This is a genomic window from Neisseria sp. HMSC067H09 (assembly GCF_001814135.1).
GTDB lineage: Bacteria > Pseudomonadota > Gammaproteobacteria > Burkholderiales > Neisseriaceae > Neisseria.
Window position 1 is genome coordinate 53,235 of record NZ_KV814919.1, and the last position, 43,772, is coordinate 97,006.

At 53.3% G+C, this 43,772-nt stretch carries 41 protein-coding genes; 39 read left to right on the plus strand and 2 right to left on the minus strand.

The genetic code is table 11. The annotated features are described in order from the left end of the window. Positions 1-244 precede the first annotated feature (244 nt). Entirely contained in the window at positions 245-739 is a 495-nt protein-coding gene (locus HMPREF2954_RS07370) for a GlcG/HbpS family heme-binding protein (protein WP_045072617.1), read from the plus strand. Between the two features lie 338 nt (positions 740-1,077). Next, entirely contained in the window at positions 1,078-5,286 is a 4,209-nt protein-coding gene (locus HMPREF2954_RS07375) for a translocation/assembly module TamB domain-containing protein (protein WP_045072618.1), read from the plus strand. Between the two features lie 89 nt (positions 5,287-5,375). On the opposite strand, the gene HMPREF2954_RS07380 is transcribed toward HMPREF2954_RS07375, so the two are convergent. Next, on the minus strand, positions 5,376-5,993 hold the full coding sequence (locus tag HMPREF2954_RS07380; protein WP_045072619.1) for a tellurite resistance TerB family protein: 618 nt from the start codon (positions 5,991-5,993) through the stop codon (positions 5,376-5,378). Positions 5,994-6,352: 359 nt separating this feature from the next. On the opposite strand from HMPREF2954_RS07380, the gene HMPREF2954_RS07385 reads away from it, so the two are divergent. The 37 genes from HMPREF2954_RS07385 to lpxA all read left to right on the plus strand — a co-directional run bounded on the left by HMPREF2954_RS07385 (position 6,353) and on the right by lpxA (position 43,203). Next, a complete protein-coding gene (locus HMPREF2954_RS07385; protein ID WP_003741940.1) occupies positions 6,353-6,709 on the plus strand; it encodes an NADH-quinone oxidoreductase subunit A in 357 nt (118 codons plus the stop codon). Further along, positions 6,700-7,182 carry a NuoB/complex I 20 kDa subunit family protein gene (locus tag HMPREF2954_RS07390; RefSeq protein WP_003677002.1) on the plus strand — a complete coding sequence of 161 codons (483 nt, stop codon included), beginning with the start codon at positions 6,700-6,702 and terminating at the stop codon, positions 7,180-7,182. The genes HMPREF2954_RS07385 and HMPREF2954_RS07390 overlap by 10 nt, the downstream gene beginning before the upstream one ends. 13 nt (positions 7,183-7,195) lie before the next feature. After that, the gene (locus HMPREF2954_RS07395; RefSeq protein WP_045072620.1) at positions 7,196-7,789 is read left to right on the plus strand and encodes an NADH-quinone oxidoreductase subunit C; all 594 of its coding nucleotides are present in this window, start codon (positions 7,196-7,198) and stop codon (positions 7,787-7,789) included. After that, on the plus strand, positions 7,779-9,035 hold the full coding sequence (gene nuoD / locus HMPREF2954_RS07400) for an NADH dehydrogenase (quinone) subunit D (protein ID WP_045072623.1): 1,257 nt from the start codon (positions 7,779-7,781) through the stop codon (positions 9,033-9,035). The genes HMPREF2954_RS07395 and nuoD overlap by 11 nt, the downstream gene beginning before the upstream one ends. Further along, on the plus strand, positions 9,035-9,508 hold the full coding sequence (nuoE, locus tag HMPREF2954_RS07405) for an NADH-quinone oxidoreductase subunit NuoE (RefSeq protein WP_045072625.1): 474 nt from the start codon (positions 9,035-9,037) through the stop codon (positions 9,506-9,508). The genes nuoD and nuoE overlap by 1 nt, the downstream gene beginning before the upstream one ends. Positions 9,509-9,561: 53 nt before the next feature. Then, on the plus strand, positions 9,562-9,957 hold the full coding sequence (locus HMPREF2954_RS07410) for a hypothetical protein (RefSeq protein WP_045072626.1): 396 nt from the start codon (positions 9,562-9,564) through the stop codon (positions 9,955-9,957). Between the two features lie 106 nt (positions 9,958-10,063). Then, positions 10,064-11,359, plus strand: a complete 1,296-nt coding sequence (gene nuoF, locus HMPREF2954_RS07415; protein ID WP_045072627.1) for an NADH-quinone oxidoreductase subunit NuoF — start codon at positions 10,064-10,066, stop codon at positions 11,357-11,359. 256 nt (positions 11,360-11,615) lie between these two features. Beyond that, on the plus strand, positions 11,616-11,942 hold the full coding sequence (locus HMPREF2954_RS07420) for a hypothetical protein (protein ID WP_231574605.1): 327 nt from the start codon (positions 11,616-11,618) through the stop codon (positions 11,940-11,942). Positions 11,943-12,037: 95 nt separating this feature from the next. Further along, complete coding sequence (nuoG, locus tag HMPREF2954_RS07425; RefSeq protein ID WP_045072628.1) at positions 12,038-14,299, plus strand: NADH-quinone oxidoreductase subunit NuoG; 2,262 nt, start codon at positions 12,038-12,040, stop codon at positions 14,297-14,299. Between the two features lie 2 nt (positions 14,300-14,301). Then, positions 14,302-15,378, plus strand: a complete 1,077-nt coding sequence (gene nuoH / locus HMPREF2954_RS07430; protein ID WP_070689072.1) for an NADH-quinone oxidoreductase subunit NuoH — start codon at positions 14,302-14,304, stop codon at positions 15,376-15,378. 79 nt (positions 15,379-15,457) lie between these two features. Then, complete coding sequence (gene nuoI, locus HMPREF2954_RS07435) at positions 15,458-15,937, plus strand: NADH-quinone oxidoreductase subunit NuoI (protein ID WP_002216341.1); 480 nt, start codon at positions 15,458-15,460, stop codon at positions 15,935-15,937. Between the two features lie 11 nt (positions 15,938-15,948). After that, positions 15,949-16,620: an NADH-quinone oxidoreductase subunit J gene (locus tag HMPREF2954_RS07440; RefSeq protein WP_045072636.1), complete on the plus strand. Its 672-nt coding sequence runs from the start codon at positions 15,949-15,951 to the stop codon at positions 16,618-16,620. Then, entirely contained in the window at positions 16,617-16,922 is a 306-nt protein-coding gene (gene nuoK / locus HMPREF2954_RS07445; protein ID WP_003759427.1) for an NADH-quinone oxidoreductase subunit NuoK, read from the plus strand. Before HMPREF2954_RS07440 ends, nuoK begins: the two co-directional genes overlap by 4 nt. 35 nt (positions 16,923-16,957) lie before the next feature. Beyond that, entirely contained in the window at positions 16,958-17,533 is a 576-nt protein-coding gene (gene fic, locus HMPREF2954_RS07450) for a protein adenylyltransferase Fic (protein WP_045072637.1), read from the plus strand. 273 nt (positions 17,534-17,806) lie between these two features. Continuing rightward, on the plus strand, positions 17,807-19,831 hold the full coding sequence (nuoL, locus tag HMPREF2954_RS07455) for an NADH-quinone oxidoreductase subunit L (protein ID WP_045072638.1): 2,025 nt from the start codon (positions 17,807-17,809) through the stop codon (positions 19,829-19,831). Positions 19,832-20,021: 190 nt separating this feature from the next. Continuing rightward, positions 20,022-20,327 (plus strand): chorismate mutase, encoded by a 306-nt coding sequence (locus HMPREF2954_RS07460; RefSeq protein WP_045072639.1) that lies wholly within the window; start codon positions 20,022-20,024, stop codon positions 20,325-20,327. Between the two features lie 224 nt (positions 20,328-20,551). After that, the gene (locus tag HMPREF2954_RS07465; protein ID WP_045072642.1) at positions 20,552-20,872 is read left to right on the plus strand and encodes a cupin domain-containing protein; all 321 of its coding nucleotides are present in this window, start codon (positions 20,552-20,554) and stop codon (positions 20,870-20,872) included. A 103-nt stretch (positions 20,873-20,975) separates the two neighbouring features. Further along, complete coding sequence (locus tag HMPREF2954_RS07470; protein ID WP_045072644.1) at positions 20,976-22,190, plus strand: AAA family ATPase; 1,215 nt, start codon at positions 20,976-20,978, stop codon at positions 22,188-22,190. Further along, on the plus strand, positions 22,190-22,651 hold the full coding sequence (locus HMPREF2954_RS07475) for a type II toxin-antitoxin system VapC family toxin (RefSeq protein WP_045072645.1): 462 nt from the start codon (positions 22,190-22,192) through the stop codon (positions 22,649-22,651). The genes HMPREF2954_RS07470 and HMPREF2954_RS07475 overlap by 1 nt, the downstream gene beginning before the upstream one ends. Positions 22,652-22,760: 109 nt before the next feature. Continuing rightward, a complete protein-coding gene (locus HMPREF2954_RS07480; RefSeq protein ID WP_039404491.1) occupies positions 22,761-24,257 on the plus strand; it encodes an NADH-quinone oxidoreductase subunit M in 1,497 nt (498 codons plus the stop codon). A 9-nt stretch (positions 24,258-24,266) separates the two neighbouring features. Beyond that, positions 24,267-25,742 carry an NADH-quinone oxidoreductase subunit NuoN gene (nuoN, locus tag HMPREF2954_RS07485; RefSeq protein ID WP_045072647.1) on the plus strand — a complete coding sequence of 492 codons (1,476 nt, stop codon included), beginning with the start codon at positions 24,267-24,269 and terminating at the stop codon, positions 25,740-25,742. A 329-nt stretch (positions 25,743-26,071) separates the two neighbouring features. Then, positions 26,072-26,371, plus strand: coding sequence for a DUF2818 family protein (locus HMPREF2954_RS07490; RefSeq protein ID WP_045072649.1), 300 nt, complete (start codon positions 26,072-26,074; stop codon positions 26,369-26,371). Positions 26,372-26,425: 54 nt separating this feature from the next. Continuing rightward, positions 26,426-27,550: a glutamate 5-kinase gene (gene proB / locus HMPREF2954_RS07495; RefSeq protein WP_045072650.1), complete on the plus strand. Its 1,125-nt coding sequence runs from the start codon at positions 26,426-26,428 to the stop codon at positions 27,548-27,550. A gap of 536 nt (positions 27,551-28,086) precedes the next feature. Further along, complete coding sequence (locus HMPREF2954_RS07500; protein ID WP_045072651.1) at positions 28,087-29,370, plus strand: FAD-binding domain-containing protein; 1,284 nt, start codon at positions 28,087-28,089, stop codon at positions 29,368-29,370. Positions 29,371-29,493: 123 nt separating this feature from the next. Beyond that, positions 29,494-30,639 (plus strand): FUSC family protein, encoded by a 1,146-nt coding sequence (locus tag HMPREF2954_RS07505; protein WP_045072652.1) that lies wholly within the window; start codon positions 29,494-29,496, stop codon positions 30,637-30,639. A gap of 54 nt (positions 30,640-30,693) precedes the next feature. After that, positions 30,694-31,143 carry a CopD family copper resistance protein gene (locus HMPREF2954_RS07510; RefSeq protein WP_016686900.1) on the plus strand — a complete coding sequence of 150 codons (450 nt, stop codon included), beginning with the start codon at positions 30,694-30,696 and terminating at the stop codon, positions 31,141-31,143. 73 nt (positions 31,144-31,216) lie between these two features. Further along, positions 31,217-32,185 carry a TerC family protein gene (locus HMPREF2954_RS07515; RefSeq protein ID WP_045072655.1) on the plus strand — a complete coding sequence of 323 codons (969 nt, stop codon included), beginning with the start codon at positions 31,217-31,219 and terminating at the stop codon, positions 32,183-32,185. 255 nt (positions 32,186-32,440) lie between these two features. Then, positions 32,441-32,998, plus strand: coding sequence for a ribosome recycling factor (frr, locus tag HMPREF2954_RS07520; protein ID WP_003758927.1), 558 nt, complete (start codon positions 32,441-32,443; stop codon positions 32,996-32,998). Positions 32,999-33,055: 57 nt separating this feature from the next. Next, positions 33,056-33,802 (plus strand): isoprenyl transferase, encoded by a 747-nt coding sequence (locus HMPREF2954_RS07525; RefSeq protein ID WP_003758925.1) that lies wholly within the window; start codon positions 33,056-33,058, stop codon positions 33,800-33,802. Positions 33,803-33,804: 2 nt separating this feature from the next. Next, positions 33,805-34,599, plus strand: coding sequence for a phosphatidate cytidylyltransferase (locus HMPREF2954_RS07530; RefSeq protein ID WP_045072656.1), 795 nt, complete (start codon positions 33,805-33,807; stop codon positions 34,597-34,599). A 121-nt stretch (positions 34,600-34,720) separates the two neighbouring features. Continuing rightward, on the plus strand, positions 34,721-35,905 hold the full coding sequence (ispC, locus tag HMPREF2954_RS07535; RefSeq protein WP_045072657.1) for a 1-deoxy-D-xylulose-5-phosphate reductoisomerase: 1,185 nt from the start codon (positions 34,721-34,723) through the stop codon (positions 35,903-35,905). Between the two features lie 211 nt (positions 35,906-36,116). Beyond that, on the plus strand, positions 36,117-37,457 hold the full coding sequence (gene rseP / locus HMPREF2954_RS07540; RefSeq protein ID WP_045072659.1) for an RIP metalloprotease RseP: 1,341 nt from the start codon (positions 36,117-36,119) through the stop codon (positions 37,455-37,457). Between the two features lie 4 nt (positions 37,458-37,461). Further along, positions 37,462-39,861 carry an outer membrane protein assembly factor BamA gene (gene bamA, locus HMPREF2954_RS07545; protein ID WP_045072661.1) on the plus strand — a complete coding sequence of 800 codons (2,400 nt, stop codon included), beginning with the start codon at positions 37,462-37,464 and terminating at the stop codon, positions 39,859-39,861. Between the two features lie 162 nt (positions 39,862-40,023). Beyond that, positions 40,024-40,527, plus strand: coding sequence for an OmpH/Skp family outer membrane protein (locus HMPREF2954_RS07550; RefSeq protein ID WP_457818119.1), 504 nt, complete (start codon positions 40,024-40,026; stop codon positions 40,525-40,527). A 196-nt stretch (positions 40,528-40,723) separates the two neighbouring features. Beyond that, positions 40,724-41,767 carry a UDP-3-O-(3-hydroxymyristoyl)glucosamine N-acyltransferase gene (lpxD, locus tag HMPREF2954_RS07555; protein WP_003767855.1) on the plus strand — a complete coding sequence of 348 codons (1,044 nt, stop codon included), beginning with the start codon at positions 40,724-40,726 and terminating at the stop codon, positions 41,765-41,767. Between the two features lie 124 nt (positions 41,768-41,891). Continuing rightward, positions 41,892-42,341 carry a 3-hydroxyacyl-ACP dehydratase FabZ gene (gene fabZ / locus HMPREF2954_RS07560; RefSeq protein ID WP_003741990.1) on the plus strand — a complete coding sequence of 150 codons (450 nt, stop codon included), beginning with the start codon at positions 41,892-41,894 and terminating at the stop codon, positions 42,339-42,341. An 85-nt stretch (positions 42,342-42,426) separates the two neighbouring features. Further along, positions 42,427-43,203, plus strand: a complete 777-nt coding sequence (lpxA, locus tag HMPREF2954_RS07565) for an acyl-ACP--UDP-N-acetylglucosamine O-acyltransferase (RefSeq protein ID WP_039404531.1) — start codon at positions 42,427-42,429, stop codon at positions 43,201-43,203. Positions 43,204-43,548: 345 nt separating this feature from the next. Here lpxA and HMPREF2954_RS13260 read toward each other — a convergent pair whose 3' ends face one another. Then, positions 43,549-43,680, minus strand: a complete 132-nt coding sequence (locus tag HMPREF2954_RS13260; protein WP_019270783.1) for a hypothetical protein — start codon at positions 43,678-43,680, stop codon at positions 43,549-43,551. Between the last annotated feature and the right edge of the window lie 92 nt (positions 43,681-43,772).

Below are 43,772 nucleotides of genomic sequence, written 5' to 3' on the forward strand. Positions count from 1 at the left end.
GACTACTGACGGTATTGAATGATTACTTTGCCGAAAACGGTATCCGAACGGCTTGATTTGAGTTTTGGTATTTTTACCCGACGGGGTCAAAAATACAGTTGCTGCTGAAACTACCAAACCGAAACCCATCCGAGGTCGTCTGAAAACCTGTCTTATGGTTTTCAGACGACCTTTATTGTTCCCGCCGACAGGCATACAATCAAAAGTGCAGTACCTTTCATTGATTCAATACAAGGAGACAGTTATGCGCGGCATAAAATCAGTTGCATTGTTGTGTACTTTGGCATTGGGTGCGCCGGCGTTTTCGGCGGGTTTGGCCAAAACGCTACCGGGCGATTTGACGACGGCTCAGGCGCAGGCGGTGGTGCAGGCTTCGATGAAAAAGGCGCGTGAAATCAAGGTGCCGATGAATATCGCGGTCATGGACGCAGGCGGTAATTTGAAGGCGTTTGCGCGTATGGACGATGCGTTTATCGGCAGTATCGATATTGCGCAGAAAAAGGCGAAAACGGCACGCTATTTCAATATGTCCACCCGCGATTTGGGCAAGGCTTCGCAGCCGGGCGGCGAGCTTTACGGTATTGAGGTGACCAACGACGGTTTGGTGATTTTTCCCGGCGGTGTGCTGCTGGTGGATAAAAACGGCGTTATCGTCGGCAGTGTCGGCGTGAGCGGCGGCTCGGTCGATGAAGACGAAAGCGTTGCGAAAGCAGGTGCGGCGGTCTTGTCGGGCAGGTAAGCCGCAGCTTGAGGCAACCCGGCGCGTTTCTTTTCATTGATTTGCGTTGGGTTGTTGAAATACGAAGAGGTCGTCTGAAAATGCGGGTCTAAACTCCCGCAGTCTTTTCAGACGACCTTTTTGCATTTGTTGACATTTTTACCGCTTCGGGCATGACGTTCGGGCATATGGGGTCGTCTGAAACCTGAAATGCTGTCTTTCCCAAGCACAATTCGCTGCAATGGGATATGATTATCCTTTTTCAGACGACCTGTCCTGATATGGGGTCGTCTGAAAAGCCGATTCCGTCGGGTGCGGCGGAGTCCTGAGAAGCCGTTAAGTCATACAAGAAAGCCAAGATGTCCGAAACAGCAGTCCAAGAAGCCCAAGAAACGCCAAACAGTGTGCCTACGCCGTCTGAAACACAACCCACCCCGCCCAAGCGCAAGAGACGCTGGTTGCGGGGTCTGTTGCTGACGTTGGTTGTGCTGGTGTGCGCGCTGGCGGGCTTTATCGGCTGGCTGGTGGGGACGGAATCGGGTTTGCGTTTCGGTTTGTACAAGATTCCGTCCTGGTTTGGCGTGAAGATTGCTTCGGAAACGCTGGAAGGTACGCTGGTTAAGGGTTTTCACGGCGATAAATGGATGATTGAAACGGATGGGGCGGATGTGAAAATCAGCGCGTTCCGTTTTGATTGGAAGCCGTCCGAGCTGTTTCAGCGCAGCCTGCACATTACTGAAATTGTGGCGGGCGACATTGCGGTCGTGCCGAAGCCGACGCCGCCGAAAGAGAAAAAGCCGTCCAAAGGGCTGCCTGAGAGCATTGATTTGCCTGTGTTGGTGTTTATCGACCGTTTTGAGACGGGCAGGCTCAGTGTGGGCAAAAATTTTGACAAGCAGACGGCCTATCTCGACCATCTGAATGCGGCATACCATTACGATCAGAAAGAACACCGCTTGGATTTGAAAACCCTCGATACGCCGTGGAGCAATTCGACGGGTTCGGCGGTGGTCGAGCTGGAGAAGCCTTTTGCGCTCAATACGACGATTCAGACGAAGGGCGAGCTGGAAGGCGAAACGATAGAGGGTAAGGCGCGTCTGTGGGGCAGCTTGCAGGACGTGCAGACTGAAATCCTGCTGGACGGCGACGATGTGCATTTGTCGGCGAAATCTACGGTGCATCCGTTTGCTGCTTCGTTGGACAAGATGATCGGCGAGGTGCTGATCAAGGGTTTCAACATCAATCCGACCGCTTTCCTGCCGTCGCTGCCTAAGGCAAACCTGACGTTTGACGCGACTGTCGTGCCTTCGTTTACGCACGGTATCGCGCTGGACGGCTCGCTCGACTTGGAAAACAAGGCGGCGGGTTTTGCCGATGACAAAGCCATTCCGGTACGCAATATTTTAGCGGACTTCACCATCAACGACAACGGCGTGGTAACCGTCCAAGAGTCTGAAATCGGGCTGTTGGAGGAAGGTTCGTTCAATGTCGCCGGTACGGTCGATACGGTGAAAAACGCGCTGGCGCTCAAGATTAATGTGAACAACCTGGTTTCAGACGACCTCGTCCGCACCAATGTTGCCGGTCAGTGGAACGGGTTTATCAGTGTCAAAGGCGAAACTTCATCGCCCGCTGTGGACTGGAATCTTGAAAGCAGCAACGCGCAACTTTCCGGACTGCTGTCCTTCGCCACCGACAGACAACTCGGTCAACGCACCCTCAAACTCGACCGCGTCCGCGTCGCTCCGCAAAACGGCGGCGAACTGACGGCGCAAGGTTCGCTCGAACTCTTCAAAGACCGCCTGCTCAAGCTCGATGTTTCCAGCAAGGCGTTCAATCCGTCCCGCCTAGACTCAAAACTGCCCGCAGGCAGCGTCAACGGCACCATCAATCTTTCAGGCGAACTGGCGAAAGAAAAATTCGCCGGCAAAATGCAGTTTGCGCCGAGTACGTTAAACAACGTCCCCCTCAGCGGCAAAGCTGACGTCGTTTACGAATCCGGACACCTCCCACGCGCGCTGACCGACCTGCGTTTGGGCAACAATATCGTCAAAACCAACGGCAGCTTCGGCAAAAAAGGCGACCGCCTCAACATCGACATCACCGCTCCCGACCTTTCCCGTTTCGGTTTCGGACTGGGCGGGCTGCTCAATACGCGCGGCTATATTTCAGGCGACCTCAAAGGCGGGCTGAAAACCTACGAAGCCGACCTCTCCGGCGAAGCGCGCGCCCTGCGTGTCGGCGAAGCCGTCAACATCCGCATGCTTGATTTCAAACTCAAAGGCACGCCCGACATCAACCGTCCGCTTGCCGCCGACATCAAAGGCAGCCACATCGCCCTTTCCGGCGGCGCGACCATCATCGATGCGGTCGACCTGTCCCTCAACGGCATGGGCGCACAACACCGCATACACGGCAGCAGCAGCATGGCGTTGGACGGCAAGCCTTACAAACTCGAAGTCAATGCGGCGGGCGGTCTGAACAAAGACTTCAATCAATGGAAAGGCAGCGTGGACACGCTCGACATCGGCGGCGCGTTCAACCTCAAACTGCAAAACCGCATGAACCTCGAAGCAGGCGCGGAGCGCGTTTCCATGAGCGCGGCGCGCTGGAGCGTGATGGGCGGCAGCCTCAACCTGCAAAACTTCGTTTGGGACAAAAAAACCGGCATCACCAGCAAAGGCAACGCGCAAAGCCTGCACATCACCGAGCTGCAAAACTTCGTCAAAATCCCCGTCGAACACAACTTGGTACTCGGCGGCGATTGGGATTTGGCGTACAGTCAAAACGCCCGCGGCTACCTCAACATCAACCGCCAAAGCGGCGACATCATCCTGCCGAACAAAGACCCGAAAAAACAAATGCCCTTGGGTTTGAGCGCGCTCGCCCTGCGCACCCGTTTCCAAAATGGCCGCATCGACAGCACGCTTGAAGGCAATACCCGCTTCGGCAGCGTCAACGCCGATTTGGGCATCAGCCAGCAGTTCGGCAACAAAATCGCCAACGCGCCGGTCAGCGGCAAAATCAACCTCAACCTCCCCGACTTGGGCGCAATCAAAACCTTCCTGCCCGCTACCGCGCAAGGCATTACAGGTCGTCTGAACGCCTCCGCCACCATAGGCGGGCGCGTCGGTTCGCCCACCATCGCCGCCATCCTGAACGGCACCAGCAACTACGGTACAGCCGAAGGTACGGTCAACATCGGACAGGGCGCCAGCATGGACACCGCGCCTTTGAGCGGCAAACTCAACCTCAACGTCGCCGACCTCGAAGTCTTCCGCAACTTCCTGCCCGTCGGACAAACCGTCAAAGGTCGTCTGAATGCCGCCGTCAGCCTTGGCGGACGCGTCAGCGATCCCCAGCTTTCCGGTACGCTCAACGGCGAAAACCTCTACTACCGCAACCAAACCCAAGGCCTCATCCTCGACAACGGCGTTTTACGTTCCCATTTGCAGGGACAACGCTGGATTATCGACAGCCTCAAGTTCCACAAAGGCGGTACGCTCGAGCTGAAAGGCTCCGTCAACCTTGCCAACGCCGATCCGGATGTTGACGTAGATGTCGTCTTCGACAAATACGACACCCTCTCCCGTCCGAACCGCCGCCTGCGCCTCTCCGGCAGTGCGAAAGTGCAATACAACCAGCAAAAAGGCGTGTTCCTCAACGGTACGTTAAACAGCGACTACGGTATGTTCGGTTCGCAAAAATCCTCCATGCCCTCGTTGGACGACGATGTCGTCGTGTTGGGCGAAGAGAAAAAACAAACCGCCGCCGTGACGCCTATCAACCTCAACCTGACGCTCAACCTCAACGACAATATCCGTTTCGTCGGTTATGGCGCAGACATCACCATAGGCGGCAGGCTGACCATCACTTCCCGCCCGGGCGAAGCCATCCAAGGCGTCGGTACGGTGAAAGTCGTCAAAGGCCGCTACAAAGCCTACGGTCAAGACCTCGACATCACTAAAGGTACGGTTTCTTTCGTCGGCCCGCTCAACAATCCCAACCTGAACATCCGCGCCGAACGCCGTCTTTCCCCCGTCGGTGCGGGCGTCGAAGTCCTCGGCAGCCTCTCCAATCCGCGCGTGACCCTCGTTGCCAAAGAGGCGATGAGCGAAAAAGACAAGCTCTCTTGGCTCATCCTCAACCGCGCCAGCAGCGGCAGCGACGGCGACAATGCCGCCCTTTCCGCAGCGGCAGGCGCGCTCCTTGCCGGACAAGTCAACGACAGGCTCGGACTGGTGGACGATTTGGGCATCACCAGCCAACGCAGCCGCAACGCCCAAACCGGCGAACTCAACCCTGCCGAACAAGTGCTGACCGTCGGCAAACAGATTACCAACAACCTCTACGCAGGTTACGAATACGGTATTTCCAGTGCCGAGCAGTCCGTCAAACTCGTGTACCAGCTCACCCGCGCCATCCAAGCCGTCGCCCGCGTCGGCAGCCGTTCATACGGCGGCGAGTTGAAATACACCATCCGTTTCGACAGGCTCTTCCGTTCGGATTACGAAAACGACCGAAAAATCGAAGAAGCGGAAAAACAAAAAGCCGTGCAAACGCAATAACGCCGACGGAAAGGAAAAGGTCGTCTGAAAACCACACTTTAGGGTTTTCAGACGACCTGCTTTATATTTTTAAGTCTGCCTGCTTATTATCAAGCCAAATCAAGCTGCTTTTCCAAATTTTCCACCAACTGGTCATCCAGTTTCAAGGCTTGCGACAACCGGCTTAAGAACACGATTTCTTTACGGGATAAATCGGCACACACCAATCTTGCCGCCAGATAGGTTTCCGCGGCCAAAGCTTCATCGTTGCCGACGGCTGCTGCGATTTCCTCGACTGTTGCCGGTCTTTCATATTCGGCGGCAAGCCAGGCGGCGGTTTCCGCATCTGTACCGCTTTCACGGGCAATAACCTGTTTTTCCGCTTCATCAATCGACCCGTCCGATGCGGCGGCTGCAATCATGGTGCGCAGGATGACGCGGCTGTGTGTTTCGGCAAGTTGGCCGACAGGTTCGAACGCTTGTTGCGGCAATTCGGGTTGGTTGCGGTTTTGCTGCCAGCTTTGATAGCCTTTGTAGGCAATATAACCCAAAGCTGCGACCGAACCGGCTTTGACCAGTTTTTTGGTGTTTTTCTTTTTCATCAGCATAGAAGCCAGTCCTGCCACTAATGCACCGCCGCCGAAAGAATTAAGCGGGCTGTCGGCGACGGATTTGCTATTTTTTTGAACCGTTCCCAAAATTTGGTTGAGCAGGTTGTTGAAATTCATTGTGATTGTCCTTTTTGAGGGTGGGTTTTTAAATCATATGGGTATTCAGACTTAAAACAAGGCATGGGGGTGTTAAAGGATGCAAATGCTTATGAAGTATAGGGGAAGTCGTCTGAAAATCAAATCGGGCAGGGTTTCTGGATTGTTAAGCATTACCTGCAAAAAGGATGGCGAACTGTCGGCAAGAGGTAAATAAAACAGTAAGGAACAAAACACAAATAAGAATCGTTATCATAAACTTATTGAATTTATTAAGATTTTTTTGCAGGTTGACCGACATTTACCTTTTAATGGATTTTGAAATTCGATAAAATAGCAGGATATTAAGATTTGTCTGTCAACCAGTTAGGCATAAACCCATGTTGGCCAGTTACTTTCCCGTCCTCGTATTCATCCTCGTCGGCCTTGCGGCCGGCGTGCTGTTTATCCTGCTCGGCACGATTTTAGGTCCGAAACACCACTACGCCGAAAAAGACGCGGCTTACGAATGTGGTTTCGAAGCCTTTGAAAACGCTAGGATGAAGTTTGACGTGCGTTATTATCTCGTCGCCATCCTGTTCATCCTCTTCGATTTGGAGGTTGCGTTTATGCTGCCGTGGGCGGTGGTGTTCAAAGATTTGGGCGCATACGGCTTCTGGTCTATGCTGGTGTTTATCGTCGTTCTGACGGTAGGCTTTGTTTACGAATGGAAAAAAGGTGCGCTGGAATGGGAATAGAAGGCGTTTTGAAAAAAGGTTTCATCACCACCAGCGCGGATACGGTGCTGAACTATATGCGTACCGGTTCGCTGTGGCCGGTTACTTTCGGCTTGGCCTGCTGCGCCGTGGAAATGATGCACGCGGGTATGGCGCGTTACGACCTTGACCGTTTCGGCATTATTTTCCGTCCGTCTCCCCGTCAGGCAGACCTGATGATTGTGGCGGGTACGCTTACCAATAAAATGGCGCCCGCCCTTCGCCGCGTGTACGACCAGCTCGCCGAGCCGCGCTGGGTATTGTCCATGGGTTCGTGTGCCAACGGCGGTGGCTACTATCATTATTCTTATTCCGTCGTGCGCGGTGCCGACCGTGTCGTGCCGGTAGACGTTTATGTGCCGGGTTGTCCGCCGACTGCGGAGGCCCTGATTTACGGTCTGATGCAGCTCCAACAAAAAATCAAGCGCACTTCCACCATCGCGCGGGACGAGTAGGGGAGGGAACGATATGGCAAGTATTCAAAACTTATACGAAACCGTCAGCCGCGTTTTGGGCAATCAGGCAAGCAAAGTCATTTCCGCTTTGGGCGAGATTACCGTCGAGTGTCTGCCCGAACACTATATTTCAGTCATGACCACGTTGCGCGACCATGAAGAACTGCATTTCGAGCTTTTGGTCGATTTGTGCGGCGTCGATTACAGCACTTACAAAAACGAAGCATGGCAGGGCAAACGCTTCGCCGTTGTCAGTCAGCTTCTTTCTGTTAAAAACAATCAGCGCATCCGCGTGCGCGTCTGGGTTTCAGACGACGATTTCCCCGTAGTCGAATCTGTGGTTCCCGTTTACAACAGCGCGGATTGGTACGAGCGCGAAGCCTTCGATTTGTACGGCATCATGTTCAACAACCATCCCGACCTGCGCCGCATCCTGACCGATTACGGCTTCGTCGGACATCCGTTCCGCAAAGACTTCCCGATTTCCGGCTATGTCGAAATGCGTTACGACGAAGAGCAAAAACGCGTGATTTACCAACCTGTTACCATCGAGCCGCGCGAAATCACGCCGCGTATCGTCCGTGAGGAGAACTACGGTGGCCAATAAATTAAGAAACTACACCATCAACTTCGGCCCGCAACACCCTGCGGCGCACGGCGTATTGCGTATGATTTTGGAGTTGGACGGCGAACAAATCGTCCGTGCTGACCCGCATATCGGCCTTCTGCACCGCGGTACTGAAAAACTGGCTGAAACCAAAACCTACCTGCAAGCCCTGCCCTATATGGACCGCTTGGACTATGTTTCCATGATGGTCAATGAGCAGGCGTATTGCTTGGCAGTAGAAAAACTTGCCGGAATTGATGTGCCTATCCGCGCCCAATACATCCGCGTCATGTTCGCCGAAGTAACGCGCATCCTCAATCACCTGATGGGTATCGGTTCGCACGCCTTCGACATCGGCGCGATGACCGCCATCCTCTACGCCTTCCGCGACCGCGAAGAGCTGATGGACTTGTACGAAGCCGTTTCCGGCGCGCGTATGCACGCCGCCTACTTCCGTCCCGGCGGCGTTTACCGCGACCTGCCCGACTTCATGCCCAAATACGAGAGCAGCAAATTCCGCAACGCCAAAGTATTGAAGCAGCTCAACGAATCCCGCGAAGGCACCATGCTCGACTTCATCGACGCCTTCTGCGAACGTTTCCCCAAAAACATCAACACACTCGAAACCCTTCTGACCGATAACCGCATCTGGAAACAGCGTACCGTCGGCATCGGCGTCGTCTCCCCCGAACGCGCCATGCAGAAAGGCTTTACCGGCGTCATGTTGCGCGGTTCGGGCGTGGAATGGGACGTACGTAAGAAACAGCCGTATGAAGTGTACGACCAAATGGATTTCGACATCCCCGTCGGCGTTAACGGCGACTGCTACGACCGCTACCTCTGCCGCATGGAGGAAATGCGCCAATCCGTACGCATCATCAAACAATGTTCCGACTGGCTGCGCGTCAATCCCGGCCCGGTCATTACCACAAACCACAAATTTGCCCCGCCCAAACGCACCGAAATGAAAACAGGTATGGAAGACCTGATTCACCATTTCAAACTCTTTACCGAGGGTATGCACGTTCCCGAGGGCGAGACCTATACCGCTGTCGAACACCCGAAAGGCGAGTTCGGCGTTTACATCATTTCAGACGGCGCGAACAAACCCTACCGCCTGAAAATCCGCGCACCCGGCTTCGCCCACCTGCAAGGCATGGACGAAATGGCAAAAGGCCACATGCTCGCCGACGTTGTTGCCATCATCGGTACGCAGGACATCGTATTCGGGGAGGTTGACCGATAATGTTATCCGCAGAATCCTTAAAACAAATCGACATCGAGTTGGCGAAATATCCCGCCGACCAACGCCGTTCCGCCATCATGGGCGCATTGCGTATCGCCCAAACCGAAAAAGGCTGGCTCGCCCCTGAGACCATCGCCTTTGTTGCCGACTACATCGGCATCACGTCGGCGCAGGCATACGAAGTCGCCACTTTCTACAATATGTACGACCTTGAGCCGGTCGGCAAATACAAACTGACCGTCTGCACCAACCTTCCCTGCGCCCTGCGCGGCGGCATGGATACCGGCGAATACCTGAAGAAAAAACTCGGTATCGGCTACGGCGAAACCACGCCCGACGGCAAATTCACCCTCGTCGAAGGCGAGTGCATGGGCGCATGCGGCGACGCCCCTGTTATGCTGGTAAACAACCACAGTATGTGCAGTTTTATGACTGAAGAGGCGATTGAGAAGAAACTGGCGGAGTTGGAGTAGGTCGCGGGTTTACTTGAAAAATAAATTTAATTTTGAATAAATGGAAGAAAGCTATGCAATTAGATAAAGAGAAATTTGATTGCTTGTATCGTTATTTAATTTTAGTGGCACAGAACAAGCGTGTCGTAATGTACCACGAATTAGAAAGTGTATTCCGATTAAGTCATAAATTAGTTGGTTTGTATGCTGGTGCAATTGGTGATTTTTGTTTAGAGCAAAATTTACCTTTGTTAAACTCCCTAATTGTTAGTGCACAGGAATGTCAGCCTTCCGACGGGTTTGCTAACTATTTAGAAAAAAGTGGAATGGATAGTTGGGGAGATTGTCTTGTTAAATGTTGGCAAGAATATCACGTTACTACTACACAAGTACAAAAACGTGGAAATTATCAGGGTATTACAGATTTAATTGATGATTCAAAAGTTTTAAGTTCTATCTTTACTAAATAAAATAAATTCATAGCAAAGTAAGTCGGATCTAGACTCAACAAATATGTTTTCAGGTCGTCTGAAATAGCGGCCGCAACCGATACGAAAACGAACAGGCACACCAAAAATGGCTATTTACCAATCAGGCGTGATTTTTGACCAAGTGGATACCGCCAATCCCGACTGCTGGACATTGGACGAATACGTCAAACGCGGCGGTTACAGCGCGCTGCGTAGAATCCTGTCCGAAAACATCTCGCAAACCGACGTGATTGACGAAGTCAAAACCTCCGGTCTGCGCGGGCGCGGCGGTGCGGGCTTCCCGACCGGCTTGAAATGGAGCTTTATGCCCCGTTCCTTCCCCGGTGAAAAATACGTCGTCTGCAACACCGACGAAGGCGAACCGGGCACGTTCAAAGACCGCGACATCATCATGTTCAACCCCCATGCCTTGATTGAAGGCATGATTATCGCCGGTTACGCGATGGGCGCGAAAGCGGGCTATAACTACATTCACGGAGAAATTTTCGAAGGTTATCAACGCTTTGAGGCCGCACTTGCCCAAGCGCGCGCGGCAGGTTTTTTGGGTAAAAATATTTTAGGTTCGGACTTCGAATTCGAACTCTTCGCCCACCACGGCTACGGCGCATACATTTGCGGCGAAGAAACCGCATTGCTCGAATCGCTGGAAGGCAAAAAAGGCCAGCCGCGCTTCAAACCGCCGTTCCCCGCCTCGTTCGGCCTGTACGGCAAACCGACCACCATCAACAATACCGAAACCTTTGCTTCCGTACCGTTTATCGTCCGCGATGGCGGTCAGATGTTTGCCGACAAAGGCATTCCGAATGCCGGCGGTACCAAACTGTTCTGCATCTCCGGTCACGTTGAGCGTCCGGGCAACTATGAAGTGCCGCTAGGCACGCCGTTTGCCGAAATCCTGAAAATGGCGGGCGGTATGCGCGGCGGCAAAAAACTCAAAGCCGTCATCCCCGGCGGTTCGTCCGCCCCCGTATTGCCTGCCGACATCATGATGCAGACCAATATGGACTACGACTCGATTTCCAAAGCCGGCTCGATGCTCGGTTCCGGCGCGATTATCGTGATGGACGAAGACGTGTGCATGGTCAAAGCCCTTGAGCGATTAAGCTATTTTTACTACGACGAATCCTGCGGCCAATGCACCCCGTGCCGCGAAGGTACCGGCTGGCTCTACCGCATCGTCCACCGCATCGTAGAAGGCAAAGGCCGCATGGAGGACTTGGATTTGCTCGATTCCGTCGGCAACCAAATGGCAGGCCGCACCATCTGCGCCCTCGCCGACGCCGCCGTTTTCCCCGTCCGCAGCTTTACCAAGCATTTCCGTGATGAGTTTGTGCATTACATTGAGCACGGCGGACCAATGAAGCCGAATAAGTGGTGTTGAGGTTTCAGACGACCTGAAGTGGTGGATGGGTTGTACAGAATTTGGATTTTTAAAATTAAGAAATCCCTCCTAAAAATAAACAAGCAATCACCTGATACTTTAAAGGCTGACTGAAACCTCTTTTCAGACGACCTCTAAACCATTGCAGCAGATATAAATGTTTTATGCCTAAAAAACACGCCACTCCTGATTTCCCGCTTACATTGTTTTCCTATTTGGAAAACGTGGGAGAGATGAAATACTACGCCGTATCAGTATGGCGGATTATGGAATGGAGGCGGATCGGCATTTTCATGAACTGCAACAGGTTTTGCATCGGCAGAACGGTTATTTGTCCGATGGACAGGCTTTTTATCCTGCTGAAACGGTAGAATTGGCGGCATATAATCAACAGGATGCAGTGGCTTATACGGTCTGCCTTCTCATCTTGATACAAAGTACAGTGATGCAGACGTATTGGGCGGATTTATCGTCTTATTGGCAAGAATATTGGAAAAACAACCGTGAGGCGTTGCCGCCGAATCTAATGAAGGAGTTGGATGCGGCATTCGCACTGGCACGGGAAAAGGGCGAATTGGATTAGCCTGTAACAAAAATTCAAAAGGCCGTCTGAAACCCATTTTTCAGACGACCTCCATAAAAGATTATTTATCAAATACCCGTAACTAGGAACGAACCATGTTACAAATCGAAATCGACGGCAAACAGGTATCTGTGGAGCAGGGCGCGACGGTGATTGAGGCCGCGCACAAGCTCGGTACTTATATTCCGCATTTCTGTTACCACAAAAAGCTCTCCATCGCCGCCAACTGCCGTATGTGTCTGGTGGACGTGGAAAAAGCCCCCAAACCGCTGCCCGCCTGCGCCACGCCGGTAACGGACGGCATGATTGTGCGCACGCATTCGGCAAAAGCCCGCGAGGCGCAGGAAGGCGTGATGGAGTTCCTGCTCATCAACCATCCGCTCGACTGTCCGACCTGCGACCAAGGCGGCGAGTGCCAGTTGCAGGATTTGGCGGTGGGCTACGGCAAAACCACCAGCCGCTACACCGAGGAAAAACGTTCCGTCGTCGGCAAAGACATGGGGCCTTTGGTTTCCGCCGAGGAAATGAGCCGCTGCATCCATTGCACCCGCTGCGTGCGTTTCACTGAAGAAATCGCCGGCCTGCAGGAAATTGCGATGGCGAATCGCGGTGAACACTCTGAAATCATGCCTTTTATCGGCAAAGCGGTGGAAACCGAGCTGTCGGGCAACGTCATCGATTTGTGCCCCGTCGGCGCGCTGACCAGTAAACCGTTCCGTTTCAACGCGCGTACTTGGGAGCTGAACCGCCGCAAATCCGTTTCCGCCCATGATGCTTTGGGCAGCAACCTGATTGTGCAAACCAAAGATCATACCGTCCGCCGCGTGCTGCCGCTGGAAAACGAAGCGATTAACGAATGCTGGCTGTCCGACCGCGACCGTTTCGCCTACGAAGGCCTGTATCACGAAAGCCGTCTGAAAAACCCGAAAATCAAACAGGGCGGCGAGTGGATGGACGTGGATTGGAAAACCGCGCTGGAATATGTCCGCAGCGCGATTGAATGTATCGCCAAAGACGGCAACCAAAACCAAGTCGGCATTTGGGCGAACCCGATGAATACGGTTGAAGAACTGTATTTGGCGAAGAAACTCGCCGACGGTTTGGGCGTTAAAAATTTCGCTACCCGTCTGCGCCAACAGGACAAACGTTTTTCAGACGACCTCAATGGTGCGCAATGGTTGGGACAAAGCATCGAATCGCTGGCGGACAACGAAGCCGTATTGGTGGTCGGCGCAAACCTGCGCAAAGAACAGCCGCTTCTGACCGCCCGCCTACGCCGTGCCGCCAAAGAGCGCATGGCCTTGAGCGTGTTGGCCAGCAGCAAGGAAGAATTGTTGATGCCGCTTCTGGCTCAGGAAGCGGTGCATCCCGACGAGTGGGCAGGTCGTCTGAAAAACCTGTCTGCCGATACGGAACACGCGATTACCGCGAGCCTGAAAAACGCTGAAAAAGCAGCGGTGATTTTGGGCGCGGAAGTGCAAAACCATCCTGATTACGCCGCCATTTATGCCGCCGCGCAAGAGCTGGCGGACGCAACCGGCGCGGTACTGGGTATTCTGCCACAAGCTGCCAACAGCGTCGGTGCGGATGTCTTGGGTGTGAACTCCGGCGAGAGCGTTGCCGAAATGGCAAATGCGCCGAAACAGGCGGTTTTGCTGCTCAACGTCGAACCGGAAATCGATACGGCGGATGGCGCAAAAGCCGTAGCTGCGTTGAAACAGGCGAAAAGTGTGATGGCGTTTACGCCGTTTGTCAGCGACACGCTGCTGGACGTGTGCGACGTATTGCTGCCGATTGCGCCGTTTACCGAAACCTCAGGCAGCTTCATCAATATGGAAGGCCGTCTGCAATCCTTCCACGGTGTCGTTCAAGGCTTCGGCGACTCGCGTCCGCTGTGGAAAGTGTTGCGCGTATTGGGCAACCTGTTTGACCTGCAAGGCTTTGAATACCACGATACCGCTGCGATTCTGAAAGATGCGTTGGACGTGGAAAGCCTGCCGTCCAAACTGAACAACCGTGCCGCATCGACTCAAAAAGATTTTCAGACGACCTCAAGCCGCCTCGTGCGCGTGGGCGGAGTCGGTATTTATCACACCGATGCCATCGTGCGCCGTTCCGCGCCGTTGCAAGCGACCAGCCATGCCGCCGTGCCCGCCGCGCGTGTGAATCCGAACACATTGGCGCGCTTAGGCCTGCAAGACGGACAAACCGCCGTCGCCAAACAAAACGGCGCAGGCGTGTCCGTGATGGTCAAAGCCGATGCCGGACTGCCTGAAAACGTGGTGCATCTGCCGCTGCATACCGAAAATGCCGCGTTGGGTGCGTTGATGGACACTATTGAACTGGCGGGAGCTTGATTATGCAGGAATGGTTCCAAAACCTCTTTGCCGCAACGCTCGGTCTGGGCGATTTGGGCATCACCGTGGGCTTGGTGGTGTCCGTCATCGTCAAAATCGTGATTATCCTGATTCCGCTGATTCTGACCGTCGCCTACCTGACTTATTTCGAACGTAAAGTCATCGGCTTCATGCAGCTTCGCGTCGGTCCGAACGTAACCGGTCCGTGGGGTCTGATTCAGCCGTTTGCCGACGTGTTCAAACTCTTATTTAAAGAAGTTACCCGTCCGAAGCTGTCAAACAAAGCCCTGTTCTACATCGGTCCGATTATGTCGCTCGCCCCATCTTTCGCGGCGTGGGCAGTGATTCCGTTCAACGAAGAATGGGTGCTGACCAATATCAATATCGGTCTTTTGTACATCCTGATGATTACCTCGCTGTCGGTTTACGGCGTGATTATCGCAGGTTGGGCTTCCAACTCCAAATATTCGTTCCTGGGCGCAATGCGTGCCTCCGCGCAAAGCATCTCCTACGAAATCGCCATGAGCGCCGCGCTGGTGTGCGTCGTGATGGTGTCGGGCAGCATGAACTTCTCTGACATCGTTGCCGCGCAAGCCAAGGGTATCGCGGGCGGTTCCGTGTTCTCGTGGAACTGGCTGCCGCTGTTCCCAATCTTCATCGTCTATCTGATTTCCGCCGTTGCCGAAACCAACCGCGCACCGTTTGACGTGGCAGAGGGTGAGTCTGAAATCGTTGCCGGCCACCACGTCGAATATTCCGGCTTCGCGTTCGCGCTGTTCTTCCTCGCCGAATACATTTTCATGATTCTGATTGCCGCGCTGACCTCGCTGATGTTCCTCGGGGGCTGGCTGTCCCCGTTCCCGCAAAGCTGGGGCATTGTCGGCACGCCTTCCGCATTCTGGATGTTCGTGAAAATGGCGGCGGTGCTGTACTGGTATCTGTGGATTCGTGCAACCTTCCCGCGCTACCGTTACGACCAAATCATGCGCTTGGGCTGGAAAGTGCTGATTCCGATCAGCTTCGCCTATATCGTGATTTTGGGTCTGTGGATGATTTCGCCGCTGAATTTGTGGAAATAAGTTTCAGACGACGTATCAAGGTCGTCTGAAAACGCAGTTTTGAATATTTAACGGAATCCCTGTTTTGAGGGAACAGAATATGGCTAATTTAGTAAAAACTTTCTTGCTCGGTGAACTCGTCAAAGGCATGGGCGTAACGCTCAAAAACTTTTTCGCCCGCAAAGACACGATTTATTTCCCCGAAGAGAAAACGCCGCAATCTGTGCGTTTCCGCGGCCTGCACGCGCAGCGGCGGTATCCGAACGGTGAGGAACGCTGCATCGCGTGTAAATTGTGCGAGGCAGTGTGTCCGGCAATGGCGATCAACATCGAATCGGAAGAACGCGAAGACGGCACGCGCCGCACCAAGCGTTACGACATCGACCTGACCAAGTGCATCTTCTGCGGCTTCTGCGAAGAAGCCTGTCCGACCGATGCGATTGTGGAAACGCATATTTTTGAATACCACGGCGAGAAAAAAGGCGACTTGCACATGACCAAGCCGATCCTCTTGGCAATCGGCGACAAATACGAAGCCGAAATCGCCAAACGCAAAGCCGCTGACGCACCGTACCGCTAAGGAGCAGACGAATGACTTTTTCCGCGATTCTGTTCTATATCCTTGCCGCCATCGTCTTATACGGCGCGCTGCGTACCGTTACCGCGAAAAACCCTGTCCACGCCGCTTTGCATTTGGTGCTGACCTTCTGCGTGAGCGCGATGATTTGGATGCTGATGCAGGCGGAGTTTTTGGGCGTTACGCTGGTGGTCGTGTATGTCGGCGCAGTGATGGTGCTGTTCCTGTTCGTCGTGATGATGCTGAATATCGACATCGAGGAAATGCGCGCCGGTTTCTGGCGTCATGCGCCTGTTGCCGGTGTGGTCGGTACGCTGTTGGCGGTTGCCCTGATTCTGATTCTGGTTAACCCGAAAACCGACCTTGCTGCATTTGGCTTGATGAAAGACATTCCTGCCGATTACAACAATATCCGCGATTTGGGCAGCCGTATTTATACCGATTATCTGCTGCCGTTTGAGCTGGCTTCCGTATTGCTGTTGTTGGGCATGGTAGCGGCGATTGCGCTGGTTCACCGCAAAACCACCAATCCGAAACGTATGGATCCTGCCGACCAAGTCAAAGTACGCGCCGACCAAGGCCGTATGCGCTTGGTGAAAATGGAAGCCGTGAAACCGCAAACCGAATCTGCGGAAGAAAACGAAGTTTCAGACGACCTCAAGCCGAAAGAGGAGGGCAAAGCATGATTACCTTGACGCATTATTTGGTATTGGGCGCGCTCCTGTTCGGTATCAGCGCGATGGGCATCTTTATGAACCGCAAAAACGTGCTGGTCTTGCTGATGTCCATCGAGCTGATGCTCTTGGCGGTGAACTTCAACTTTATCGCCTTCTCGCAGCATCTGGGCGATACCGCCGGACAGATTTTCGTATTCTTCGTACTGACCGTCGCCGCTGCCGAATCCGCCATCGGTTTGGCGATTATGGTGCTGGTGTACCGTAACAGAAAAACGATTAATGTTGCTGATTTGGACGAGTTGAAAGGGTAATAAAGGAGGTTGGGTTGAGGCCTGACAAGATACTGATGCCGTCTGAAAACCCGATGGGAAAAACGATGAAGTCCATAGACGAACAAAGCCTGCATAATGCCTGCCGCCTGTTTGAAAGCGGCGACATTGACCGTATCGAAGTCGGTACCACCGCGGGCCTGCAACAGATTCACCGTTACCTGTTCGGCGGCTTATATGATTTTGCGGGTCAAATCAGGGAAGACAACATTTCCAAAGGCGGTTTCCGTTTTGCCAACGCCATGTATCTGAAAGAGGCTTTGGCTAAAATCGAGCAGATGCCCGAGCGGACTTTTGAAGAAATCATCGCCAAATATGTTGAAATGAACATTGCTCATCCGTTTTTGGAGGGTAATGGCAGAAGTACCCGCATCTGGCTGGACTTGGTGCTGAAGAAAAACCTGAAAAAAGTCGTAAACTGGCAAAATGTAAGCAAAACCCTGTATTTGCAGGCGATGGAACGCGGCCCCGTCAACGATTTAGAACTGCGCTTTCTGTTAAAGGACAACCTGACCGACGATGTGGACAACCGTGAAATTATCTTTAAAGGTATTGAGCAGTCATATTATTACGAAGGATATGAGAAAGGCTGAAGGCCGTCTGAAAAGCGATTTCAGACCGTTTCAGACGACCTTATGCGGTAGGTTGGGCTAACCCCGACGAAAAAATAACATGACCAATTAAAGCCCGTTGTCTTGAAAGACGGCTTTATCAGATTTGAGTATTTAGCGTGCAGTATGGGTTGAAAACCCATTAATAAAGATACGAAGACAGCTTGAAAGTGTCGAATTGGCAAGCCAATCTAAAAAACCTTTCGGGCAGTCTGAAGTTTAGAAAACTCCTAAAATCAAAAAGGTTCATCCAAAATGAACGACATGACTTTATATCTCATCATTGCCCTCGTGCCTTTGGCAGGCTCGCTGATTGCGGGTTTGTTCGGCAATAAAATCGGACGTGCCGGCGCGCATACAGTTACGATACTCGGCGTGGCGGTGTCCGCCGTGCTGTCGGCTTATGTGCTGTGGGGCTTTATCGACGGCAGCCGCGCCAAGTTTGACGAGAATGTCTATACTTGGCTGACGATGGGCGGTTTGGATTTTTCCGTCGGCTTCTTGGTCGATACGATGACGGCGATGATGATGGTCGTGGTCACGGGCGTGTCGTTGATGGTGCATATCTATACCATCGGCTATATGCATGATGAAAAAGTCGGCTACCAACGCTTCTTCAGCTATATCTCTTTGTTTACATTCAGCATGTTGATGCTGATTATGAGCAACAACTTCATCCAGCTCTTCTTCGGTTGGGAAGCGGTGGGCTTAGTGTCGTATCTCTTGATCGGTTTCTATTTCAAACGTCCGAGCGCGATTTTTGCCAACCTAAAAGCCTTTTTGATCAACCGCGTCGGCGACTTCGGCTTTTTGCTCGGTATCGGCTTGGTGCTTGCCTATTTCGGCGGCAGCTTGCGCTATCAGGACGTATTCGCCTATCTGCCCAACGTACAAAATGCCACCATCCAGCTTTTCCCCGGTGTGGAATGGTCTTTGATTACCGTAACCTGTTTGCTCTTGTTTGTGGGTGCGATGGGTAAATCGGCTCAGTTCCCGCTGCATGTCTGGCTGCCCGATTCGATGGAAGGCCCGACCCCGATTTCCGCATTGATTCACGCCGCAACCATGGTTACGGCGGGCCTGTTCATGGTGTCGCGTATGTCGCCGATTTACGAAATGAGCAGTACCGCGCTGTCGGTCATTATGGTGATCGGCGCGATTACCGCCTTGTTTATGGGCTTCTTGGGCGTGATTCAAAACGACATCAAGCGCGTGGTTGCGTATTCCACCCTGTCGCAACTGGGCTATATGACCGTGGCTCTGGGCGCGTCCGCCTATTCCGTGGCGATGTTCCACGTCATGACCCATGCCTTCTTTAAAGCCTTGCTGTTCTTGGCGGCGGGTAGCGCGATTATCGGTATGCACCACGACCAAGACATGCGCCACATGGGTAATCTGAAAAAATACATGCCGATTACTTGGCTGACCATGCTGATCGGTAACTTGTCACTAATTGGTACGCCGTTCTTCTCCGGCTTCTACTCCAAAGACTCGATTATCGAAGCAGCGAAATACAGCACCCTACCGGGCAGCGGCTTTGCCTATTTCGCCGTCCTCGCCAGCGTGTTCGTTACCGCGTTTTACGCGTTCCGCCAATACTTTATGGTGTTCCACGGCGAAGAAAAATGGCGCAGCCTGCCCGAACACCATTCAGACGGCCATGGTGAAGAACATCACGGCTTGGGCAAAAACGACAATCCGCACGAAAGCCCGCTGGTCGTTACCCTGCCGCTGATTCTGCTTGCGATTCCGTCCGTCATCATCGGCTACATCGCCATCGAACCCATGCTCTACGGCGATTTCTTCAAAGACGTGATTTTCGTCAACGCCGACGCGCATCCGACCATGCACATCATGAAGGAAGAGTTCCACGGCGCATTGGCGATGGTGTCGCACAGCCTGCATTCGCCCGTCCTCTATCTTGCAATCGCAGGCGTATTGAGCGCATGGCTCCTGTACGTCAAACTGCCGCACCTGCCCGCCAAAATCGCGCAGGCGTTCCGTCCGGTTTACGTTTTGTTTGAAAACAAATACTACCTCGACGCCCTGTATTTCAACGTCTTCGCCAAAGGCACGCGCGCGTTGGGCAACTTCTTCTGGAAAGTCGGCGATACCGCCATTATCGACAACGGCATCGTCAACGGCTCCGCCAAACTGGTCGGCGCGATTGCCGCGCAGGTACGCAAAGCCCAAACCGGCTTTATCTACACCTACGCCGCCGCTATGGTGTTCGGCGTATTGGTCCTGCTCGGCATGACTTTCTGGGGATTGTTCAGATAAAGGCGGGGTTTCAGACGACCTGTCTGTAGCCGGTGTAGAGGTCGTCTGAAAAAGAACCATTCAAGTTGTAGGTCGGATACTTGTATCCGACATGAAAAAGAAAAATAGTACGGCATATCGGGATTGCTCAGGTAAAGATGAGATTTTCAGACGACGTTTAGGTCGTCTGAAAAAGGAAACATGAGAAACAATGGTTGAAGACAAATTACCGCAAACCCTAGACGAAGTCCGCGAAGCCATCGACGGCTTGGACAAGGAATTAATAGAATTGCTCGTCCGCCGGCAGAAGCTGGTGCGGCAGGCAGGCCGTCTGAAACCTAAAAACGATGTGCAGGCGGTTTCCGCGCCCGAACGGGTGGCGCAAGTGATTGCCTCGCGCCGCGCCTACGCCGAAAAGGCCGGTTTGTCGCCCGAAGTAGCCGAAGCAGTTTGGCGCAGTATGATTGATGCGTTCATTAAACTGGAGATGGAAACCAACCGTACCGACGGGGCGTAGTCAACATTTCGGTCATAATTGATTTACTTGGATAGATACGGAATTTGCCGACCGCCGTCATTCCCGCGCAGGCGGGAATCCAGACCTATCGGCGCATAAAACTGTCAAGGAAAAAGGCTTCCTAAAATCTACGTTCTGGATTCCCGCCTGCGCGGGAATGACGGGATTTAATAAGCAGTTGTATCGACAGGTTTATCTAGATACAAAATCAAAGAGGCGCGAAAATGCCCGACACGCACACCATCCGCTCCGCCGAATTTACCGCTTCCCGCGCATGGAGTGCACTCGACATCGCCAATATGAACGGTACTACCGTGCGCCTGCACTGGACGGACCAGCCCTACAAATGGCACGTCAACGACGGCGAGGAAGTGTTTGCCGTGATGGACGGCGAAGTCGATATGCACTACCGAGAAAACGGCGAAGAATACATCGTTCGGTTGAAAAGCGGCGACATCTTCTATGCAGGAATCGGTACGGAACACGTCGCCCATCCGTGCGGCGAAGCGCGGATTTTGGTGATCGAGAAAGAAGGCAGTGTTTGAGGTCGTCTGAAAAGAGGGTTTCAGGCGGCAATAGATTAGAGTTTCAGACGACATCTGACATTTCAGATAATCAGGCCGTCTGAAAAATAGAAGGGCAGATAATATGGATAAACGGCTGTTTGACGGTACAGTTCGTTTTGAGCATGTAACCGGTGTCGGCACAATGCAGGTGGATTTCCAACCCAATCAGCGTATTTATACGTTGATTGGCGAGAACGGTGTAGGTAAGACTAAACTGTTGGAATGTTTGTTTGCGATATTGTTGTTCACCAGTGCGGCTGCACAACAAGTTGTTTCTTGGATAACTCCGGCATCCATTCCTTTTAAAAAAGTTGTTACTCCTATCGGAGAGATGGGGTTTAGTCTCGAATCTATTGGAAAAGAACGCCCAAAACGCCTTCCAAAAGATAATGATGTGATATTTGGTACTTATGATGTAAATCTTCAATGGGAAAAAAGACCCTTTTTAGGGTTGTGGCACTCTTTGCCCATAGTTTATTTAGCTGCACAAAATCGGGGAGGTGTTGAAAATAAGGATGGTGCGATTAAACAAATAGGTAATTTTCAGCAACGTTCAAAGGGATATTTAGAACGGTTGTTTTCGGTTTTTTATCATAAGGTTGAAGATATTAAATCCTTAAATATGGATACCAATCTAGAAGAGTGGATTATTCAGCGGGCACAATCAGCCAATCCGTATCAGTCGAAAGAAGACAACCGTAAAATTGAAATCGATACTTTGCTGTCCCTGCTCAATAAAATCGACAACCGCATTGACCCCGAATTTTTGGAAATTTCAGGCAGCAACCGTGTCTTTATCAAAATAGAAAACCAAAAGCGCGAACTTTCCGATTTATCCAGCGGTTTTACTTCTCTTTTGAAGATTATCCAATCTATTGTCGCGGGATACAGTTACTTTACCAACGAGCAGCAAATTGCCAATGTGCGCGGCGTGGTGCTGATTGACGAAATAGAAAGCCATTTGCACAACGAATGGCAGATCAAAATTGTACCGCTGCTGAAAAAATTGTTTCCGAACACAACGTTTTTCATTACCACGCATTCGTCTTTAGTCATCAGTCAGTTGGAGCAGGGAGAAGCCTACCGTTTGGTACGTAGCAAGGAGGACGGTGTGGTCTATGGCAAGATGATTGACTATCCAAGTAATGCTTCTTTTGTGGATTTGCTCAACGAAGCATTCGGCGTGGATTTGAATAAGAAGAAGATAGAACGCGTCCAAGAACGTGATCAAGAACAGGCAAAAAAAGCCTTATTGGAATTGGTGCGTCAGGAATTGGGCGGATTAGGGGATAAATAATGACGGTTTATCTTTTAGATACCAATTACTTGGTTTATTTGGCGGATGATGACAGTGACGAAGAAAAGCGGAAAATCGTATTGAGCGATATGGCGGAAAAGTTGCAACAGGATGACAACCGTTTTGTGATTACCCCGCTTATCCGTTATGAAGTTTTGCGCGGTGTGGATTGGGGAAAATCTGAAAAATTGTCTCGATTGACCGGTGTTTTGGCACAGTTTGAATCTTTGGACATTACACAGAATGTTTCTGATTTGGCAAGTAATCTGTACCGCTTTGATAAGTTTGAAGCCGAACGTGATAATACGCCGAAGAATTTAGAAAAACGTAAATTCGATATGTTTCATTATGCGACTGCCAGTGTGAATAATTTAGAAATCTTATCCCACGATACCGATGTTAATAAGATTAAAGATTTACATGAAAGAATGAGGCTGGAAGATCCGGCAGAATTAGCTTGAGACAAATAGCAGAAGCCTGAACAAACCTTTTTCAGACGACCTCCTGAAACGTCGTCTGAAAAACCAACCCACACAACTATATTTTTATTTTAACCACAGGTTAACCACTATGTTTTCCAACTACCTACTCAGCTTGGCAATATGGATACCCATCGCTGCGGGCGTGCTGGTTTTGGCGACGGGGCCGGACAGCCGTGCGCCGCTTGCCCGCGTGCTCGCTTTAATCGGTGCGCTTGCCGGTTTCTTGGTAACGCTGCCCTTGTTTACGGGTTTCGACCGTTTGAGCGGCGGCTATCAGTTTACCGAGTTCCACGAATGGATTCCGCTTTTGCGAATCAACTATTCGCTGGGTGTGGACGGTATTTCGGTGCTGTTTGTCATTCTGAACGCGTTTATCACGCTGATGGTTGTGCTGGCGGGTTGGGAAGTGATTCAGAAGCGTCCGGCGCAGTATATGGCGGCGTTTTTAATCATGTCGGGCCTGATTAACGGCGCGTTTTCGGCACGGGATGCCCTGCTGTTTTATGTGTTCTTCGAGGGTATGCTGATTCCGCTGTACCTGATTATCGGTGTATGGGGCGGTCCGCGCCGCGTGTATGCGTCGGTGAAGCTGTTTCTCTATACGCTGATGGGTTCGTTGCTGATGCTGGTGGCGATTGTGTATCTGTCTTACCAAGTCGGTGGCTTTTCGATTGAGGATTTCCAAAACATCAAACAGATTCCGCTGGGCGTGCAACAGCTTTTGTTTGTGGCGTTCTTCCTGTCGTTTGCGGTGAAAGTGCCGATGTTCCCCGTGCACACTTGGCTGCCGGATGCCCACGTTGAGGCGCCGACCGGCGGTTCGATGGTGTTGGCGGCGATTACGCTGAAATTGGGCGCATACGGCTTTTTGCGGTTCATCCTGCCGATTCTGCCCGACGCGTCGCGCTATTTCGCGCCGGTCATCATTGTGTTGAGCCTGATTGCGGTGGTGTATATCGGTATGGTTGCGCTGGTGCAGACCGATATGAAAAAACTGGTGGCGTATTCGTCCATCAGCCATATGGGTTTCGTTACCTTGGGGATGTTCTTGTTCATTAACGGACAGTTGAACGACTGGGCGTTGAAAGGCGCTGTCATTCAGATGATTTCGCACGGTTTCGTGTCGGCGGCGATGTTTATGTGCATCGGCGTGATGTACGACCGCCTGCACACGCGCAATATCGCCGATTACGGCGGCGTGGTGAACGTGATGCCCAAGTTTGCGGCGTTTATGATGCTGTTTGCGATGGCAAACGCGGGTCTGCCGGCGACTTCGGGCTTCGTGGGCGAGTTCATGGTGATTATGGGCGCGGTCAAAGTGAATTTCTGGGTGGGCGCGCTGGCGGCGCTGACGCTGATTTACGGTGCGTCTTACACGCTGTGGATGTATAAGCGCGTGATTTTCGGTGCGGTCGGCAATCCGCACGTTGCCGATATGAAAGACATCAACTGCCGCGAATTTGCGATTCTGGCGATTTTGGCGGTTGCGGTATTGGGTATGGGCCTGTATCCGCAGGCATTTATCGAAGTGGTGCATCAGGCGGCAAACGATTTGATTGCCCATGTGGCGCAAAGCAAGATTTGAGGTGTGCGAATGAACTTGATTGATTTGAACTTAATGCCTGCCATGCCCGAAATCGTGCTGTTTGCGCTGCTGATTGCCGTATTGCTGGCAGATTTGTGGATTAGCGATAAAAACCGCTATCTTACCCATCTGATGAGCTTGGGAACCGTCATTATCGTGGCGGTTACGCAGCTGGCGGTGTGGGAGCAGGGCAGTACGCTGGCGTTTCACGGGATGTATATCGCCGACGGTATGTCGCGCCTGTCCAAGCTGGTGTTGTACGGATTGACCTTCGGGTTGTTTATTTACAGCAAACCGTACAATCAGGCACGCGGTATTTTTAAAGGCGAGTTTTATACTCTGTCGTTGTTTGCCCTGTTAGGCATGAGCGTGATGGTGAGTGCGGCGCATTTCTTGACCGCCTATATCGGTTTGGAACTTTTGTCGCTGTCGCTTTATGCCATGATTGCGCTGCGCCGCGATTCCGGCCGCTCCGCCGAAGCCGCGCTCAAATATTTCGTCTTGGGTGCGCTGGCTTCCGGCCTGCTGCTCTACGGCATTTCGATGGTGTACGGCGCGACGGGTTCGCTGGAGTTTGCCACTGTTTTGGCGTCGTCTTACAGCGAACTTGCCAACGAATGGCTGTTGAAACTGGGGCTGGTGTTTATCGTCGTGGCGGTAGCGTTCAAACTGGGCGCGGTGCCGTTTCATATGTGGGTGCCCGACGTGTACCACGGCGCGCCGACATCCGTTGCCGCGTTTGTCGGTACGGCGCCGAAAATCGCCGCCGTCGTCTTTGCCTTCCGCATCTTGGTTACCGGTTTGGGAACGGTGCATCACGACTGGTCGCAGATGTTCGCCGTGTTGGCGGTGGCATCGCTTTTGGTCGGTAACCTCGCCGCCATCATGCAGGCCAACATCAAACGTATGCTTGCCTATTCCACCATATCGCATATGGGCTTTATCCTGCTGGCGTTTATGGCGGGAGCGGTCGGTTTTGCGGCGGGCTTGTATTACGCCATTACTTACGCGCTGATGGCGGCGGTCGGTTTCGGCGTATTGATGGTATTGTCCACCGACAATATTGAGTGTGAAGAAATCAAAGATTTGGCAGGTTTGAACCAACGCCATGCTTGGTTTGCCTTCCTGATGCTGCTGGCGATGTTCTCGATGGCGGGTATTCCGCCGCTGATGGGCTTTTACGCCAAATTCGGCGTGATTAAGGCTTTGTTGAGCGCATCGACCGCCCAAAACGCCGCCATGGCGGGCAGCACATACATCATACTTGCCGTGTTCGCCGTGGTGATGTCGTTAATCGGCGCGTTCTACTACCTGCGCGTAGTCAAGGTCATGTATTTCGACGAACCCACCCATGACCAGCCCGTCGGCAGCAATTACGCCGCCAAATTCTTTCTGAGCGTCAACGCGTTCCTGCTGATTTTGTGGGGCATCATGCCGCAAACGGTGATTGACTGGTGCGCTAGGGCTTTGGAAAACACCTTGTAAAGTGATGAACCGAAACGGCAGCCGTGTCAGAGGCTGCCGTTTTTGTTAAGATATGCCGTCCCAACATTATTTTTCAGACGACCTTTTGCTTGTTCAATACTTGGGTTTTCAATACGGTAACCGACCGTCGTTATTCCCGCGCAGGCGGGAATCCAGGGCTGTCCAGCTGGAAACCTATTGGGTAAAAAGTTTCCTAAATTCTACGTTCTAGATTCTCGCTGGAGCCTGCCCCCGCACAGGCGGGGACGGGAATGACGGGGTTTAATAAACAGCTTTATCAGAATTTATCTTAAAAAAAAGGTCGTCTGAAAACAGAAAGACACACCATCATGACCGCATCCATGTACATCCTTTTGGTATTGGCGCTCATCTTCGCCAACGCCCCCTTCGTTACCGCCAAATTTTTCGGCGTGATTCCGCTCAAGCGCAAACATATCGGGCATCACCTCGTCGAATTGGCGGCAGGCTTCATCCTGACCGCCGTCCTCGCCTACATTCTCGAATCCCGCGCCGGCGCGGTTCAGCATCAAGACTGGGAATTTTACGCCACCGTAGTCTGCCTCTACCTGATATTCGCCTTCCCTTGTTTCGTATGGCGTTATTTCTGGCACGCGCGCAACCGCGAATAAGCTTTTCAGACGACCTCCCGCCTATCCCGCCACCCCGAACAAACGAGAAAAACCATGTCCCTGCAAAACCTCTCCAACATCCGCACCCTTGTCGTCAAAGTCGGCTCCAGCCTCGTTACCGCGGGCGGCAAAGGCATAGACCAAGCCGCACTCGACCGTTGGGCGGCGCAAATCGCCAAACTGGGTAAACAAGGCGTGCAAACCGTCCTCGTTTCCAGCGGCGCCATCGCCGAAGGCATCAAGCGGCTGGGCTGGAGCAAACGCCCCACCGCCATCAACGAACTGCAAGCCGCCGCAGCCGTCGGGCAAACCGGCATCGCCCAAGCCTACGAAAACGCGTTCGCACCGCACGGCATCCGTACCGCCCAAATCCTGCTCACCCACGACGACCTGAGCAACCGCACCCGCTACCTCAACGCCCGCAGCACCCTGCAAACCCTGCTGTCCAAAGGCATCGTCCCCGTCATCAACGAAAACGACACCGTTACCACCGACGAAATCAAGCTCGGCGACAACGACACCCTCGGCGCACTCGTGACCAACCTTATCGAAGCCGACGCCCTCGTCCTTCTGACCGACCAAAAAGGCCTTTACGACAGCGACCCGCGCAAAAATCCGCAAGCCAAACTGATTCCGACCATCGCAGCCGACCATCCCGACCTCGAAAGCATGGCGGGCGGCGCAGGCAGCAGCGTCGGCACCGGCGGCATGTACACCAAAGTGAGAGCCGCCAAACGCGCCGCACTCAGCGGAGCCGCCACCGTCGTCGCATGGGGTGGCGAACCCGACGTCCTCGTCCGCCTCAAACAAGGCGAAAGCATAGGCACGCTCTTTACCAGCGCGCACAGCCGCGTCGCCGCCCGCAAACAATGGCTGCTCGGACACGTCCAAACTGCCGGCAGCCTGACCGTCGATAGCGGCGCGGCAAAAGCCCTGACCGAACAACACGCCAGCCTGCTGCCCGTCGGCTGCATCCGCGCGGACGGCCATTTCCACCGCGGCGAACTCGTCGCCATCCTCGATACCGACGGCAAAGAAATCGCCCGCGGCCTCACCAATTACAGCAGCGGCGAAACCGCCAAAATCCTGCAAACCCCGTCCGAGCGCATCGCCGAAAAATTAGGCTATACCCACGAAGACGAACTCATCCACCGCGACAATATGGCGTCGCATTGGTAGGGAAGGGGAAAAGTAAATATATAAGGTCGTCTGAAACTCAAAAATGCGGTTTCAGACGACCTTTGGTTTATTTGGGCAGACAAATTCAGATTGCAGGCCGGATATCCGTATTCGGTGGAGAGGTTGAGGTTTTCCCTGCTTTTTCACGACGATGAAATGTCGGCTTTGGAAATTCGATTTGCCGCTTCGAACCCGGTTAAAACGATAGTGGATGAACATTTAGCTAAATGACTTTATTTTCGATACGCAAATTATCGGTTTTCGTCATTCTCGCGCAGGCGGGAATCCATTTTTGAAACCCAGAAACTGTTTTTCAAATCAAGGTTTCTCAAGTTTCACGATGGATTCTCGCCTGCACGGGAATGACAGAATTTGATGATATGCCGGATTTAAAGTTAAGTATGTTTGCTATAGCTGCGTTATTCCGAATCCACTTTATCTGTTATCTGCCTAAAGGCCGTCTGAAAACCGTCCGCCTTGTCCTCGCAAAATTTCTGCTAAAATCAAATGCCTTATCCCTTTCAGACGACATCGCCATGCAAGCACATACATTGGTCTGGTTCCGCCGCAACCTGCGCATATGCGACAACGCCGCGTTGTCCGCCGCCGTGAAGCAGGGATTGCCTGTGGCAGGCGTGTGGGTGGCGCAGGGGTCGTCTGAAATCCCCAATCTGCGTCAGGATTGGTTTCATTATCAGGCGGCGGCGGCTTTGCATGGCTCTCTGGCGGCGAGCGGCGTGGCTTTGTATGCGGTGAACCGTGTGGAAGAATTGCCTGCTTTGGTGGCGCAGTTGAATGTTCAGACCGTAATTGCCGACGAAGCCTATACGTCGTCTGAAATCGGGCAAGATAACCGCATTTGGCGGATTTTGGATGGAAAAGGCGTTGCGTTCGAGCGCGTTAACGACCGTGCCGTATTTGCCAAAGCAGACATCATGGGCAGCCACGGCGCGCCTTATACCGACTTCCCGCATTATAAAGAAGCATGGCTGGCTTTGTTTCGTCAGCGGTTCGGCGGGCAGGATGCAGTTTGCCGTCAAACCGAAATTTTTCAGACGACCTCAGCCGAAATGCCGCCGTTTCCAGCGTGGAATGGGCAACAGGATATGGTTTCTGCGCAGCGCGGCGGCGAAGATGAAGCGGACAAACAATGGCGGCAGTTTGAAGCAAATATCGGGTTTTATCCGATTATGAAGGATTTTCCCGCCAGAAAAGGCACCAGCCGCTTGAGCGCGTATTTGAGCGCAGGTTGCATTTCGCCGCGCGTGTTGGCGACTGAAGCCGCAGGGCAGGGCGCAGATGCTTGGTTGGACAATTTGATACGGCGCGATTTCTATCAGCAGCTTGCTTACCACCGCGCCCGCATCGAGCCTGAATCTGATGCCGAATCTGCGCCGTTTTCAGACGACCTGATGGAACGCTGGCGGCGGGGGGAAACAGGTTTTCCGCTCATCGATGCCGCCATGCGCAGCCTGAAATCGGGCGGCTGGCTGCATCCCGCCCTGCGTTCCCTGACGGCAGAATTTTTGTGCGGCGTCCTGCATCAGCCGTCCGAACACGGCATCGTTTGGTTCGCCGCGCAGCAAACCGATTTCGACCCCGCGTTGAACGAAGGCAATTGGCAAACCGCCGCCCGCAACGCACGCCGGCGTTCCATCGATATAATCCAAACCGCCCGCCGGCTCGACCCCGACGGCACATTCGTCCGCCGCCACATTCCCGAGTTGGCGCACTTACCTGTCAACCTCGTCCATACCCCGTGGCTCGCCTCGTCTGAAATTGACGCACACGGCTATCCGCCGCCCGTCGTCGCGCCTTAAAGGTCGTCTGAAAGCAGTATTGGGGGTTTCAGACGACCTTGCCTTCCATCCTGTCCGTATTGCCTGATTCCCGTTACAATACCGCCCGATAAACCCAAAAATCTCAACAAGATAGCCCCAATCATGAACGCTTCACAACGCGAACGCTTCGTCAAACGCTGGCTCAACTCCTACGAACGCTACCGCTACCGCCGCCTCATACACGCCGTCCGGCTCGGACTGGCCGTACTATTCTCTACCCTGCTCGCCAAACTCCTCCACCTCCAACACGGCGAATGGATAGGCATGACCGTGTTCGTCGTACTCGGCATGCTCCAATTTCAAGGCGCGATTTACTCCAAAGCCGTCGAACGCATGCTCGGTACCGTCATCGGTTTGGGCGCAGGCCTGACCCTGTTGTGGCTCAACCAGCACTACTTCCACGGCGGCATTCTCTTTTACCTGACCGTCGGCACCGCCAGCGCAGCCGCAGGTTGGGCGGCGGTCGGCAAAAACGGCTACGTCCCCATGCTTGCCGGACTGACCATGTGCATGCTCATCGGCGACAACAGCAACAACTGGCTCGACAGCGGGCTTATGCGCGCCATGAACGTCCTGATCGGCGCCGCCATCGCCATTGTCGCCGCCAAACTCCTTCCCCTGCGCTCCACGCTCATGTGGCGGTTTATGCTTGCCGACAACCTGACCGAATGCGGCAAAATGATTGCCGAAATCAGCAACGGCAAACGCATGACCCGCGAGCGGCTGGAGCAAAACATGGTCAAAATGCGCCAAATCAACGCCCGCATGGTCAAAAGCCGCAGCCACCTCGCTGCTACATCAGGCGAAAGCCACATCAGCCCCGCCATGATGGAAGCCATGCAGCACGCCCACCGCAAAATCGTCAACACCACCGAGCTGCTCCTCACCACCGCCGCCAAGCTGCAAGCCCCTACCCTCAACGAACACGAAATCCGCCTGCTCGACCGCCATTTCAACCGCCTCCAACGCGACCTGCGCCTGACCGTCCGCCTCATCAAAGGCCACTACGCCCGCCGCATCCGCATCGACACCTCCATCAATCCCGAGCTGGGCAAACTCGCTGCCCGCCTCCATTACGAATGGCAAGGCTTCCTCTGGCTCAGCACCAATATGCGCAACGAAATCTCCGCACTCGTCATCCTCCTGCAACGCAGCCGCCGCAAGTGGCTGGACAAACACGAACTCCAACGCCTGCGTGAACACCTGCGCGAAACCCGCGAAGGCGATTTGGAAGAAGAGGTCGTCTGAAAACGTCCGACTGATGATACAATTTCACCCGAATATCCCACTTGGAACACGGTCATGAGTCTCTACGCCATCGCCCACATCATCCACCTCTATTGCGCCATCGCCTTTGTCGGCGGCGTATTTTTCGAAATGCTGGTTTTGTCCGTCATGCACACCGGCCGCGTCTCGCGCGAATCGCGCCGCGAAGTCGAACGCGCCATGTCCTACCGCGCCGTCCGCGTTATGCCGCCCGTCGTCATTACGCTTTTCATCAGCGGCATCGTCATGGTATTCAACCGATACCTGCCCTTTTTGAGCCAACCCTTCGCCACCTCATTCGGTACGCTCCTTACCCTCAAAATCCTGTTGGCAGTCAGCGTCCTCGTCCATTTCGCTATCGCCGTCGTCAAAATGGCACGGCACACCCTGACCGTCGGCTGGTCCAAATACATCCACGCCGTCGTATTTTCCCATATGCTGTTTATCGTATTTTTCGCTAAAGCCATGTTTTACTTGTCTTGGTAAGCTGTTTTCAGACGACCTTTCCCGACACTGAAAAGCAGCCATCCAACCACCTCATCACAAGGAATCCGAATAGATGACCGAACACCCTTCCGTCGGCTTGCCCCTTTTCTACGGCGTGTTCTTCGCCGCCGTTTTCATCATGATCATCATCGACATGCTCTCGCTAAAAAAAAGCGGTGCGCATAAAGTCAGCGTCAAAGAAGCCGTCGCCTGGAGCTGCGTCTGGGTCGCCGTATCCTGCGCTTTCGCAGGCTGGCTCTATTTCGAGCTGGCAGGCAACCCCCTCTACGGTGCCGTCGTTGCCAAAGAAAAAACCCTCGAATTTTTCACCGGCTACATCCTCGAAAAATCCCTTGCCGTTGACAACATCTTTGTTTTCCTGATGATTTTCGGTTACTTCAAAGTTTCCCCGAAATACCAGCACCGCGTCCTCCTTTACGGCGTGTTCGGCGCCATCGTCCTGCGCGCCCTCATGATTTTTATCGGCGCGGCACTGGTGCAGCGGTTCGAATGGATTCTCTACATTTTCGGCGCATTCCTCGTCTATACCGGCATCCATATGATGAAACCGGAATCCGAAGAAGAGGACCTCTCGCAAAACAAGATTTTGGGCTGGCTTAAAAAAGTCATCCCCGTCAGCCATCAGTTTGAAGGCGAAAAATTCTTTACCGTCGAAAACGGCAAGCGCATCGCCACCCCGCTTTTGCTCGTCCTCATCATGGTAGAGTTGAGCGACGTCATCTTCGCCGTGGACAGCATTCCCGCCGTCTTCGCCGTAACCACCGACCCCTTCATCGTCCTCACCTCCAACATCTTCGCCATACTCGGGTTGCGTGCCATGTATTTCCTGCTTGCCGATGTCGCCGACCGTTTCATCTTCCTCAAATACGGCCTCGCCTTCGTCTTGAGCTTCATCGGCATCAAAATGCTGATTATGCACTGGGTGCACATCCCCATCTCCATTTCCCTCTCCGTCGTCTTCGGCGCACTGGGCGCATCCATCCTTACATCGCTGGTGTACACGCGTCAGCAGCAGAAATAAGTTTGGCGGATAAAGGAAGGTCGTCTGAAAGCGGAAAAACCGTTTTCAGACGACCTTTTTTGCTGATGCAGCCCTCTATACATCCTATTTGTAACGGCATTTAAATATCAGTTAAGAAACAAGGCCCAAAATCGCCCCTGCCTTGTCGGAATCGCCGAATGACGGTACTATGCGCAGTTAACAGCTTGATTGCCGTTCGGATGGTCATGCGTCCGGGCGAGGTTTTAAATTCAGTATCTTATTTGAAAGCAGAAAATGATTAACGATATTCAAAAAACAGCGGAAAGCAAAATGCAGCGCTCGGTAGAAGTGCTGAAAGAGAATTTGGCGAAAGTGCGTACCGGCCGTGCGCATACCGGTCTGTTGGACCAAGTGGAAGTCGAATACTGGGGCAGCATGGTTCCGGTCAGCCAAGTTGCCAACGTAACGCTTCTGGACGCGCGCACCATCGGCGTAAAACCTTTTGAAAGCAATATGGCAGCCAAAGTCGAGAAAGCCATCCGCGATTCAAACTTGGGTCTGAACCCGGCAGCCGTCGGCGATTTGATCCGCGTGCCTATGCCTATGTTGACCGAAGAGCGCCGTAAAGATTTGATTAAAGTCGTACGCAGCGAAGCGGAAGAAGGACGCGTGTCCATCCGTAACGTGCGCCGCGATGCAAACGATCACATCAAAAAACTCTTGAAAGACAAAGAAATTTCAGAAGACGAAGCACGTCGCGGCGAAGAAGCGGTTCAAAAACTGACCGACAAATACATCGCCGAAGCCGATAAAACGCTGGCTGCCAAAGAAGAAGATTTGATGGCGATTTAAACCCTTGTCCGCGGCGTTTCAGACGACCTTTGAACCGCCGCGCTGCGAAAGGCAGAGATGAAGAGCAGCACGCAGACCATTTTGGAACATACTTCGGTTCCGAAGCATATCGCCGTGATTATGGACGGCAACGGCCGTTGGGCGAAAAAGCGTTTCCTTCCCCGCGTGATGGGGCACAAACGCGGCTTGGACGCGTTGGAAAATATGGTAAAGCATTGCGCCAAACTGGGTGTGCAATATCTGACCGTGTTTGCCTTTTCGACTGAAAACTGGCGCCGCCCCGAAGACGAAGTGTCATTCCTGATGGGGCTGTTTTTGCAGGCTTTGCAAAAACAGGTGCGCCGTCTGCACGAAAACAATATGCGCCTGAAGGTGTTGGGCAGCCGCGAACGCTTCAACCGGCAGATTCTGCAAGGCATCGAAGAGGCGGAAGCGTTGACGGCGAACAATACCGGCCTGACCCTGAGTATCGCCGCGGATTACGGCGGCCGCTGGGACATTTTGCAGGCGGCAAACAAACTGATTGCCGAAGGCGTATCCGAGATTACGGAAGACGCGCTGGCGAAACACTTGATGCTGGGCGATGCGCCGGAGCCGGATTTGTTCATCCGCACCGGCGGCGAAACGCGCATCAGCAATTTCCTGCTTTGGCAGATGGCGTATGCCGAACTTTATTTTACCGATACCCTGTGGCCCGATTTTGACAGCAAAGCCTTGGACGATGCTGTCGCCTCGTTCCAAAAACGCGAACGGCGCTTCGGCCGCACTTCGGAACAGCTGCCGGTAGAGCAGCAAAGGGGTTAAAAATGTTGAAACAACGGATTATCACGGCGCTGTGGATGCTGCCGTTGATGCTCGGTATGCTGTTTTACGCGCCGCAATGGCTGTGGGCGGCATTTTGCGGATTGATTTCCCTGGTTACGCTGTGGGAATACGCCCGCATGAGCGGATTGGAAAAACTGAAAACCAATCATTATCTTGCCGCGACACTGGTGTTCGGCGTCATCGCTTATGCAGGCGGTTGGACGCTGCCGGATATCGTCTGGTACGCCGTTTTGGCGTTTTGGCTGGTCGTTATGCCTTTGTGGCTGAAATTCAAATGGAAATTGAACGGCGGCTGGCAGGCTTATACCGTCGGCTGGCTTTTGGTCATGCCGTTTTGGTTCGCACTCATGTCCCTGCGTCCGCATCCCGATTACGCCTTGTCGCTGCTTGCCGTGATGGGTTTGGTGTGGGTTGCCGATGTTTGCGCGTATTTCAGCGGCAAAGCGTTCGGCAAACACAAAATCGCACCGACCGTCAGCCCCGGCAAGAGCTGGGAAGGCGCAATCGGCGGTGCGATTTGCGTGGCGGTGTACATGACTGTGGTGTGGTGGGCTGGTTGGCTCACGTTTGACGCAGGCTGGCTCAATACCGTGTTAATCGGTTTGGTGTTGACTGTTGTCAGCGTATGCGGCGACTTGCTGGAAAGCTGGCTCAAACGCGCAGCGGGCATTAAAGACAGCAGCAATCTGCTGCCTGGTCACGGCGGCGTGTTCGACCGCGTGGACAGTCTGATTGCCGTCATCAGCGTCTATGCCGCCTTTGCGAGTTTGTTCTGAAGCGGTTAAAAATCGTTGGAACACATCAAACACAATATCGAATAAGCGTTTTCAGACGACCTTTTCGACCTCAAGCCCAAAGGTCGTCTGAAATCCGGAAGCAGTACATAAAGAACACACCATGACACAACAAGTCCTGACCATATTAGGCAGTACCGGTAGCATAGGCGAAAGCACGCTGGACGTTGTCTCCCGCCACCCCGAAAAATTCCGCGTATTCGCGCTGGCGGGGCATAAGCAGGTTGAGAAACTGGCTGCTCAATGTCGGACGTTCCGACCCGAATATGCCGTCGTTGCCGATGCCGAACACGCCGCCCGGCTTGAAGCCCTGTTGAAACGCGACGGCACGGCGACGCAGGTTTTACATGGCGCGCAGGCATTGGTTGACGTTGCGTCTGCCGACGAAGTCAGCGGTGTCATGTGCGCCATCGTCGGTGCGGCGGGGCTGCCTTCCGCGCTGGCGGCGGCGCAAAAAGGCAAAACTATTTATCTGGCGAACAAAGAGACGCTGGTGGTTTCCGGCGCGTTGTTTATGGAAACCGCCCGCGCAAACGGCGCGGCGGTGTTGCCCATCGACAGCGAACACAACGCCATTTTCCAAGTTTTGCCGCGCGATTACACAGGTCGTCTGAACGAACACGGCATCCGTTCGATTATCCTGACCGCTTCCGGCGGCCCGTTTCTGACGACCGATTTAGGCACATTCGACAGCATTACGCCCGCGCAAGCGGTCAAACACCCAAATTGGAGCATGGGGCGCAAAATCTCCGTCGATTCCGCCACCATGATGAACAAAGGTTTGGAGCTGATTGAAGCGCATTGGCTGTTCAACTGCCCGCCTGACAAGCTCGAAGTCGTCATCCATCCGCAGTCCGTGATACACAGCATGGTGCGTTACCGTGACGGCTCCGTGCTGGCGCAACTGGGCAATCCCGATATGCGTACGCCCATCGCTTATTGTTTGGGTTTGCCCGAGCGCATTGATTCGGGTGTCGGCGACCTCGATTTCGACTCATTGTCTGCACTGACTTTCCAAAAGCCCGACTTTGACCGCTTCCCCTGTCTGAAGCTCGCTTATGAAGCCATGAACGCGGGCGGAGCCGCGCCCTGCGTATTGAACGCCGCCAACGAAGCCGCCGTCGCCGCCTTTTTAGACGGACAGATTAAGTTTACCGACATTGCCAAAACCGTCGCCCACTGTCTTGCACAAGACTTTTCAGACGACCTCGGCAACATCGAAAACCTGTTGGCGCAAGATGCCGTTACCCGCAGACAGGCGCAGGAATTTATCGCCGCATTGGGATAAACCGTGCCGCAACGATAAAAAATGACAGGTCGTCTGAAAACCCGCCCATCCGTCATGTGTGGCGGACAAAACGGCAGACTGACTTTATAATCGGCAAAATAACGCCAATAATATTTTCTACACATTGCGAATGCTTTTCAGACGACCCCTGCCTTGATACGTCGTCTGAAACATCGACAACGTCAACCCATACCCAACCAGAGAGATTCTTTTGCAAACCCTTCTAGCTTTTATTTTCGCCATCCTGATTTTGGTCAGCCTGCACGAGTTCGGACACTACATCGTTGCCAGATTGTGCGGCGTCAAAGTCGTACGCTTTTCCGTCGGCTTCGGCAAACCGTTTTTCAGCAGAAAACGCGGCGATACCGAATGGTGTTTGGCGCCCATCCCCTTGGGCGGCTATGTCAAAATGGTCGATACGCGCGAGGGCGAAGTGGCTCAGGCAGACCTGCCTTACGCCTTCGACAAACAGCATCCCGCCAAACGCATCGCCATCGTCGCCGCAGGTCCTCTGACCAATCTCGCGCTGGCGGTTCTGCTTTACGGCTTGAGTTTTTCCTTCGGCGTTACCGAAATCCGCCCTTATGTCGGCATGGTCGAGCAAAATACCATTGCCGCCAAAGCAGGTTTTCAGCCCGGAGACAAAATTATTTCGGTTAACGGCGTTAACGTCGGCGAGTGGGAAAAAGCCCAGCAAGAAATCGTGTTGAACATCGAGTCAGGCAAGGTAAATGTTGCCGTTCAGACGACCTCGGGACAAGAAGCCATGCGGATTATCGATGCCGCAGGCACGCCCGAAGCAGGTAAAATTGCGAAAAACCAAGGCTATATCGGGTTGTCGCCTTTTAAAATCACCACCCGTGTCGGCGAAATGAAAGAAAACAGCCCTGCCGAAAAAGCCGGTTTGAAAAAAGGCGACAAGCTGATCAGCGCCGACGGACAAGACATTGAGTCTTGGCAGCAATGGGTGGAAATCGTACGCCAAAGCCCGGGTAAGAAAATCGGATTGAGCTACGAGCGCGACGGTAAAACTTTTCAGACGACCATCCGTCCCGACAGCATCCAACAACCCGACAAAACACTGGTCGGCAGGGTAGGCTTCGGTCCTCAGGGCGACGAAGCGTGGACAAAAGAAATCAAGCGCGAATATAAGCCGTCTGTCGCAGAAGCATTTGCGATGGGCTGGGACAAAACCGTCGACAATGCTTGGACGACGGTAAAATTCTTCGGAAAACTGATTACAGGCAATGCCTCCCTGAACCATATTTCAGGTCCGCTGACCATTGCCGACGTCGCCGGAAAAACGGCACAGCTGGGGTTTCAAAGCTATTTGGAATTTCTCGCATTGGTCAGCATTAGTTTAGGCGTGTTGAACTTGTTGCCCATCCCCGTGTTGGACGGCGGGCATTTGGTGTTCTACACTGCCGAATGGATACGCGGAAAGCCCTTGAGCGAGCGCATACAGGCAATCGGCCTGCGCCTCGGACTGGCTGCCATGCTGTTAATGATGGCACTGGCTTTCTTTAATGACATCAACCGTTTGTTTGGATAATTTTATGAAATTGAAACAGATTGCTTCTGCTTTGATGGTATTGGGCATGTCGCCTTTGGCATTTGCCGACTTCACCATTCAAGACATCCGCGTCGAAGGTTTGCAGCGCACCGAACCGAGTACGGTCTTCAACTACCTGCCCGTCAAAGTCGGCGACCAATTCAGCGACGCACGCAGCGAAGAAATCATCAAAACTCTGTATGCGACCGGTTTTTTTGACGATGTCCGCGTAGAGACCATGGGCAATCAGGTCTTGCTGACCGTTATCGAACGCCCGACCATCAGCACGCTGAACATCACCGGCGCGAAAATGCTGCAAAACGATGTGATCAAGAAAAACCTTGAATCCTTCGGTTTGGCTCAATCCCAATACTTCAATCCTGCCACGCTGAGCCAGTCTGTCGCCAGCCTGAAGGAAGAATACAAAAGCCGCGGCAAACAGTCGGTCCAAATCACGCCGACCGTAACCAAACTTGCGCGTAACCGCGTTTCTATCGACATCGCCATCGATGAGGGTAAAACCACAAAGATTACCGAAATCGAATTTGAAGGCAACAAAGTCTATTCCGACCGCAAGCTCATGAAGCAAATGTCTTTGAGCGAAGGCGGCATGTGGACTTGGCTGACTAAGAGCAACCAGTTTAACGAGCAAAAATTCTCGCAAGACATGGAGCGCATCAGCGAGTTCTACCAAAACAACGGCTACTTCAATTTCCGCATTCTGGATACCGACATCCAGACCAACGAAGACAAAACCAAGCAAACCATCAAAGTTACGGTTGACGAGGGCGAACGCTTCCGCTGGGGCGACGTGCGCATAGAAGGCGACACCCGCGAAGTGCCGAAAGAAGAGCTGCAAAAACTGCTGACCATGAAAAAGGGCAAATGGTACGAACGCGCCCAAATGGTCAAATCGCTCGAATCCATCCAAAACCGCATGGGTACGGCAGGCTACGCGTTCAGCGAAGTCAATGTCCAGCCTGTTCCCAATGCCGAGACCCAAACTGTCGATTTCGTCCTGAACGTCGAACCCGGCCGCAAAATCTATGTGAACGAAATCAACATCACCGGCAACAACAAAACCCGTGACGAAGTCGTGCGCCGCGAATTGCGTCAGATGGAATCCGCACCTTACGACACCTCCAAGCTGCAACGTTCCAAAGAGCGTGTCGAGTTGCTGGGTTACTTTGACAACGTACAATTCGATGCCGTGCCGGTTGCCAATACGCCCGACCAAGTCGATTTGAACATGAGCGTGAACGAGCGTTCTACCGGCTCTTTGGATATGAGCGCGGGCTGGGTTCAGGATACCGGCTTGGTCATGTCTGTGGGCGTTTCCCAAGACAACCTGTTCGGTACGGGTAAATCCGTTTCCCTGCGCGCTTCACGAAGCAAAACCACGCTGAACGGCTCGCTGTCGTTTACTGATCCGTATTTCACACCCGACGGCGTGAGCCTCGGTTACGATATTTACGGCAAGTCTTACGACCCGCGTAAAGCCTCTTCCAGTGCGAAACAATATAAAACCACCACCGCAGGTGGCGGCGTGCGCATGGGCATCCCCGTGACCGAATACGACCGCGTCAATTTAGGTCTGGCGGCGGAACACCTGACCGTGAATACCTACAAAGGCGCGCCTAAACGTTATGCCGACTTTATCAACCAATACGGTAAAGGCGCGGACGGAGTGGGCAGCTTCAAAGGTTGGCTGTACAAAGGTACGATCGGCTGGGGACGCAATAAAACCGACAGCGCATTGTGGCCGACCCGCGGTTACATGACCGGTATCAACGGCGAAATCGCCCTGCCGGGCAGCGACCTGCAATACTACACGCTGACCCACAACCAAACTTGGTTCTTCCCGCTAACTAAAGACTTTACCCTGATGCTCGGCGGCGAAGTCGGCGTCGGCAACGGCTACGGCAAAACCAAAACCATGCCGTTCTTTGAAAACTTCTACGGCGGCGGCTTAGGCTCCGTACGCGGTTACGAGAGCGGTACGCTGGGTCCGAAAGTCTATGACGAATACGGCGAGAAAATCAGCTACGGCGGCAACAAAAAAGCCAACGTTTCCGCCGAGTTGCTATTCCCGATGCCGGGTATCAAAGACTCCCGCTCCGTCCGTCTGAGTCTGTTTGCCGACGCGGGCAGCGTATGGGACGGCAAAACGTATAACGACAGCAGTAGCAATACCTACTACACCAACAATGCCGCTCAAAACCCATACGGCTTAGGCAAGACCCACAAATCGACCTTCAAGGAAGAGTTGCGCTACTCTGCCGGTGCGGCAGTAACCTGGCTCTCGCCGCTGGGTCCGATGAAGTTCAGCTACGCTTACCCGATCAAGAAAAAAGACAGCGACGAAATCCAACGCTTCCAGTTCCAATTGGGTACCACATTCTGACGTAGGCAGAAAAAGGTCGTCTGAAAACTGACATCCCTATGCGGTCAAACGTTTTCAGACGACCTGAAGGAAAAGGGGCAGGGCGTCCTGCCTCTTTTTTAAAACAAACCGTCATCCCGCTGATTGGCGGGATACAAAATCAAGGAAATCCAGATGAACATCATTGCCAACGCCTTCCGCCTCGGCGGCGCGGCTTTATTGGGCTTCGGGTTGATGAACCAAGCTGCGGCGGCGGAAGCCGTACAGAAAATCGGCTTTATCAATACCGAGCGCGTTTATCTTGAGTCCAAGCAGGCGCAACGCATTCAGACGACCTTGGAAAAGGAATTCCGCAGCCGTCAGGACGCTTTGCAGAAATTGCAGCAAGAAGGTGAGAAGCTCGAAAAATCCCTGTCCGAAGGCAAATTGCAGAGCAAAGAGCGTGAAGCTGCGGCAAAACGCTGGGGCGAGCTGGTTCAGCAGTTCCGCAAGAAACAGGCGGAGCTGGCAGAAGACTACAACCTGCGCCGCAACGAAGAATTTGCCGCCCTCCAGCAAAACGCCAACCGCATCATCGTCGATCTTGCCAAACGCGAAGGCTACGATGTGATTTTGCAGGACGTGATTTACGTCAACGCGCGTTACGACATTACCGACAGCGTGATTAAAGCCCTGAATACACGTTAATCGGAAGGCTGAACGAGATACAGCAAACCTGTTTTCAGACGACCTCTTTCAAGCAAAGGGTCGTCTGAAAATCCAATAAACGATATAATTACTTGTCTTATCACTCCTGCCGGCATACGTTTTAGGCAAACCGTTCTGTCCGACTGCTCCCGCCGTCCCTTTTCAGACGACCTCATCCCAAAGCTTACGAAACATCATGACTTCAAAAACCTACACCCTGTCCCAAATCACAGCGCAGCTTGGCGGCGAATGGCGCGGCAAGGACATTTCCGTCGCCGCCGTGCGCCCGCTCGCAGACGCGCAGGCGGAACACATCAGCTTCCTCGCCAATCCGAAATACAAAGCCGAAGTCCACGACAGCAGCGCGGGTGCGGTCATCGTTTCTGCCAAAGCAGTGGACGAATTTGAAGGGCGCAACCTGATTGTCGCCGACGACCCCTATCTCTATTTCGCCAAAGTCGCCCGCCTGTTTTCGCCCATCGTCAAAGCGCGCGGCGGCATCCATCCGACCGCCGTCGTCGAAGAAAGTGCGACCGTTCCCGCCAGCTGCGAAATCGGCGCAAACGCCTACATCGGCGCGAACACCGTACTCGGCGAAGGCTGCCGCATCTTGGCAAACGCCGTTGTCCAACACGATTGCAAACTGGGCGACGAAGTCGTCCTGCATCCCAACGCCGTCGTTTATTACGGCTGCACACTGGGCAACCGCGTCGAAATCCACAGCGGCGCAGTCATTGGCGCGGACGGATTCGGACTCGCCTTCGCCGGTGATTCATGGTTTAAAATCCCGCAAACCGGCGCGGTAACGCTGGGTGACGACGTAGAAATCGGTTCGAACACCAACATCGACCGCGGCGCGATGAGCGACACCACCGTCGGCAACGGCACCAAAATCGACAACCAAGTCCAAATCGGACACAACTGCAAAATCGGTTCGCACACCGTCATCGCCGCCAAAACCGGCATCTCAGGCAGCGTTACCATCGGCAGCTACTGCATCATCGGCGGCGGCGTCGGTACGGTCGGACACATCGAAATCGCCGACAAAACCACCATCGGCGGCGGCACGTCCGTCACCCACAGCATTACCGAAAGCGGCAAACACCTCGCCGGCATCTTCCCGATGTCCACCCATAAAGAATGGGCGCGCAACGCCGTTTACATCCACCGCCTGAGCGAAATGAACAAACGCCTCAAAACATTGGAAAACCGTCTGAGCGACAGCGAAAAAGACGAATAACCCCACAATCGGTTTACATGGCGGATGCGCTTTAAATCCCGACAAAGCGGCAAAACCTGCCGTTTTAAAGCCCCCGCGATGAAACCGCCCAGCCAACCCCGAAATACCAAGGAATACGACGAACATGGACGTACAACTCCCCATCGAAGCCAAAGACATCCAAAAACTCATTCCCCACCGCTACCCGTTTTTGCAACTCGACCGCATCACCGCCTTCGAGTCCATGAAAACCCTGACCGCGATTAAAAACGTCACCATGAACGAGCCGCAGTTCCAAGGCCATTTCCCCGACCTGCCCGTCATGCCCGGCGTACTCATCATCGAAGCCATGGCGCAAGCCTGCGGCACACTCGCCATCCTCAGCGAAGGCGGCCGCAAAGAAAACGAATTCTTCTTCTTCGCCGGCATAGACGAAGCCCGTTTCAAACGCCAAGTCATCCCCGGCGACCAGCTTGTTTTCGAAGTCGAGCTGCTGACCAACAAACGCGGCATCGGCAAATTCAGCGCCGTCGCCAAAGTGGACGGACAAGTCGCCGTCGAAGCCATCATCATGTGTGCCAAACGCGTGGTTTGAGTGTTCAGAAAAAGGTCGTCTGAAAGTTTCAGACGACCTGTTGCCGTCGCGCATCTTTTCGGCAACACGACAGGAAAGGAAAAACATGACCCTCATCCACCCGACCGCCGTCATTGACCCCAAAGCCGAACTCGACTCCAGCGTCAAAGTCGGCGCGTACACCGTTATCGGCCCCAACGTCCAAATCGGCGCGAACACCGAAATCGGCCCGCATACCGTCATCAACGGCCACACCACCATCGGCGAAAACAACCGCATTTTCCAATTTGCCAGCCTCGGCGAAATCCCGCAGGACAAAAAATACCGCGACGAGCCAACCAAGCTGATTATCGGCAACGGCAACACCATCCGCGAATTCACCACCTTCAACCTCGGCACGGTAACCGGCATCGGCGAAACCCGCGTCGGCGACGACAACTGGATTATGGCGTACTGCCACCTCGCGCACGACTGCGTCATCGGCAACCACACCATCTTCGCCAACAATGCCTCGCTCGCCGGACACGTTACCATCGGCGACTACGTCGTCTTGGGCGGCTACACGCTGGTGTTCCAGTTCTGCCAAATCGGCGACTACGCCATGACCGCCTTCGCCGCAGGCGTACACAAAGACGTACCGCCTTACTTCATGGCGGCAGGCTACCGCGCCGAACCCGCAGGCATCAACAGCGAAGGCATGCGCCGCAACGGCTTCACCGCCGAGCAGATCGCCGCCGTCAAAGATGTGTATAAAACCATCTACCACCGCGGCATCCCGTTTGAAGAAGCCAAAGCCGACATCCTCCGCCGCGCCGAAACGCAGGCGGAGCTGGCGGTGTTTAAAGACTTCTTCGCCCAATCCACGCGCGGGATTATCCGCTGAAGACGGAATCTGCCTGAAGGTCGTCTGAAAACCTGACCGCTTTAACGACGGTTTTTTGATCCGACAAACCTTACCAAGATCGTCTGAAAAGTTTGCAGGTTTGCCGTTTCAGACGACGTTGTTTTCGTAACATTTGCCTTGTCCTTTCCACGTTTGGCGTGGGAATGGCGGTGACGCAAGATTCTGTCTTCCATCTAATCGAAAAGGTCGTCTGAAAACTGGGAAACCAAGTTTCAGACGACCTTTTGATTTGTTGGCACGATGTTGATCATGCGTATTTTAGGAACAGATGATTTTGGGCGCGGCATTTTTTAAATGAACCAAGTGCCTGCTGTTCCGCCCGCTTTAGTGGACGTGGCTGCTTTCTACGCCGCCTTTGATTTCACCATAGACTTGTGCAGAGCTGCCTTGTCCGGATTGGGCGGCGCAGGCGTTGAGGAGCAGGAGGGCGGTGGTGAGGAAGAAGAATTTTTTCATGCGGGTTTCCTTTGGTTGGATGGGAGGGGAGGTCGTCTGAAACCCAATAATATAGTGGGAGACCTTTGCAAAAATAGTCTATTAACGAAATT

Coding starts and splice junctions, on each gene's coding strand:
- HMPREF2954_RS07370 (WP_045072617.1), top strand. CDS start 245: ATGCGCGGCATAAAATCAGTTGCATTGTTGTGTACTTTGGCATTGGGT.
- HMPREF2954_RS07375 (WP_045072618.1), top strand. CDS start 1,078: ATGTCCGAAACAGCAGTCCAAGAAGCCCAAGAAACGCCAAACAGTGTG.
- HMPREF2954_RS07380 (WP_045072619.1), bottom strand. CDS start 5,993: ATGAATTTCAACAACCTGCTCAACCAAATTTTGGGAACGGTTCAAAAA.
- HMPREF2954_RS07385 (WP_003741940.1), top strand. CDS start 6,353: ATGTTGGCCAGTTACTTTCCCGTCCTCGTATTCATCCTCGTCGGCCTT.
- HMPREF2954_RS07390 (WP_003677002.1), top strand. CDS start 6,700: ATGGGAATAGAAGGCGTTTTGAAAAAAGGTTTCATCACCACCAGCGCG.
- HMPREF2954_RS07395 (WP_045072620.1), top strand. CDS start 7,196: ATGGCAAGTATTCAAAACTTATACGAAACCGTCAGCCGCGTTTTGGGC.
- nuoE (WP_045072625.1), top strand. CDS start 9,035: ATGTTATCCGCAGAATCCTTAAAACAAATCGACATCGAGTTGGCGAAA.
- HMPREF2954_RS07410 (WP_045072626.1), top strand. CDS start 9,562: ATGCAATTAGATAAAGAGAAATTTGATTGCTTGTATCGTTATTTAATT.
- nuoF (WP_045072627.1), top strand. CDS start 10,064: ATGGCTATTTACCAATCAGGCGTGATTTTTGACCAAGTGGATACCGCC.
- HMPREF2954_RS07420 (WP_231574605.1), top strand. CDS start 11,616: ATGGCGGATTATGGAATGGAGGCGGATCGGCATTTTCATGAACTGCAA.
- nuoG (WP_045072628.1), top strand. CDS start 12,038: ATGTTACAAATCGAAATCGACGGCAAACAGGTATCTGTGGAGCAGGGC.
- nuoH (WP_070689072.1), top strand. CDS start 14,302: ATGCAGGAATGGTTCCAAAACCTCTTTGCCGCAACGCTCGGTCTGGGC.
- nuoI (WP_002216341.1), top strand. CDS start 15,458: ATGGCTAATTTAGTAAAAACTTTCTTGCTCGGTGAACTCGTCAAAGGC.
- HMPREF2954_RS07440 (WP_045072636.1), top strand. CDS start 15,949: ATGACTTTTTCCGCGATTCTGTTCTATATCCTTGCCGCCATCGTCTTA.
- nuoK (WP_003759427.1), top strand. CDS start 16,617: ATGATTACCTTGACGCATTATTTGGTATTGGGCGCGCTCCTGTTCGGT.
- fic (WP_045072637.1), top strand. CDS start 16,958: ATGCCGTCTGAAAACCCGATGGGAAAAACGATGAAGTCCATAGACGAA.
- nuoL (WP_045072638.1), top strand. CDS start 17,807: ATGAACGACATGACTTTATATCTCATCATTGCCCTCGTGCCTTTGGCA.
- HMPREF2954_RS07460 (WP_045072639.1), top strand. CDS start 20,022: ATGGTTGAAGACAAATTACCGCAAACCCTAGACGAAGTCCGCGAAGCC.
- HMPREF2954_RS07465 (WP_045072642.1), top strand. CDS start 20,552: ATGCCCGACACGCACACCATCCGCTCCGCCGAATTTACCGCTTCCCGC.
- HMPREF2954_RS07470 (WP_045072644.1), top strand. CDS start 20,976: ATGGATAAACGGCTGTTTGACGGTACAGTTCGTTTTGAGCATGTAACC.
- HMPREF2954_RS07475 (WP_045072645.1), top strand. CDS start 22,190: ATGACGGTTTATCTTTTAGATACCAATTACTTGGTTTATTTGGCGGAT.
- HMPREF2954_RS07480 (WP_039404491.1), top strand. CDS start 22,761: ATGTTTTCCAACTACCTACTCAGCTTGGCAATATGGATACCCATCGCT.
- nuoN (WP_045072647.1), top strand. CDS start 24,267: ATGAACTTGATTGATTTGAACTTAATGCCTGCCATGCCCGAAATCGTG.
- HMPREF2954_RS07490 (WP_045072649.1), top strand. CDS start 26,072: ATGACCGCATCCATGTACATCCTTTTGGTATTGGCGCTCATCTTCGCC.
- proB (WP_045072650.1), top strand. CDS start 26,426: ATGTCCCTGCAAAACCTCTCCAACATCCGCACCCTTGTCGTCAAAGTC.
- HMPREF2954_RS07500 (WP_045072651.1), top strand. CDS start 28,087: ATGCAAGCACATACATTGGTCTGGTTCCGCCGCAACCTGCGCATATGC.
- HMPREF2954_RS07505 (WP_045072652.1), top strand. CDS start 29,494: ATGAACGCTTCACAACGCGAACGCTTCGTCAAACGCTGGCTCAACTCC.
- HMPREF2954_RS07510 (WP_016686900.1), top strand. CDS start 30,694: ATGAGTCTCTACGCCATCGCCCACATCATCCACCTCTATTGCGCCATC.
- HMPREF2954_RS07515 (WP_045072655.1), top strand. CDS start 31,217: ATGACCGAACACCCTTCCGTCGGCTTGCCCCTTTTCTACGGCGTGTTC.
- frr (WP_003758927.1), top strand. CDS start 32,441: ATGATTAACGATATTCAAAAAACAGCGGAAAGCAAAATGCAGCGCTCG.
- HMPREF2954_RS07525 (WP_003758925.1), top strand. CDS start 33,056: ATGAAGAGCAGCACGCAGACCATTTTGGAACATACTTCGGTTCCGAAG.
- HMPREF2954_RS07530 (WP_045072656.1), top strand. CDS start 33,805: ATGTTGAAACAACGGATTATCACGGCGCTGTGGATGCTGCCGTTGATG.
- ispC (WP_045072657.1), top strand. CDS start 34,721: ATGACACAACAAGTCCTGACCATATTAGGCAGTACCGGTAGCATAGGC.
- bamA (WP_045072661.1), top strand. CDS start 37,462: ATGAAATTGAAACAGATTGCTTCTGCTTTGATGGTATTGGGCATGTCG.
- lpxD (WP_003767855.1), top strand. CDS start 40,724: ATGACTTCAAAAACCTACACCCTGTCCCAAATCACAGCGCAGCTTGGC.
- fabZ (WP_003741990.1), top strand. CDS start 41,892: ATGGACGTACAACTCCCCATCGAAGCCAAAGACATCCAAAAACTCATT.
- lpxA (WP_039404531.1), top strand. CDS start 42,427: ATGACCCTCATCCACCCGACCGCCGTCATTGACCCCAAAGCCGAACTC.
- HMPREF2954_RS13260 (WP_019270783.1), bottom strand. CDS start 43,680: ATGAAAAAATTCTTCTTCCTCACCACCGCCCTCCTGCTCCTCAACGCC.